This is a genomic window from Streptomyces sp. NPDC059003, from assembly GCF_042740445.1.
Taxonomy (GTDB): domain Bacteria; phylum Actinomycetota; class Actinomycetes; order Streptomycetales; family Streptomycetaceae; genus Streptomyces.
Genome location: NZ_JBHYJH010000060.1, coordinates 4791 through 50971, shown reverse-complemented (window position 1 = coordinate 50971; position 46181 = coordinate 4791). Strand labels below are relative to the sequence as shown.

Sequence of the window (46181 nt, the reverse complement as noted above, 5' to 3'; positions counted from 1 at the left end):
TGCGATGACCGGCCCCGGCATCCTCGCGTGCCGCGTACAGGCGGTCGGCGAGATCGGCGGGGAAGGTGGCGTCGGACAGTTCGGCGAAGCGGGCGATCTGCCGGTGCCCGGTGGCGGGCATGATCTCCGGGATGATCGGGATGTCGCAGCCGGCCGCCGCGACCCGGTCGCGCAGCCGCAGGTAGTCCTCCACCCGGAAGAACATCTGCGTGATCGCGTAGTCGGCGCCGGCGCGGCACTTGGCGACGAAGTGGCCGATGTCCTCCTCCCAGGTGCGCGAGCGCGGATGCCGCTCGGGAAAGGCGGCGACCCCGATCCGGAAGTCCCCCAGCGAGCGGACCAGTTCGACCAGCTCACAGGCGTACCGAAAGCCCTGCGGGTGCGGCGTCCAGGGGCCCTTCGGGTCGCCCGGCGGATCCCCGCGCAGCACCAGGACGTCCCGGATGCCCGCGTCCGCGTACTGGCCGATGATGTGGCGCAGCTCGGCCACCGAGTGGCCGACCGCGGTCAGATGGGCCACCGGGCGCAGCGTCGTCTCGGCGGCGATCCGCCGGGTGACGGCGACCGTCCGGTCCCGTGAGGAGCCGCCCGCGCCGTAGGTGACGGACACGAAGTCGGGCCGCAGCGGCTCGATGCGCCGGATCGCCCGCCACAGGCTGTGCTCGCCCTTGGCGGTCTTGGGCGGGAAGAACTCGAAGGAGAACGTCGTCACCGGCAGCCTCCCCCACACGGAGCGCTGCCCCGGCCGTGCGGCGCGCGGTTCATGCCGCCCCCGCGAGCCGCGGCTCGATGACCCCGGCCGCCCGGGGGCCGTAGGCCTGCTGGATGCGGGGGACCAGCTCCGCGGCGAGGAGCTTGTACTCCTGGGTGCCGACCGACTCCAGCGCGGTGACGGCCAGCGCGCAGCCGAGCTGGGCGGCCTGCTCGGGCGGCCACTGCCAGGCATGCCCGGCCAGGAAACCGGCACGGAAGGCATCCCCGGCGCCCGTGGGGTCGGCGACGGCGCCGGCCGGCACCGCCGGCACGGCCAGGCGGGGCGCCTCGCGGGTGGCCAGTACCACCCCGTTGGCGCCCAGGGTGGTGATCCAGGTGCCCACCCGCTGCAGGATGTCCCGCTCGCGCCAGCCCGTGCGCTCTTGCAGGAGCGCGGCCTCGTAGGCGTTGGTGAACAGCCACCGCGCCCCGTCGACGAGGCAGCGGGCCTGCTCGCGCTCCAGGCGGGCCAGCTGCTGGGAGGGGTCGGCGGCCACGGGGATGCGAAGGCGGTGGGCGGTAGCGGTGTGCCGCACCATGGCCTCGGGGTCGTCGGCGCCGACCAGGACCAGATGGGGCCGGCCCGCGCGGGCGGTGAGGGCGGCGAGGTCGATGAGGGGGGCCTCGGCCATGGCGCCCGCATAGAAGGTGGCGATCTGGTTCTGGTCGGTGTCGGTGGTGCACACGAAGCGGGCGGTGTGCAGGCTCTGGCTGACGCGGACGCCGGAGGTGTCCACGCCGGCGGCCCGCAGCCAGCTGTCGTACTCGGCGAAGTCCAGGCCCGCCGCGCCGATCAGCAGCGGACGGTGGCCGAGGCGGCCGAGGCCGAAGGCGATGTTGGCCCCGACGCCGCCGCGGCGCACCTCGAGCCGGTCGGCGAGGAAGGACAGGGAGACGTGCTCCAGCTGCCCGGTGAGCAGCTGCTCGGCGAACCGCCCGGGAAACACCATCAGATGGTCGGTCGCGATCGATCCGGTCACGGCCAGATGCACGGGAGCACTCCTTGGGCCTCGAAACCAAACGTTCCTGCCGCAGTACGGCCGCCGCGCGCATCCCCGGCGCCCCCGCACCGCGGCCGTCACCGCCGGGGGCAGGACCTCACTGGACCTTGAGGACCGCGACGCTCATCTGGAATCCGATGCCCTCACCGATCAGGAGAATGACATCCCCGCTGCTGCAGCGGCCGGTGTCCATCAGGTGCGCCAGCCCGCTGAACTGGTCGCCCGGGCCGATGTGACCCGTCGTCATGTAGTGGTCCCAGGTGGTGCGGGAGCTGGGTATCTTCAGCATGTCGAGATACCGCTGCAGGAATTCCTTGCCCACGGCCGGAAGGATCGCGCAGGCCACGTCGTCCAGGGTGGCGTCGGCCAGACCGAGCGCGGCGTCGATGGTGGCGGTCAGGCCGGACTGCAGCCGGGCGTGGGCGTCCTCGGGGCTCATGCGGGTCTCGAAGAACGCCCGGGCGCGCGCGGTGATGTCGATGGGGGTCCGGTCGGAGGGCACGGGCGCGTGCAGGCCGCTGAGCACCGGATCGGTCAGGGACGCCGCGGACAGCAGCCGGGCGTAGCCGGCCTCGCGGCTGAGCACCACGGCGGCGGCCCCGTCGGAGAACACGAAGTTCGGGTTGGAGTCGAAGCGGTCCACATGGGGCTGGCGCCACAGGTCGGCGGCGACGACCAGCGCCGCGCGGTCGTCGGTGAGCAGCAGGCGCTGCCCGGCCAGGGCCAGGGAGTCGACCCCGGCGGCACAGGACGAGTTCGAGATCTGGGTGGCGAAGGCGCACGGCGTGCGCAGGGTCTCGGCGAGCCCCGCGGGAATGTTGTACAGGCTCGGGTGCTCGTAGGGGAACACGCTCACGAAGATCAGGTTGCGGATGTCGTCGGCCGGCACGGCCGCGCGGGAGATCGCCGACTGCGCGGCGGCGGCCGCGAGGCCGACGAGGGTGGCCGACTCGTCCGCGATGGTGATGGCACGGTATCCGGCGGTGTCGGCGTTCTCCTTGGGATACCGGCCCTCGAGCACCAAGTCCTCGACCGGTATGGCGGGCGGCAGTTCGGTGGCCGCGGCCGCGAGGTAGATGCTGCCGTCCTTGGTGAAGTCGGTGGCGCTGGGGGTCAGAGCCGGAAAGTCGGACTGGGCCATGAGGAGCCTTTCGTGTGGGCGCGTGGGCGGGGTGGGCGGACGGGCTGCGCCGGGGCGCCGCGGCGCCGGAACGCAAGCCCCGCCCGGGCGGGCCGTCTTGGCCAGTACTGAGCCGGTACTGAGCCGGTGCTGAGCCGGTGTTCAGCCGGCGGGCGGCGGGGGCGCGGTGGGGGCCAGGGACGCCACCCGCGGCGGGTCGGCCTCGTCGTAGTGCGGCCAGCGCCCGATCTCCCGGCAGTCGGGGCGCATCAGCAGCGCCCCGCCCGCCGCAAGGCCCAGCGCGTCGGCGCTGGCCGGGTCCAGGAGGTGGACGGCCAGGGGCACCGGCCCCACCTCCAGCGCCCCGTCCTTGGCCCAGCGCTGCCCCGCGGGCCCGGCGAGCAGGGTGAGCCCCTCGCCGGCCAGGTCCACGGTGGAGCGCGCCGGGGCCGGCGGCACAGCGCCGTCGGGCTCCGCGAGCCAGTGGTGGGCCAGGCGCCCGTTGAGGTCCCAGGGCAGGGTTTCGGCGGCGGTGGCGGGCGCGGTGGGCGGAGCGGCGGAGAAGTCCACGTTGTGGCTGCCGACGGGGCGGCGCTCGCGCTCGTAGGAGTCCAGCAGGCCCTCCGGCGCCCACCCCCGCAGCACCCAGGCCAGTTTCCAGCCGATGTCGAAGGCGTCCTGGACGGCGGTGTTCATGCCGGTGCCGCCCCGCGGCGTCATCCGGTGGGCCGCATCGCCGATCACGAAGCCGCGGCCCTGGCGGTAGCGCTCGGCGAGCATCGCGGCCAGCGCGAAGCTGCTGAACCGCTCGATCCGCGGCTGCAGCGCCTCGACGCCCGCGGCGCGGGCCAACAGATGGGCCAGCTCGTCCTCGCCGAGGTCGGCCAGCGCCGCCTGGCCCGGCGCGCGCCCCCGCGCGAAGCTCCACCGGTCCGCCTGGCCGCGGCGGCTGAGGAAACCGGCCGCGTCCGGCCGGGTGATCATGTAGACGGCCGGGGCGCGCTCCTTCTCCCCGATCACGGCCGCCAGCGGCGCCCGGAACTGGACCGACTCGTAGTCGCCCAGGTGGTCCAGGCCCTTCATGGCGATGCCGAGCTGCTCGCGCACCGTGCTGTACGGCCCGTCCGCCCCGATCACATAGCGCGCCTCGACGGTGCGGGCGCTCCCGGTGGACCGGTCGACGACGGTGGCGGCGACCCGCTCGTCGTCCTGGCGCAGCCCGGTCAGCTCGCACCCCAGCCGCACCGCCGCGCTCGGCAGCGTACGCAGATGGGCGAGCAGGACCGGCTCCAGGTCGTCCTGCGGCGCCCAGGCCGGCCGGGTCGGGCTGACCAGGGCCGCCTCGGCGCGGGTGGGGATGGCCATCGGCATCTCGCTGCCGGTGCCGGCGGCCAGCGACTCGGTGACGTAGGTGCAGGCCTCGACGTCACTGGCCTTGGCGCGTACCGCCGCCTCCAGGCCCCAGCCGCGCAGCAGCTCCATGGTCCGGGTGCTGATCAGCATGGCGCGCGACAGCGCGGACGCCTCGGCCCGCTTCTCGATGAGCAGGACGTCGATGCCGTAGCCGGCCAGGGTGATGCCGGCCACCATGCCGGCCGGACCGGCGCCCACGATCAGGACCTGGACCTGCTCCGGCGGCGATTGCTGAGTTGCCGTCATGGCGTTGGACGCTAAGGACCCGCGCTTGGCGGCCACTTGGCGCCGCCCCGCCGCCGAGCAGCCGCCCGCAGCAGCCCCGTGGCCGTCCCGGGGATGTCCCGGGGCTGTCCCGGGGGACGACTAGGGGCCGCCAAGGCACCGCCAAGGGGCGGGTGATCGTCTTGGGCCCGTGTCCCGCGACGGCGGTGCGGGGGAGGGGCTGGCACCACGATGACCACGAAGCCGGAGCCGGGATGCGACCGGCCCGATCCGAGCGTGCTCACCAGCGAGCGGCGGCTGATCAGTCTCGCCTGCCGGCTGCTGGGCTCCCTGGCCGACGCCGAGGACGCCGTGCAGGAGACCTACGCCCGCTGGTACGCGCTGCCCCGCAGCGACCGGGACGCCGTCACCTCCCCCGCGGCCTGGCTGACGACGGTCACCAGCCGCATCTGCCTGAACCTGCTCGGTTCCGCACGGGCCCGGCGCGTGACCTACGTGGGCGAGCGGCTGCCCGAGCCGCCGCCCGGCCGCCCCCAGTGGAGCGGACAGCAGGACCCGGCCGCCATGGACCCCGCCGACCACGTCACCCTCGAGGAATCGGTCAGCACGGCCTTCCTCATCGTGCTCGAGTCGATGACCCCGGCCGAACGCGTGGCCTTCGTCCTGCACGACGTCTTCCGCTACTCCTTCACCGAAGTGGCCCAGATCCTCGGCCGCACCCCGGCGGCCTGCCGCCAGCTGGCCACCTCCGCCCGCCGCCGCCTGCGCGCCGCCCGCCCCGCCCCGCCCGCCCCGCCCACCCCGTCCTCCGCGGCCTGCGCATCCCCCGTATCCCCCGTATCCCCTGGGTCCCCTGTGTCCCTGCTGCCCCGGCAACGGGCCGGCCTGGTCCGGGACTTCAGGCAGGCCTGGCGGGCCAGGGACATCGACGGCCTCATCGGCCTGCTCGACCCCGGCGCCACGGCAACCGGCTGCGCCGGCGCCCGCGTTGCCGCGGCGACCTGACCGTAACCCCGCGGGTGATCTGCGGGGGGCCTGCGGGCCGGTGCTCAGCCGACGCGCTCGGCGGTGATGAACACGAAGGTGCCGGGCCCCTCCTCCTGGCGCACCTGCAGACCGGCGTCGGCCAGCCACTGCTTGAGCGTGATCAGGTCGAACGGGCGCGGCCCGCCCGCGTGCTGCGAGGGGGTGTGCGAGGCGACGAAGTGACGGTAGAGCGGATCGTCGGAGTTGCGGTAGGTCATCAGCGTGAACGTGCCGCCGGGGCGCAGGCACCGCCCGATCTCGGCGATGGCCGCGGGCGCGTCGTCGTGGAAGGCCTGCAGGGCGTTCCAGCACAGCACCGCGCCCAGGCTCGCGTCGTTGAAGGGCAGCGAGGTGGCGCCGGACATCAGGGCCGGGACCCCGGTGAGCCGGGTGCGCAGCACCGAGAGCATCGGCCCGTTCAAATCGAGCGCGATGACCCGCTCGGCGCCCACGGTGTCCGCAAGCGTCCGCGTCCAGCGGCCCGCCCCGGCGGCCAGATCGAGGACGGGGCCGTCGACCGGCCGCACGTGCCGGGTGATGTAGGCGTCCTCGACGTCGTGGGTCACCGCGTCGTCCCAGTTGCTGCCGCAGATCCGCAGGAAGTTGGGGCGGGCCAGCGCCTCGTAGAACAGGGCAAGACCGGGCGTCTCGGCGAGCGTGAACTTGAAGTCGTCCACCTGGTCCTCGGCCGCGGACTTGGTCAGGTCCAGGATGCCGGACGCGATCAGGTACGTGGCCTCGCAGCCCGTGCACCGCGCCCGCTGCGGGCCGAAGGCGAACGCGCCCGCGCAGCCCGGGCAGCGCAGCGCCGCGCCATGGGCGGCGAAGGCACCGGGGGAGGTCTCGGGCGCGCGCGGGATCTGCTCGCCCGGCGTGAAGGCGGGCACGGCCGTAGCGGCGGGCGAGGCCCAGTTGCACACCGCCCAGTACGCCTTGATGCCCAGGCCGGCGAAGGCCGTGCGGGTGTCGTCCTGCCAGCCGCGCAGGATCTGCTCCGGCGCCATGCTCCCGAGCAGGTCCCGGTCGAAGTCCCCCTCCGCCCCGTAAAGGCGCCAGGCCAGCGGCGAGGGGAACACCCGGCCCAGGACCGGCCGTTGGGCATCCAGGTCGGCCAGCGCCCGCTCCAGGCGCGAGTGGTCCTCCTCGCCCAGGCCGGCGCGCCCGGCCGCGGCCAGGGTGCGCTCGCGGCCGGCGGGGAAGTGCGCCAGCAGGTAGCACAGCGCAAGGCACAGCGGGTCGCGTGCGTCCCGGCCGTCCACCAGGCCGGCATAGGTGTCCAGGTGCTCGCCGAGCACGGCCGTGACGGGGCCGTCGGCGGCCGGGTACTCGGCCTCGGCGAGCAGCCCGAACAGCACCGCCAGGTATCCCTTCCTGCGGTCGTCCAGGCCCGCGAAGCGGGCGGTGAGCGCCTGCACGGCCGGGTGGGCCAGGCCGGTCACCACGCCGTCCCGCCACAGCGCGCCGGCCAGCTCCTGGAAGGCCGCATCCAGACGGTCGTCGGGGGCGGTGGTGAAGGCGCCGATGAGGTGGTGCACCTTCGCCGGGACGGTGGACACGTTCATGTGCGGTCCTTTCGCGATGGGCCGGCTTCGCGGCTCAAGGGCGGCACGCAGGTGCACCGGACGCCGGTGTGTGCCGCGCTCACAGCGGCTGGTCTCACCGGTATGACAAGACACCTCCCCGGAATGTGAGGCCGGGGAGCCGGCCTCACATTCCGGCGGGCCGTCTTGTCATCACTGAGGAGACGTCACCGGCGCAGGGACCTTCGAACCAAACACCACGGTGGAGGCGATGGAGGGTGGCAGTGCAGTACAACCCCTACGACGAGCAGCTCAACGTCGACCCCTATCCGCTGTATGCGCGGCTGCGGGAGACCGCGCCCGTGCACCACAACCAGGACCTGGACATCTACGCGCTGTCGCGGCACGCGGACGTGGACGCCGCGCTGCGCGACCCGGCCGGCTTCTCCAGCGCCAACGGCCCCCTGCTGGACTCGGCGGTGTGGGGGCCCGACGCGCACAAGGTGATGTCGTTCAACGCCATGGACCCGCCCGATCACAGCAGGATGCGGGCCCTGGTGGCCAAGGTGTTCACCCCGGCCCGGCGCATCACCGGCCTGGAACCGCGCATCCGCGCCATCGTGCGCGCCCACCTCGAACCGGCCCTGCAGCGCGAGGCGTTCGACTTCGTCACCGATGTGGCGGCCACGGTCCCGATGGATGTGATCTCGGAGCTGATCGGGGTCCCGGCCGCCGACCGGGCCCAGGCCCGGCATCTGATCAACCTCGCCTTCCACCGCCCGCCGGGCGCCCGGGACCTCACCGAGGAGAACCTCAAGGCGATGGGCGCGCTGGCGCAGTACTACGTGCGCTGGGTCGACGAACGCCGCCGCACCCCGGGCAGCGACCTGCTCACCACGCTCGCCCACGCCTCGGTCGACGGCGCGCCCCTGACCGACCAGCAGATCATCGCCCTGCTCGGGCTGCTGGTCACGGCGGGCTACGAAACGGGCCTGCGGCTGCTGGGCAACGCCTGGTACTGGGCCTGGCGCCACCCCTCCCAGCGCGCCCGCGCCTTCGACGGGCAGATCACCCAGTGGGTCGAGGAGACCCTGCGCTACGACACGCCCGTGCAGTACCTGGTGCGCACGCTCACCCGGGAGCGGACCCTGCACGGCGTGCGCATGCCGGCCGGGGCGCGCGTCCTGCTGCTGATCGCGGCCGCCAACCACGACAGCCAGGTGTTCGCCGACGCCGAACGCTACGACCTGGGCCGCGACACCCAGCGCGCGATCAGCTTCGGCGGCGGCCCGCACTTCTGCCTGGGCGCCCCGCTGGCCCGCCTGGAGTCCCGGATCGTCCTGGAGGAACTGGCCGCCCGGATCAGCCACTACGACATCGACCCGGACCGCACCGTCCGCGTCTACACCACCAACATCCGTGGGTTCGCCTCGCTGCCCACCACCATCAAACTCCGCTGAGCGGTGAGGGGACGGGCCGATGCAGTTCGGCATATCGACGTTCGTGACCGATGAGGGCATCGCCCCCGACGCGCTCGGGGCGGCACTGGAAGAACGCGGGTTCGACTCGCTGTTCGTGACCGAGCACAGCCACATCCCGGCCAGCCGGGAGACCCCCTTCCCCGGCGGGGGCGAGCTGCCCCCGCCCTACTACCGCACCTTCGACCCGGTGGTCGCGCTCACCGCCGCCGCCGTGGCCACCTCGCGGATCCGCCTGGGCACCGGCATCGCGCTGATCCCGCAGCGCGACCCGATCCTGTTCGCCAAGGAGATGGCCTCCCTGGACCAGGTCAGCGGCGGCCGCACGGTCCTGGGCATCGGGGCCGGCTGGAACCGCGAGGAGATGCGCGACCACGGCACGAACCCGCGCACCCGGATGGCCCTGATGCGCGAGCGCGTGCTGGCCATGCGGGAGCTGTGGACCAAGGAACAGGCCGAATTCCACGGCAGATACGTGGACTTCCCCCCGGCCTACTCCTGGCCCAAGCCGCTGCACCCGATCCCGGTGCTGGTCGGCGGCTGGGGGCCGGGAACGTTTCAGAGGGTGGTGGAGTACGGCGACGGCTGGTTCCCCTACGCCGCCGACCCCAAGGCGCTTGCCGCCGCCATCACCGAGCTGCGCGAGCGCGCCGGGCGGCGGGTGCCGGTGGTGGTGCACGCGGCCGCGCCCGAGCCGCAGGCCGTCGCCGCCCTGACGCAGGCGGGCGTGGACGAGATCACCTTCAACCTGCCGGCCCGGCCGCGGGAGGAGACCCTGCGCCGCCTCGATGAGATGGCCCGCCTGCTGGGCTGAGCGAGCGCCCGGAGCCCCGGACGGGGGCGGGGCTCCGGGCGCGGGGCGGGGGTGGAGGAACGGACGCGGCGCCGCGGCCGGGGCGTGAACGCGGCGCCGCGGCCGGGTCAGGGAGCGCCGGCCGCAGGGCCGGCCGGGCTGTCGGCCGGGGGGCCGGCGTGCTGCATCAGGGCGCTCTCGCCGGCCGTCCAGCCGCCGTCCACGCTGATGTCCGCGCCCGTCACATACGCGGCCGCATCGGAGATGAGGAAGGACACCGCCTCGCCGATCTCCTGCGGCAGGCCGACCCGGCCCAGCGGGGCCAGCGGGAAGTTGCCCTCCCCGGGCCGCACGCCGTGGGCCTCGGTCATCGGGGTGTGCACCAGGCCGGGGTGGATGCAGTTCACCCGGATCCGGTAGCGGCCCAGCTCCACCGCGGCGGTCTTGGTGAGCCCGCGCGCCGCCCACTTGGACGCCCCGTACCCGGAGGTCATGGGGTGCCCGCTCAGGGCCGTGGCGGAGCCGATGGTGACGATCGAGCCGCCGCCGGCCGCCCGCATCGGCGCGATGACCGCCTTCAGGCCGAGGAACACCCCGGTCAGATTGACCTTCAGGACCCGTTCGAACTGCTCCGCGCTCTCGTTCTCGATCAGCGACCAGGAGTCGATCCCGGCGTTGTTGACCAGGCCGTCCACCCGGCCGTGACGCTCAAGCGTCGCCTCCACCACGGCCTGCCAGTCCTCCTGGCTGGTCACGTCGTGGCGCAGGAACACACTGCCGGTCTCGGCGGCGGCCTTCTCACCGGCCTCGCCGTCCCTGCCGGTGATCACCACCTGGGCCCCGCCCCGGACCAGGCAGGCGGCCATCGCCACGCCGAGCCCGCCGGAACCGCCCGTCACGATCACTGCCTTGCCCTGCAGACCCGACATGGTCGTCCCTCCTCGTGCTCGTGCTCGTGCCGATGCCGGCGGCGCGGCCGGCCCGGTGACCGGCCCCGGCGTCAGAAGCCGATCGCCTCGCGGATCAGCAGGACGGTGCCGCGCCCGGGCTGGGGCTCCTTGTTGAGGATGAGCACGCGGTTGAGGGAACTGGGCACCCCGTAGGCCTGCTGGGCGCGCTCGTTCTCCAGCGGCAGGCAGTGCTCCTCGGCGCGGCGCAGCGCCGCGCTCACGTCGGGCACCACCTTCTGCGCGCCGACGACCCAGATCACGTTCTGCGAGGCGCCCGCGTAGGCCGGCAGCTGGCTGCCGCTGGCCGAGGCGGCCACCAGGGCGCCGGTCTCGGTGACCGCGGCGACGCTGCCCACCATGACGTCGGGGCAGGACAGGCTCTGCCAGATCTCGGTCATCTGGGTCGCGCGGTCCAGGGTCAGCCCGCGGGCCTTGACGGACTCATACCGCCCGCTGCTGTTGATGTCCTCGTCGATGCCGGACAGGCGCAGGGTCTCGCTGGCCCCGGTGAACACCGCGGCGCCCTCGGGGATCAGCTCCCTGACGCGGGCCCGCGCGGCGGCGGCGTCATCGAGGATCTCGACGCCGAAGTTGTTCTCCTTCAGCGCGGCGGCCGCCCGCTCCAGCCGCTCCTCGGACGCCGGGTCGGTGAACGACGTCGTGGAAACCGTGTCAGTCATGGTGCCTCCAGGCTGGTCATACGTGATGAAGGTCGGTCTCATCAGTTACGACAACGCAGCCCGCCAAAGTGTGAGGCGCCGTGCCCGGCCCGCCCCGGGGAGCCCGGATCAGCCGGTCATGGACATCGGGGCGGAGGGCCGGGCCGCGGTGTTCTGGCTCTCGTGCAGCCGGTGGGCGCCGTAGACGATCAGCGACCAGAGCAGGCAGACGAAGGCGGCGGTGTGCAGCAGGGCGCGCACGATGTTCCACACGACCCACTTGGTCTCGAAGTCCGCGCGGACCGCGCCCAGGTCCTTGATGCGGTCGGGGTTGCCGGCGTCGGCGAGCTGGACGTTCAGGGGGGCGTTGCCGACGAGGGTGACCAGGAACGCCACCAGGTAGAGCACCAGCGCGGCGGTCAGCCAGGGCAGCGCGGGCCGGCCGGGGGTGCGCCGGGCCTGGACGACGGCCATCACGAGCAGGGGGATCGAGCCGAGGAAGGGGAGGATGAAGACCGGGTTGAGGATGGCCATGTTGATGTCCTGCATCGTCTCGATGAGGGTGCGGTCGGACGAGCGGGCCAGGCCGGGCATGACCGCGTAGGCCATGGCCGCGAACAGTCCGGCCATCAGTGCGGTGCAGAGGGTGGCGGCGAGCAGCGTGCCGGTCTGCAGGTGCTTCATGCTGCGTTCCTTTCGTGCCGGACGCCGGTGGCGGCGCTGTCGTGGGTGCGGGCCGTGCAGACGGTGCAGGCTGTGCAGACGGTGCAGGCTGTGCGGGCGGTGCCGGAAGGGCAGGCGGTACCGGAAGTGCGGGCGGTGCGGGCAGTACCGGAAGTGCGGGCGGTGCGGGCGGTACCGGAAGTGCGGGCGGTGCGGGTGGTGCGGGTGGTGAAGTCGCGGGCCGGGCCGCCGAGTTCTGCCGGGCGCCCCGGCGCGGGCGGCTCCCGCCGGGACCATCTTGGCCGCCGTTCCGGCGCCGGGCACGCTCGGGGACGGCCACATCGTGGCGCGTTCCCGGGAGGCCGTGCCCGGCGCCTTACGGCGGCGCCTTGCCGTCGCCGCCGGACCCGCACCGCTGCCCGCCCGTCTCAGGTGTCGAGGCCGAGCACGTCGGGCTGCGCGGCCAGCTTGCGCAGCAGGGCGCGCGGCTCCGGGAGCAGGCGGCGTGTGGCCAGGTCGAGCAGCCCGATCACGCCCTCGATGCGGGCGACGGGGACGCCGTCGGGGGTGTGGAAGGGCTGCAGGAGCTCCACGAGCTTGCCCTGCCCCCCGCTGACGGCGCAGCCCACGTCGACCTCGTCGCCGGCCCGCAGCTCGCGCTGGAAGCGGACGGTGGCCTTGAGCAGCACCGGGCCGATGCCGGCCGCACCCAGGACGTCCGGGGTGAGGCCGGCGGCGTGCAGGAACTGCCAGCGGGCGTGCTCGGCGTACTGCAGGTACACGGCCTGGTTGAGGTGGCCCTGCCGGTCGAGTTCGTAGCCCCGCGTCTGGACGCGGACGCTGAACTGTGAGTCCATGCCGGCCCCCGCCCGCTCAGGCCCCGACCGGATCGTCGAAGACGATCCGCCAGGTGCCGTCCGGCTGCCGGCGCGAGACCACGGTGCCCTTGCCGCTCAGGTCGAGCGGCTCGCCGGCCTCGTCCTTGCCCACCAGGTGCCAGTCGGCGTGCGTCATGGCGATGTCGCCCGAGCGCAGCGCGCTGGTCATGGTGATGGTGGCGGCCGTGATGGCGGCGAACATCGGCCGCAGGGCCTCGGCGACGGCCTTGAGCCCCGCCTTCTGGGCGCCGTCCGGCGGCGTGACGAGGATGCCGTCGGGCTCGTACAGGTCGAGCATGGCTTGCGGGTCGCCTGCGTTGAAGGCCGCGGCGATGAGGCCGGGGAGGTCTTCGGGGCGTTGTGCCGGCATGGCGGGAATCTCCTTGGTGTGGGAGGGCGGGGCGGGCTGGGGGCGCATCAGCCGAAGATGCCCTGGCCGGGGGTGAGGATCCCGGCCGGGTCGTAGCGGCGTTTGAGGGCGCGCAGGCGGCTCCAGCGCGACCCGTAGTGGGCCTGCCAGTCGCCGCGGGTCATCGAGGGCACCGCGCCGACGAGGTAGCGCTTGGCGCCGAGGTCGACGGCCCGGTCGTAGAAGCGGCGGTTCTGCGCCAGCAGGCCGGGGACGTCGGGGTGGTTGGGGGCCGGGAAGCGGATGAGGCTGACCTCGAAGAACTCGTTCGTCCGGCGCCGGGGCAGCATGAAGCCGGGCCGGGTCAGGCGCCGGTCGTCCATCGGTGAGATCCGCACCGGGCCGGCCCCCATCTGGGTGGCCGTCAGTTCGCCGAGCACGGTGTCGAGGTAGGCCGGGGTGTTCTCGGCGCCGACGAACATCATCAGCCAGGGCTTCTTGGCGCCCCAGAACCCGGCGGCCTTGAGGGCCTCCCAGTCCGGGTCGAAGCGCAGCAGCCAGTCGCGCAGGGACAGGTCGCCCGTCGGTCCCGCACTGGCCTGGGGCGAGAGCACGGCCTGCACGGCGGCGACGTCGGGCTGCTCGGGCGCGGAGTAGAACAGGCCGAGGGCCAGGCGGTAGGTCCAGCCGCCGCCGGGCTTGGGCTCGGCGTAGCCGTTCTGGTCGCCGGCCACGCCGGCCCGCATGACGGCCACCGAGTCGCGCAGGAAGGCCGCCCGGTCGGTGTAGGTGAACTCCAGTGAGCGGGCCCGGGTCTTGGCCGGGATCAGCTTGATGCCGGCCCGCACGATGATGCCGAACTGCCCGGCGCCGACGAGGACCGCCTCGAACAGGGCGGGGTTGCGGTCGCGGGAGCAGGTGACCAGCTCGCCGGTGCCCGTGACCACCTTGAGCCACTCCACGTTGTCGGCCTGCGAGCCGTAGCGCTGGCTGGTGCCGCCCAGGCCGCCGACGCTCAGCGTGCCGCCGATCGACAGATGGGCGAAGTCGTTGTAGACGGGCAGTGTCTGGCCGGACTCCAGGGCCCGCAGCACCAGCGTCGACCAGGTGACGCCGGCGTCGACGTCGGCGAGGCCCCGGGCGATGCTGTGGATGGCGCCGAGCGGTTTGGGGTCGATGGCGACGCCGCCCTCGACCAGGGCCTGCCCGTGGTGGGAGTGCGACTCGCGGTCGGTGGCCCCGGTTCCGCTCTGGCCGTTGACGGCCACGGGGATGCGGTTCTCGCGGGCGTAGCGCACGACCTTTTGGATGTCGTTCACCGAACCGGGGGTCAGGACGGCCTGGGGCTTTCGCGTGATCAGGTGGCCGAAGTCCTCGGTGAACGCCGACGGGGCGGGGACGACGAGCGTGCCGTCGAGGGCGGGGATCTGCTGGATGCCTGACGTCGGACCGGGGGCGGTGGCCCATGCTCGGGCATGGGTGTTCCATCCCAGGACCGCCGCGCCGGCTCCGGCAATCAGGCCGGACAGCGCCTTCCGGCGTGTGAGCTCGGTATGCATGCCTCGTTGGTACGCCCGCCCTCGCAAACAGAGCGCAAGCCCGCCCCGCGCGGGGCACACCCGCCGCAGGGGAAGCCAGGAGAGCCAGGAGGCAGAGGGGCCAGGGGCAGAGGGGGAGTTACGGGGTTCGGCTGCCGGCCGGGCCGCTCGCCGCGGGGTACAGCGGGGTACATCGAAGACATGACTGCGCGCGGCGGCTACCCCAGTGACCTCTCCGATGCGCGCTGGGAGCTGGTCGAACCGGTGCTGAGCGCCTGGCGGGCCGAGCGCCGCGGCCGGGGCCTGGCGATCGGCCGCCCGCCCCGGCACGATCTGCGCTGCCTCATGAACGCGGTGCTCTACGTGGACCGCACCGGCATCCCGTGGCGCTATCTGCCGCATGACTTCCCGCACTGGCGCACCGTCTACGGCTACTTCGCCGCCTGGCAGCAGGACGGTGTGTTCGAGCAGCTGACCGGTCTGCTGCGGCGCCTGGTCCCGGCGCAGGAGGGCCGCGGGGGCCGCGGGGGCGAGGTGTCGGCGTGCGGGCGGGACGCGGGGACCGTCAGGGCCTGCGCCCGCGCGCACCTGGGGGCCGGGGCCGTGATCCGCCTCGCGGTGCTCGGCCTGGTGGCCCGCCGTCTCACCGGCCAGGCCGCCCTCCGCCGGCACGGAACCTGACCCGGGGCCGGGCCCGCCGCACCGGGCGCGTCTCACCGGATCGGATGCGTCTCACCGGACCGGGCGCGTCTCACCGGCGCGCATGCTCCCCGGCGGCGGAGCCGGCGCCGGGCAGGACATCGTGGCCCTCGCACCACAGGGCCGCGGCCACGTCGAGGACCGCACGGCGATCGCACCGGCCGCCCGGCAGCAGGGACACCACCGTGCTGCGCCCGGCGCGCACCGCGTGCTGGCGCTGGGCGAGATGGGACAGGACGCGGCCCGGTCCGCACTCGACGAGCAGCCGGTCCCCGCCGTCGAGCAGCGCGGTCAGCGCGGGCCCGAAGTGGACGGTGTCGGCCAGCTGGCGGGCCCAGAACCGCGCGGAGCCCGCCTGGCGGGCGGTGAGCAACTGCCCGGTGTAGCCGGAGCGGACGGGGAAGCGGGCCGGGCGGGGGGTGGCGGCGAACGCCGGCTCGGCCGCCGCGACGGCCGGTGCCATCGCCGGGCTGTGGAAGGGGGTGGTGGCCGCCACCGGCCGCAGCCGCACCCCGGCACGGGTGAGGCGGCCTGCCACGGCGGCCAGTTGGGCGCTCGGCCCGGCCAGCATCGTGCGCCGGGCGGCGTTCACGGCCGCCACCGCGACCTGCCCGGACAGGTAGGGGCCGAGCTCGTCGGCGGACGCGAACACGGCGAGCATCCCGCCGGGCGGGACCGAGGCGATGGCGGCGGCACGCACCCGGCCGCGCACCAGGGCGGCGGCCTCCGCGACGGTGAACACCCCGGCCAGGGTGGCCGCCGCGACCTCGCCCGCGCTGTGCCCCAGCGCCTCGGCGGGCGTGATCCCCCAGCTCAGCAGCAGCCGGCCCAGGGCGTAGTCGACGGCGAACAGCAGCGGCTGGGCACGGCGCTGGTCGTCGATCGGTACGCCGGTGCCGGTGCCGGTACCAGCGGCGGTGGCGGTGGCCAGCCAGTCGGCGCGGATCGCCGCGCCCTCGGCCCCCCACCTGCCAAGGACCTCCTCGACGGCCGCACGGAAGACGGGCTCGCCCCGGTACAGCCCCACCGCCATCCCCGGGTGCTGGGAGCCCTGGCCGGGCAGCAGCAGGGCGACGGGCCGCGGCCCGCCGGCCGCAACGCGGTGCACCGCGGCGGCCGCGACGTCCTCCACGGCGCGGGCCGCGGTGGTGACCACCGCGGCCCGCACCGGCCCCGCACCCGGACCAGGCAGTGGCGCCCCGGTGCGCAGGGCGCCGGCGACCCGGGCACGGGCGGCGCGTTCACCGGCCGCGTCCGCCCCGGCCCAGCACAGCAGCCGGGGCGCACCGCGGGCGGTGTCGGGGAGCGTCATGCCGCTGTCCTCCCGTGTTCTCCGGGCCCTGCCGGGCGTTGCCGGGGCCTGCCGGGTCCTGCTGTGTTCCTTGCGTGTTCTGCGTTCTTGCGTGTTCTGCCGTGGTACGGGGGTGTCTCAGGTGAGGGAGATCCCGCCGTCGACGCTGAGGACCTGTCCGGTGATGTAGTCGTTGTCCAGGAAGACCTTGATGGCGGGGGCGACCTCCTCGGGGGTGGTCAGGCGGGGCACGGGCAGGTTGGCGGCGAGGGTGTGGCGGAACTTCTCGGTGGCGTTCGCCGTCATCCGCGTCTCCATGAACCCCGGTGAGACGGCGTTGACCGTCACCCCGCGCCGGCCGCACTCGGTGGCCAGGGTGCGGGTGAGCGCGATCACCCCGGACTTGGAGGCGGCGTAGGCCGTCTGGCCGGAGGTGGCGACCAGGGCCGAGGGCGACACCACGTTGATGATCCGCCCCCACCGCCGCTTGACCATGGACGGCAGCACCGCCCGGCACACGTGGAAGGTGCCCATCAGGTTCGTCCGGACGGTCTCGCCCCACACCTGGGGCGACTGGCTCATCATCAGGGCGTCCTTGCGGACGGCCGCGTTGCTGACGAGGATGTCGATCTCGCCCAGTTCCCGGGTGACTTGGGCATGCAGGGCGCTGACCTCCTCCCAGCTGCCCACGTCGGCCTGGACGACGGCCGATTGGTTGGCCAGGCGCTCGCTGACCTCGCGGGCGCCCTCCTCGGCGCGGTGGTAGTGGAGCGCGACGCGGCACCCGAGCCGGTCGAGTTCGAGGGCCACGGCGGCGCCGAAGCCCCCGGACGCGCCGGTCACCAGGGCGACGGGCTTGTCCGGCCGCGGGGCAAGGCCCAGGCCGGTGCTGCCGGTGCTGTCGGCGTTGTTGGCGGGGCCGGTCATGACGGCCACCGAACCGGCTCGCCCGCACCCCATTCGATCAGCGCGGTGAGCCACACCATGCCGGCCCCGAACGCCGCGAACAGCACGCGCTCGCCGCGCTGGATGCGCCCGGCGTCGAGCGCTTCGGCCAGGGCGATCGGCATCGACGCCGCCCCCGTGTTGCCGTAGTACTCGATGTTGGTGATCAAACGTTCCCGGGGCAGCCGGCTGCGCTCGAGGATCGAGTCGATGATGCGCATGTTCGCCTGGTGCGGCAGCAGGTGGTCGATGTCGCCGGGCTGAAGGCGGGCCGCGTCGAGGGTGCGTTTGAGCGAACCCACGGTGAAGCGGACGGCGTTCAGGTAGATCTCGTTGCCCTTGATCTGCGCGTAGTGCTGCCCGGCGCGCAGCGTCGCCTCGCTCGCCGGCAGCCTGCTGCCGCCGGCCGGGATCTTCAGGCTGTCGACCTTGGTGCCGTCGCACCCCATGTCCCACCCCTTGAGCCAGCTGCGGTCGTGGGGTGCAAGGACGACCGCCCCGGCGCCGTCGCCGATCAGCACGCCCAGGTCCCGGTCCTCGGGGTTGACGACGAGGGAGTGGGTGTCGGTGCCGATCAGCAGGATCGGGCGGGGGTCGATCGCCATGAGCCCGGCGGCGACCACGAAGCCGTAGGCGAAGCCGGCGCACTCGGCGTTCACGTCGTGGGCGCCGCCCGCCGTGCCCAGTTCGCGCTGTACGAAGGCGGACGTGGCCGGCGACAGCTGCTCGGGCGTGCCCGAGGCGAGGATGAGGTGGGAGATCTCATCGGGCCGCAGCCCGGCCTGCTTGAGCGCCCGCCGGCCGGCCTCGACGGCCAGCGAGGCGGTGGTCTCGCCCGGAGCGACCACGCGCCGCTCGCGGATGCCGGTGCGCTGCACGATCCAGTCCTCGTCCACGCCGAACCGGGCGGCGAGTTCGGTGTTGGTGAGCCGTCCCTCGGGCAGGTAGCGGCCCCACCCGATGATGCCGATGCCCGCCACCTTCGCCTCCGCGGTCACTGCTCGCCGGCCGCGGTGGCGGCCGGGACGGCGTTGCGGGCGGCCAGCAACTGCTGGTGGATGCCCCGGAAGGTGACGGTGTCGTCGATGCTCTCGACGATCGACTCGTCCACCCCCAGGTCCGGGTAGCGCTCCTGCATGTCGTAGACCCACTCCATGAGGTCGAGCGAGTCGACCCCGGAGGTGGTCAGCGGCGCGTCCGGGTCGAACTCCTTGACCCGGCTCACGGCCATCAGCCGGTCGGCGGACACCTCGAGCGTGGGAAGCTGCATGGCGTACTCCTGCTCCTGATCATCGTGAACAGCCTTTCGGCCGGACCGTACGAGTGCCGGTGCAAGCGCGTCGCAAGCCCCCGCTCCGCCGGGCGGCGTGCCCGGCGCGGGGCACCGCGGCGGTACCAGCGCGGTCCCGCGCCCCGGCACCCGGCCCCGGCCCTTTGGTGGTACCGCCGCGTCGGATTCTGGCCACCACACAGGCACTTTCAGGGGGACGGGGATGTTCATGGACGCCGAGATCGAGATCCTGGGGCCGATGGCCGTGCGGCGGGCCGGCACCGTGCAGCACCTGCAGAGCGCACAGGCCCGGGTGGCGTTCGCCCGCCTGGTCCTGGCCGGCCCCGAGGGGGTCACGCGCGACGAACTGGCCGACGTCATCTGGCCGGGAGAGCTCCCGCCCACCTGGACCTCGGCCCTGCGCACGCTGGTCAGCCGGCTGCGGGCGTTCGTGGGGCCGCTGCAGGCCGAGCCGGAGCAGGCGCTGGTCAACCGGGGCGGGCGGTACGTGCTGACGCTGGGCGCGGGCGTCGTGGTCGACGTGCACGAGGCGACGCGGTCGGTGGCCGCGGCCCACGAGGCGCTCACCGCCGGGCAGGCGGACGTCGCCGACCGGCTTGCCACCCGGGCGGCGGAGCGGCTGCGGTTCCCGCTGCTGTCCGAGCACGAGGGCGACTGGGTCACCGCCCAGCGCAGGCGCCTGGCCGAGTACCTGGTCACGGCCCTGGAGACCGCCAGCCGGGCGGCGCTGGCGGCGGGCGACCGCGGGCGGGCCGCGCTCCTGGCCGAGGAGGCCACCGCCCGCGCCCCCGAGCGCGAGAGCTCCCACCGCTGCCTCATGGCGGTGCGCGCGGCCATGGGCAACCGGGGCGAGGCCCTGCGGGTCTACCAGCGGCTGCGCCGCTACCTCGCCGAGCAGTTGGGCGTCGACCCCTCGCCCGAGACCGAGGCCGCCTACCTGGAACTGCTCGGCCCCTCCTCGGCGCCGGCCGCGCCCGGCGGCGACGCGGGCACGGGCGACCGGCGGGCCCCGTTCGTGGGGCGCCGGCACGAGATGGCGGCGCTGGCCGGCGCCTGGGCCAGGGCCGCCCGCGGCCGCCGCCAGTTCGTCCTGGTCACCGGCGAGTCGGGCATCGGCAAGACGCGTCTGCTGCGCGAGGCCGGGGCGGCGATGGCCGCCGCCGGCGGGCTGCTGCTCGTCGGCCGCTGCGACGAGGGCCAGCTGGTCCCCTACCAGCCCCTGGTGGAGGCGCTGGACGGCTACGTCGCCGCCTCGCCCGACGACGTGCTGGCCGCCCTCAGCCCCGCCGCGCGCACCGTGCTGCACCGGCTGCTGCCCTCACGGCAAGGGCCGTGCCCGCCGGGCGAACTGCCCGAGCGGCCCGCCCTGTTCGCGGCGCTGACCGAACTGCTGCTGGCCGCGGCGGCCGAGCCCTGCGCCCTGCTGATCGACGACGCCCACTGGGCCGACGCGCAGACGGTGGCGCTGCTGCGGCACCTGCTGCGCGCCACCGCCGGCGCCCGGCTGTGCGTGGTCGCCGCGGCCGGGAACGACCTGCCGACCTCCGTGCGGCGGGCCGGCCTGGACGAGGCGATGCTCCCCTTCGAACACGCCGGCGACGCCCGCGAGGTGGCTCTGGGCGGCCTCACCCTCGCCTCCACCCGGGCGCTCGTGCACGAACTGGACGCCGGCGCCGACACCGCCACCGGCGTCACGGAGGCCGACCCGGGCCGCCAGGCGTACGCCCGCAGCGGCGGAAACCCGTTCATGCTCCTGGAGATGCTGCGGCACCCGGCCGGTACCGAGGCGGTACCGCCGGCCGTCGCCCGCCTGGTGGCCGCCAAGCAGGCCGCCATCGGCCAGGACGCCACCCGGCTGCTCCATGTCGCGGCCGTCACCGGCCCGTTCGTCTCCTTCGACGCGATGGCGGGCGCCGCCGGCCTGGACGTGCTGGCGGCCCTGGACGCCCTGGAGGCGCTGCTGAAGGTGGGGATCCTCGCCGAGGTGAGCGTGGCGGGCTCCCAGCACCCCGACCGGCCGGCGATCTACGAGTTCCGCCACGACGTCGTCCGCCAGGCCGTCGACGAGCAGATGAGCGACGCCCGGCGCCGCCACGTCACCTCCCGCCGGCAGGCGGTGCCAGGGGCCCGCCACGACAGCGGCCACCAGCTCTCGCACACCGGAGCCGAGCGGCCCTGAGCCGGACCGGCCCCGCCCCCGCGGTACCTGAGGGGCCGTCGGGACGGTGGTGCCTGCCGGGGCGCACGGTGTGACCCCCGGGACGGGAGCGGCCCTGCGCCTGTCTGATCCCACAACGCCCCGCTCTGCGCCGTAGCGCCGCGGCCGGTGACACCCCCCGGCCGCGGACGACCGCCCCCGCAGCACCCCGCCGCGCCCCGCCGCGCCCGGCCGCGGACGGCAGGCCTCCTGCTGGAGCGCGCCCCTTGACCGGCCGACCGGCCGACCGGCCGCGGCGAACTGCCCGCTACCCGCCGGGAGTTGACGGGACCGGTCCGGACGGCTCCGGGCAGCCTGGCACCATGCGCACTGCGCGTACCACGGCCCGCCGCCCCCACCCGCGGCACCACCGCCCCCGGGCGCGAGGCGGCATCACCGGACCAACACCGCGTCACGGGATCAAACACCGGGAGAAAACGACCTCTCAGCGTACAGCGCGTACAGTTGGACTAATCTGGCATGACCGTGCTGCTGAGGTCCTGGGGGGGACCGGTCCAGCCGGCACAAGACCGGTATCGGACCGGTTCCAGCTGGCATAAGGGGGAGAGCCTCGTATGGCTCGAATGCCATTGGTCTCGCGTCAGCGCCTGGTGGAGGAGATACTCAGCGCGCGGCACTCGGTCCTCATCGAGGCGGGCGGGGGATTCGGCAAGAGCGTCCTGATCGGGCAGGTCCGCGCCCGCGCCGGCAGCGGACTCGAGGTGCGCCTGCCGCGTGAAAAGACCGTCACCGGCGAGGAGTTGGCCGCCGCGATCCTGGCGGCGGCCGGGCAGCAGACCGGCCGGACACCCGCCCCGGCCGCGGGCGCCGCCGCCCCGGCCACCGCCGCCGCCCGGGTCGGCGAACTGCTGGCCGCGCCGACCGGGCCGGGCCTGCTGATCGTCGACAACGCCGAGGCGCTCACCGACGAGGCCGCGGCCTGGCTGGCGGGCCTGGCGCAGGACAGCATGCCGCCGGTGCGCATCCTGGTCAGCAGCCGCCTGCTGCCGGCGCCGCTGGCGGCCATGGAGTTCCGGGGCACCGCCGAGCGCTTCAACACCCAGGACCTGCGCCTGACCCAGGAGGAGGCCACCGTCCTGGCCCGGATCGAGATCGGCGACGAGGACGGCGAGCGCCTGGCCGCCACCCTGCACGACCTGTCGGGCGGCTGGGTGGCCCTGCTCCTGGTGATGCTGCGCCGCCTCGCCCGGGAGTCCGACCGCATGGCGGCCGCCATGGGGCTGCTCCAGCACCCCGGCCTGATCCGCCAGCTGATGGACCACTACGCCGCCGACCTCGACCCCGCCGACCGCTATCTGCTGACCCAGGTGGCCGCGTTCCCGCTGGTCAACGACAGCCTCGTGGAGGGCCTCGGCGAGCCGGGGCTGCTGCGGCGCCTCATCCGGGCCGGCATCCCCTTCGCCGTCGGCGCCGACGGCTGGGCGCGGCTGTGCGCGGAGTCCAAGGAACTGCTTGCCGCCCTCGCCCCGCTGGATCCGGCCATCGCCCACAAGGCCGCCCCGCTGCTCACCTCCCAGGGCGCCGAACTGGCCGCGGCCAGCCTGCTGGTCGACAGCGGCGACCCCGAACAGGCGGCCACCCTCATCGCCAAGCTGCCCACCTCACGCATCAACCACCTCAGCCCGGTGGAGTTCATCCACCTCATGGCCCGCCTGGGGCCCGCCGCCGAGGCCGCCCCCCAGGTGCTGCTGCACCTGGCCCGCACCCACCGCAACCTCGGCCAGCTCGCCGAGGAACGCGAAGTCATCGGACGCGCCCTGCGCGTGGTGCGCGAGCAGAACACCGACGAGGACCTCGCCGCCGAGGTCGCCAGCGAGTGGCTGATCCAGCGGGCGCTGCTGCGCGACGCCGACGTGCTCGCCGAGGCCGAGCAGCTGCTCGAAGTGACCGCCGGCGGCACCCGCGCCCAGGCCAGCCTCCTTGAGGCGCTGGGCGTGGCGCTGTCGGGCCGGCCCGACGAGGCGAGCCTGCGCCGGGCCGAGAACGCCATGCGCCAGGCCGCCATCACCTGGGGCGAGCTGGGCGAGCCCGCCCGCATCGCCGCCGTCCAGCGCAGCCTGGCCACCCAGGTCCTGTCCGCCCTGGGCAAGACCGGCGAGGGCGCGGTGCTGCTGCGCCGCCTCGGCGCCACCAGCGACACCCAGCTCGACCGCATGCTGTGCCTGGTCATGGAGGCCCGCCTGCTTGCGCTCAGCGGCGAGGCCGAACGCCCGCTGGCCATCCTCGACGACGCCATGCGCCTGGCCGAACTCCTGCGCATCGACTGGGTGATGGGCCACGCCTCCTGGACCCGCATGATCGTGGCGGCCAACGACCACGACCTGTCGGGGGTGCTGGAGCAGCTGGCCCAGGCCGAGGCCCACCTCGGCCAGATGATCCACGACGGCGGCGGGCTGCAGTTCCTGTGCGAGGCGGCCGATGCCTGCGCCGTGGTCGGGGCGGACGCCCCCTCGGCCCGGCTGCTGGCCGCCGCCCGCGAGCACCGCATCGAGGACCCGGTGTCCCTGGCGCTGACCGAGGCGTTCATCGACGCCCGCCGCGGCAGGCCCGAGGCCGCCGACGTCCTGCAACGCATGCTCGAGGACGGCGAGATCGCCCCCTGCCTGCGCTGGAAGGCCGAACTGCTCACCGGCTACGTCCGCCACACCGCCGGCCGCATCGACGCCGCCGACCAGCGCCTGCTGATCGCCCTGGACCGGGCGGCCAGCCTCGGCCACCCCGACCTGCTCGACCGCCGCGAGCGCCGCGTGGCCGGCGTCCTGCGCTCCGCGATCCGCCTGCCCCCCGCGGTCGCCACCGCCACCCACACCGACACCTCCGCCGACACCTCCGCCGCCGACGCCTCCGCGGACGCCGCCACCGGCGGCTACCGGGTGCGGGTCCTGGGCGCCTTCGAGGTCCGCCGGGGCCACGGCGTGCTGCTCGGCACCGGCCGGGCCAGCCAGCTGGTCAAGCACCTCGCGCTCGCCGGCGGATCGGTCCGGGCCGAGAGCGTGGTCGAGGCGCTGTGGCCGGGTGAGATGCAAGGGGTGGGCCAGCGCCGCCTGAAGAACGTCCTGACCCGGGCGCGGGCCACCTACGGCCCGCTCGTCACCCGCACGGGGCAACTGCTGTGCCTGTCCTCGTGCCAGGTCGACCTGCACGCCTTCGAGGACCTGGCCCGGGCCGTCGCCGCGGCCCAGGGCGGCGAGCGCGTCGCGCGGGCCCGCACCGCCGTTGCCGCCTTCGCCGGGCCGCTGCTGCCCGACGACCTCGACGACGACCGCATCGCCCAGCGCCGCGAGGCCGTGCGCCGGCGGGCCCTGGGACTGATCGACATCGTGCTGACGGCCGCCCTGGAGGCGGGCGACCTGGAAGAGGCCAGGGACCGCCTGGAGTCGGCCATGGAGCTCGACCCCTACGACCAGGAGCGGCCGCTGCGGGTGGCCCGCGCGCTGATCGCCCGCCGGCGCCACCTGGAGGCGGGCGACCTCGCCGCCCGGGTGAGCGCCGCCGCCGACGAGTTGGGGGTGCCCTTCGCCGTGGAGTGGGACGAGCTGTCGCTCAGCCCGCTCGACGCGCCGACGGCACACGACGCAGAGCGTCCAGCTCCTCGCACCATGACTCCAGGCCATCGGCCCGCAGCAGACGGGTCCCGACCAGCAGCCCGGCGTAGCCGGAGCTGAGCAGGGTCGCGGCCACGCGCGGATCGTCGATGCCGCTGGCACTCACCGGGCACGGCGACCGAGTGCGCCGCACGGCCGGCAGCAGCCGGCGGCTGCGGCCCAGGTCGGCCGTGCCGCGCTCGCGGGCGCGGATGTCCTTGTTGTTGACGGCCACCACGCACCCCTCGCACGAGGGCAGGGCCTCGATCTCGGCGGGGCTCGCCACCTCGATGAACGGGGTGAGGCCAAGGGCCAGGGCGCGCTCGGCCAGGCGCGCCAGCGCGGCCCGGGGCAGCAGCGCGGCGGTGAGCAGCACCGCGGACGCCCCCAGCTTCCGGGCCGCCCGCAGCTGGCCCTCCTTGGTGACGAAGTCCTTCTGCAGGACGGGCAGTTCGCTGCGCCCGGCCACCTCGGCCAGCAGGTCGGCATCGCCCCCGAACCAGCGGCCGGTGACGACCGACAGACACGGGGCGCCTGCGGCCTCGTAGCGGGCCACGATCTGGGCCGGCGAGCGGCCGCGGAACAAGTCCTCGCCGTCGGCCGAACGGGGTTTGAGCTCCATGATCACAGGGCGGGGTGAGCCGGTCAGGGCGTCGATGAACGAGGACCCCATCAGGCGACCACCTTCTCCATGTCGCCGGCCGCACGCCAGTGCTGCCGGATGCTGTGCACGCCGGCGGCGCAGAACGCTCCCGTGGCGTCCCGGGCCGCGGTGTCGACGTCGACCCCGGCGAAGCGGGGGTGGGCGGCCACCTTCTCGTAGCGTGCGCGGTTGGCGGCCGAGATGCCCCCGGCGACCAGGAACGGCCGGGTGGTCGCCTCGGCCAGGTCGATCACCACGTCGGGGTCGAGACACAGCCCGGTGCTGCCGATGCGCCCCTGGGCGCTGGTGGCGTCGCACAGGAACACATCGGTGCCCGCCCGCTCGTAGGAGGCAAGCAGCGGGCGTTCGACGCAGGCGTCGCCGCTGACGTGCAGCACCTTGACCACCGTGGCCTGCGGCAGGCCCCGCTTGAGCGCCGCCACCACCCCCGGGCTCTGGTAGCCGTGCAGCTGCAGCCACCGCACACCGGCCGTGCGGGCGGCCTCGACCAGGGCGGCCGGGTCGCCCAGGAAGGTGACAAGCACCGGCTCCGGCGCCGGATGCCCCGCACCCGGCGGGGCGGCGCGGCAGGCCTGCGCCAGCGCGGCGAAACGGCCAAGCGGCAGATCGGCGGGCCCGCCCGGAACCCCGTGCCACAGCCCGACCAGGTCCACGCCCGCGGCCGAGAGCAGGGCGAGGTCGTCGCGGCTGGTGGCGCCGCACACCTTGAGCAGCATGGTCACAGCCCCAAAAGCGAGGAGATCCGGTTGTACTGGATCTCCGTCGTGCCCGAATACAGGGTGCTGCCCACGGCGTTGGCCAGCTCGCGGTCCAGGCCGTACTCCGACATGTAGCCGTTGCCGCCGAAGACCTGGATGGCCGCGAGGCCCGAGGCCACGTTGGCCTCGCTGGTCAGCAGCTTGGCCGTGGCCACGTCCATCGTGACGTCCTGGCCGGCGGCCAGGCGCTCGGCGGTGTCGTAGAGCCACCGGCGGGCCGTCTCGAGGCGGATGCGCATGTCGACCAGCTTGTGGGCGATCGCCTGGAACGAGCCGATCGGCCTGCCGAACTGCGTGCGCGTGCGGGCGTATTCGAGGCAGCGCTCGAAGCGGTGCTGCATCTCCCCGACGTTGATGATGAAGGAGCAGAGGATCTCCCACTTCATCACGTGCTCGAGCAGCAGGTATCCCCGTCCGATGCCGCCGATGGCCCGCTCGGCGGGCACGCGGCAGTCGTCGAAGTACAGCTCGCTCATCGGCGAGGAGGCAAGGCCCATCTTCTTCAGCGGCCGGCCCGTGGAGAAGCCGGGGGTGTCGGTGTCGACCAGGAAGGCGGTGATGCCCAGCGGCCCGCCCTCGGGCCGGGTGCGGGCGTAGACGACGACCACATCGGCCACGGGCCCGTTGGTCACGAAGCTCTTGCTGCCGTTGAGCACATAGTGGTCGCCGTCCCTGACGGCGGTCGTGCGCATGCTGAGCGCGTCCGAGCCGGTGTCGGGCTCGCTGATGGCGTGGGCGCCGATCAGCTCGCCCGAGCACACCCCGGGCAGATACCGGTCCTTTTGCGCATCGGTCCCGAAGTGCTGCAGCGGGACGCCGGTGCTGCACATGGTGGTGGCGACGCAGAAGCTCAGCCCTCCGTCACGGCACCCCTCGCCCAGCGCCTCCAGTACGAACATGGTGGTGAGCAGGTCCAGTCCGGCGCCGCCCCGGGCGGGGTCGAACGGCAGGCCGAGCACCCCCGAGGAGCGGACCAGCTTCCACGCGTCCCACGCGAAACCGGCTCCGGCCGCGTTGTCTCCTTCATCGGCGCTGGTGTCGGCGCTGGTGTCGGCGGCGGTGGCGGCCAGGTCGCGGCACCACCGCTGCATGCCCTCGCGCAGTGCGAGCTGATCCTCGTCCCAGGTACGCATCCCCGCACCCCTTCTTCAGTAGGCGGAGGTGCCGGCGGCGTCGAGGCTGTGCCGCTCGTCGCCCCGCAGGGCGGGCGAGAACACGCACACCAGGCGCAGGTCGGCGTCCGGGTCGGCGATGAGGTAGTGGGCGTCGTGCTCGTCGAGGGCGTAGAGCGTGCCCGGGGTGATGCGGTGCGCCGTGCCGTCCAGGGCGACGACCTCGCCGGAGCCCTCGATGCAGTAGCAGGCCTCCAGGTGGCGGCGGTACTCCAGCAGTGACTTCGTACCGGCCCGCACCGTGGTGTCGGTGACGGAGTAGCCCAGGCCGTCGGCCTCCAGCAGGAAGCGGCGGCTGAGGCCGTTGCCCCAGTCGACGGTGGTGACGTTGTCCAGATCGCGCACGATCATCACAAAGCTCCTCTCACAGGGTGGGCAACCGGTCACAGGGACCGGGAAACAGCGGTGGGGACAAGGTGGGGACAGGGTGGGGACAGGGTGGGGACAGGGGGGACGGGAGTGGGGACAGGGTCAGGGACGGGGGAGGGGATGGTGGTGGGGGCGCAGGGCGGTGACGAGGTCGGCGAGGCCGGCGACGACGTCACCGCCGCCGGCCAGCGCCGCCTCCACCCGGGCGACGGCGGTGCTGCCGACCACGGCGGCATCCGCGCCGGCCGCGTGCACCCGCGCGACATCGGCCGCCGTGCGCACCCCGAAACCGGCGGCGATCGGCGCGCCGGTCAGGGCCCGCAGGGCATCGACGGGAGCCCGCAGTGCTGCCGGGTCGGGGGAGGGGCCGGCGCCGCTGGTGCCGTAGTGCGTCACCAGGTACACATAGGCCGAGGCGTGCGCCCCCGCCTCGGCCAGGGCCGTGGGCGGCGAGGTGGCGTAGCAGGTGGTGACGACGGGCAGCCCGGCGGCGCCGGCCCGGTCGTAGAACTCCGGGCGGACTCTGGGCGGGGCGCCGTGCAGCAGCGCCCCGGCCGCCCCGGATGCGGCGATGGCCGTGACGGCCTCGGCCGTCGACCGGGGGCGGACGGTGTGCGCCCAGTCGGCCAGGACCACCACGCGCAGGTGGCGGTGGCGGCCGCGGGAGCGCTCGACGAAGGCGAGCGCGTCCTCAAGTCCGGTCCCGGCCGCCAGGGCCCGGTCGGCGGAGCGGCGGATCACCGGCCCGTCGCTGATGGAGTCGGGGAAGGGCACGCCCAGCTCCAGGACGTCGACCTCGTGCTCGTCCAGCATGTCGGCGACGTCGTCGAGCACGTCCAGCGGCGGGTCGCCGGCGTTGAGGAACACGGCCAGGCCCGGCGGGTGGCCGAACAGGTCAGCCACCGGAGGTCACCTCGCTCACCAGCACGGGCGGCGTGGGCGCGGTCCCCTCGGCGCGCACGGCGTCGATCAGGGCGCGCACCGCGCCGTCCCGCATCGCCTCGGTGGCCGCGGCGATGGCGGGGCGCCACTGGTTCTCCCGCCCGGCCGCGATCAGCAGGGCGGCGGCGTTGAGGGCGACGGTCTGGGTGGCCACCTCGCCCGCCCGCCCGGACACGACGTCCAGGAAGTGCTCGACCAGGCGGGCGGGTTCGGGCACCGGGGCCAGGTCCGCCAGGGTGCCGGGGGCCGTGCCCAGGGTGCGGCGGCTCAGCCGAAGCCCGTGGGTGCCGGCCCCGCGGTGGATGACGTTGTCGGCGAAGCTGACCAGTTCGTCGGCGCCGATGCTGTTGGTGCACAGCCACACCTCGCGGTCGTCGACCGCCGCCGCGAGCTGCTGGGCCAGCGGCAGCAGCCCGGCGCTGGACAGGCCGGTGAGCTGGCGCGTGCCCGGCAGCGCCGGCAGGAAGGGGCCCAGCGCGTTCAGGAGCCGGCCGAAGGACCGCATGGGCTGCGGCAGGATGCGCCGGGCCAGCACGGTCAGCTCGACGGGGTACACGAAGTAGCCGGCGAAGGCGACGCGGTGGCGGGCCAGGGACGCCGCCGTGTCGTCGTAGGACTTGGTGAGCGTGATGCCGAGCCGCTCCAGCAGGTCGATCGAGCCGTGCCTGCTGGAGTAGGCCCGCGAGCCGGTCTTCACCACCGGTGCGCCGAGCGCGGCGGCGGTGAAGGCGGCGGCGGTGGAGACGTTGAACGTCGCGGTGCCGCCGCCCGTGCCGACCACGTTGACCGCCCCGGGAAAGGAGCGGATCGCTCCGGTGCGGCGTGCGTGCAGGGACCGCACCAGGGCGGTGAGCGTGTCGGGGGCGACCGTGGGGTGGCTGAGCGCCGTCAGCAGCGAGGCCGGCTCGCCGGCCTCCAGGGTGTCGGCGCTCAGCTCGTCGAAGAACGAGGACCACGTCGCGGTGTCGACCGGGCGGCCGGCAGCTGCGGCGGCGGACGCGGCGTGCACGGCTCAGCTCGCCTCGGCCGGGACCGACGCCCGCGCCACGAAGGCGTCGATGGCGTCGATGGTGCGGAAGTTGTCCGGGTCCAGGGCCGCGTCGTCGACGGCGACGGCGAACTCGCTCTCGACCCAGGCGATGAGCTTGAGCAGCCCGAGGCTGTCGATGACGCCGTTGGCGAGCAGGTCGTAGTCGGCGGCGAGCTCGTTCGCCTGGACGTCGGGCAGGAACTCCTGGAGCAGGAAGTTCTTGATGGTGGACTTCATGGTGCCTGTTCCTTTCGGTCGGTGCTGTCGGTGCTGTGAGCGGTGTTGGCGCTGCGAGCGGTGTCAGTGCTGTCAGTGCTGTCAGTGCTGTTGGGGCTGTTGGTGGTCCGGGGTGGTCTCGTCGGCGCGGGGAGGCTTCAGGTTCTGGCCGAGCGACTGGCGGTCGACCTTGCCGGTGGACGTGCGGGGCAAGGGCTCCTCGGACAGGCGGAAGGTGGAGGGGATGGCGGCCGCGGGCAGGCGCTGGGCGCAGTGCTGGCGCAGCCCGAGGGTCTTGACGCTCGCGCCCGGCACCCGGCGCAGGACCGCGTGCAGCAGGCGGCCGGCGACGGGGTCGGGGAGGGCCAGGACCATCGCCTCGGCGACCTCGTCGTGGTCGTGCAGCACCTGCTCCCCCACCGCGGTGTTCACGCGGGTGCCGCGCACCTTGACCTGGAAGTCGTTGCGCCCCTCCAGGTGCAGGACACCGGCGTGGTCGCGGCGCACCACGTCGCCGGTGCGGTAGAAGCGGACGGCGGTGCCCGGCGGGCGGCCCGCGGGGGCGTCGATGAACGGCCCCAGCGCGGTGGGGTCGGCGCCGAGGTAGCCGGCGCTCTGGAAGGGGGTGGCCACGACCAGTTCGCCCCGGCCCGGGCCGGTGACCACGGCGCCGTCGTCGTCGAGGACGAGTGCCTCGACGCCGGGCAGCGGCACCCCCAGCGGCACGCCGTCACCGGGCAGGGCGCCGGGGTCCACTTCGTGCAGGAAGCTGTCGTTGGTCTCGGTGCAGCCGTAGACGTTGTAGAGGCGGCTGTGGGGGAAGACGGCGGGCAGCCGGGCCAGGCAGCGGGCGGGCATGTGGTCGCCGGTGAACAGGGTGTGGCGCACCGAGGTGAGCCGGCGGGCCGGGTCGCCGGCCGCGTCGACAAGGAGCTGGTGGGCCATCGGCACGGCCTGCACGAGGGTGACGGCGTGGTCGTCGATGGCATCGAGCAGGTGGCGGCCGTTGGTGGCGGCGTCGGGGTCGATGAGGACGACCCGGCCGCCGTGGTGGAGCGTGGCCCACACGTCGAGGAAGCACAGGTCGAAGTTGAGCGGCGCGTAGTTGAGCACCGAGGCGCCCGGGCCCAGGTCGAAGCGTGCGGCGGCCCAGTCGGCGAAGCGCTCGACGGCGCCCGCGGTCAGCGGCACCAGTTTGGGCAGGCCCGTCGACCCCGACGTCGTCAGTACGAAGGCGACGTCGTCGGGGCCGGCGGGGGTGGCCGCGGCGCCGGGGGTGGCCGCGGCGGCCGGGGCGGGGCCGGTGTTGTCGGGGTCATTGGAGTCGTCGGCGGCGTCGTCGGCGGCGTCGTCGGCGTTGATGACGTGCCGGCACCCGGCCCGGGCCAACAGGCGCTGCAGGGTGGCGGGGGGCAGGGTGACGGAGGGGAGCACCACCGCCAGGCCCGCCCGCAGACACGCAAGGACCAGGGCGATGGTGCGGGGTGTCTTCGTGGCGGGTATGCCGATCGGCTCGCCGCCGCGGGTGTCGAGCCGGGCGAGGCGGGCGGAGGCATCGGCCACGAGAGCGGCCAGCTCGCCGTAGGAGACGGGCCGGCCTTTCGCCACGAGGGCCGTGGCGTCGGGTCGGGCCTCGACCTGCGAAGCGAAGGACGTCCAGAGCCGGGTAAGTTCCACACCGGCATCGTGCGGGCGGCCCCGCAACGCCGCCGCAAGGCCCGCCCCCCCGGCCCGTACCACCGCCGGGCCATCACGCGGGCCATCACGCGGGCCGTCACCCGGGGCATCATCAGGGCGTCACTGGGGCGGCCCCGGGGGCGGCCCCGGGGCCGCCGGCCGGGCGGTTGCCCCTTGCTGCTGCCTGCTCAGACAGCGGCCCACACGCCGGTGGGGGCGATCTCGGCCACCCAGTCCGCGAAGTCGCGGGGCTTGCGGTTCAGGGCCCGCTCGACGCCGTCGGCCAGCGAGCTGTTGCGGCCGTCGAAGAACTCGGAGATGAGCGTGGCCAGCGGGTCGGCGAACTCGCGCGGGGCGCCGTCGCCCACGATCGCGTCGGCGAACTCGTCCCGGGTGATGGGCTGGTAGCGCAGTTCGCGGCCCGTGGCCCGGGCGATCTCGGCGACGCCTTCGGCGAAGGTCCACAGGCGCGGGCCCGTCAGTTCGTAGCGCTCGCCCACGTGGCCCTTCTCGGTGAGGGCGGCCACCACGACGTCGGCGATGTCGTCGGCGTCGACGAACGGGTCGGCGTTGTCGCCGGCGGGCAGCGCCAGCACGCCCTGGCGCAGCGGGTCGAGGAACACGCCCTCGTCGAAGTTCTGGTGGAACGAGGCCGGGGCGACGACCGTCCACTCCACCGGCAGGCTCGTCACGGCCTCCTCGCACCGCACGGCCTCTTCCTGGTTGCGGGCCGACAGCAGGACCAGGCGCTCCACGCCGGCGTCGACCGCGAGGCGGGCCACGGTGCCGATGGCCTCGCTGGCCCCGGGCCACTCCACCTCGGGGTAGTACATCAGGTAGGCCGACTTGACCCCGGCGACGGCCCGGGCCCACGTCGAGGAGTCCTCCCAGTCGAAGGGGGGCTCGCCGGTGCGGGAGCCGACCCGCACGTCCACGCCCCGCTCGATCAGCCGCTTCGTCACCCGGCGGCCGACCCGGCCGGTACCGCCGAGCACCAACGTCGTGTTCTTGTGTGTTGTCATACCAGCAGTCTGGCCACCCGTGACCTGGATGCTCCATGGCCGAGATGCCGGAATGCATATCCGGTCGTCCAGCTCTCTCGCTACTGTGGGCGGGTGGACGCACTCTCAGGGTTACTCGAGGGGCCGCGGGCCAGCGGCGCCTTCCTGCTGCGCATCGTGATGGAGCCCCCCTGGTCGATCCGGGTCCAGGACCGCTCCCCCCTGTGCCTGGCCGTCATGCTCAGCGGCGAGGCCTACGTCGAGCCCGACCGCGGTGACGCGGTGCGGCTGCGCCCGGGCGACGTCGCCATCGTCCGCGGCCCCGACCCCTACGTGATGAGTGACGACCCGGCGACCTTGCCGCAGGTCATCGTCCACCCCGGCCAGCAGTGCGTCACCCCCGAGGGCGTCGAACTGCGCGAGCGCATGGCCCTGGGGGTGCGCACCTGGGGCTCCAACCCCGACGGGCCCGTACAGCTGCTGCTCGGCGTGTACGAGGAGGTCGGCGCCGTCGGCCAGCGCCTGCTCGACGTCCTGCCGCCCCTGCTGGTCGTCTCCGACGACACCTGGGACTCCACCCTCATCCCGGTCCTTGCGGGCGAGGTCACCAAACAGGGCCCGGCCCAGGGCGTCGTCCTGGACCGCCTGCTGGACCTGCTGCTCATCGCGGTCCTGCGGGCCTGGTTCGACCGGCCCGAGGCCGAGGCCCCCGCCTGGTACCGCGCCCACACCCACCCCGTGGCCGGCGAGGCGCTGCGCCTGTTCCACGAAGACCCCGCCCACCACTGGACCCTGGACCGGGTTGCCGCCGAAGTCGGCGTCTCCCGCGCCACCTTGGCCGAGTGCTTCCGCACCACCGTCGGCACCCCGCCGATGACCTACCTCACCGAATGGCGCCTGGCCCTGGCCGCCGACCTGCTGCGCCAGTCCGACTGCACCCTCAACACCGTCGCCCGCCAGGTCGGCTACAGCAGCGGCTTCGCCCTCAGCTCCGCGTTCAAGCGGGTGTACGGCATCAGCCCGCAGGAACACCGCAGCACCGCCCCGGCCCGCTGAGCCCGCAACGGGAGGCAGGCGCCGCCGGCCGCGCTGCGGGCTACCCGCCGCCCGGCAGGTCCAGCGCGGCGGCCCGCACCGCGTCGACGACCAGCTCGACCGCCGCATCGCTCAGGTGCGGGCCGATGGGCAGGCTCAGCACCTCCTCGGCCAGCCGTTCGGCCCGGGGCAGACCGGCGCGCGGCGCGATCCGCTCGCCCGCGTAGGCGGGGGTGCGGTGGCAGGCCACGGGATAGTGGATCAGGGTGCCCACGCCTGCCTCGGTCAGCCGGTCGCGCAGCGCCTCGCGGTGCGGGGTGCGCAGCACGTACTGGTGCCAGACGGGCGCCGCCCAGGGGGCCGCCTCGGGGACGGCGAGGCCGGGCAGCCCGGCGAACGCCTCGGTGTAGCGCCGCGCGATGGCGCGGCGCCGGTCGTTCCAGGCGTCCAGATGCGGCAGCTTCGCGGCCAGCACGGCGGACTGGATCTCGTCCAGCCGGGAGTTGGTGCCGCGCCGCTCGTGCCGGTACTTCTCCCGGGAGCCGTAGTTGCGCAGCAGGCGCAGCCGGTCGGCGAGCGCGGGGTCGTCGGTGACCAGGGCGCCGCCGTCGCCCAGCGCGCCCAGGTTCTTGCCCGGGTAGAAGCTGAACGCCACGGCATGGCCCGAGCCCACCGGGCGTCCCCGGTACGACGCGCCGTGTGCCTGGGCCGCGTCCTCCAGGAGCGCGATGCCGTGCCGCTCGGCCACCTCGGCGATCGGGTCCAGGTCGGCCGGATGGCCGTACAGGTGCACCGGCATCACGGCCCGGGTGCGTGCGGTGACGGCCGCCTCCAGCAGTTCCGGGGCGAGCAGGAAGGAGCCCTCGGCGGGCTCCACGGGCACCGGCCGCGCACCGGTCGCCGAGACGGCAAGCCAGCAGGCGACGAAGGTGTGCGCGGGCACGATCACCTCGTCGCCGGGCCCGATGCCCAGTGCCCTCAGGCCCAGTTCCAACGCGGCGAAACCGCTGCCGGTGGCCACGCAGTACGCGTTGTCGCAGTACGCCGCGAAGGCCGCCTCGAACGCCTCCAGTTCGGGTCCCAGGATGTAGCGGCCGGAGCGGGAGACCCGCAGCACGGCCGCGTCGATCTCCGCCTGGACTCCGGTGGCCGCGTGCATGTCACGCAGATCGAAGAAGGGGACCTTGGTCATTCGGGCCTCCGGCAGGCTTGCAGGAAGGGCTCGTAGGCGCGGTAGTAGTCCGCCTCCTCGTAGTGCTGCGAGGCCAGCACCATGCAGACGGCGCCCGGCGAGAAGTCGCTGAGGTCCCGCCACACCATCGGGCCGACGTACAGCCCGGTCGAGGGGTCGTCCAGCCGGTACTCGGCCTGCTGGAAGCCGTCGTCGACCTTGATGGTGAAGGCGCCGTGGGCGGCGACGAAGAGCTGTTCCAGCGCGCGGTGCGCATGACCGCCCCGGGCGGTGCCGGGGGTCAGGTCGTGCAGGAAATAGACCCGCTGGATGGGGAATCCGGTGGCCCATTCGGACTCGATGACCGAGATGCAGCCGCGCTCGTTCCTGTGCTGCTCCAGATCGATGAGCCGGCTGGGCTTGAGCCTGCCGACGGGCGTACCGGTGATGCGCGCTGCCATTGCGGCCGTTCCTCGCTCTCGTCCGTCGTGCCCTGGGCACGAGCCGTGCTGTGGTGTGCTCCTACGCCCCGGCGGTACCGGCGAGATCGGCGCGCCGGCGCGCGGTCACCTCGGGCCCGTGCGTGACGGCGGCCCGGATCACATCGCTGATCACCTCGATGTCGGCGGCGCTGACCCCGGGCCCCGTGGGCAGGGCGAGCAGCTGCTCGCACAGCGCCTCGGCGTGCGGGAAGCCGCCGGGCACCGGCGCGGCCGGTTCCTCGCCGTACTGCCCCATGCGGTGGATGGCCTGGGAGAAGTAGGGCTGGGCCAGGATGTTCTCCGCCCGCAGGAGGTCGAGCAGCGCGTCGCGGTGCAGCTGCGCCGTCCGCTCGTCCACGGTGACCATCATGTAGTGGTGGTTGTTGCGGTGCCGGGGGTCGTACCTCACCGCCCGCACCCCGGGGATGCCGTCGAGGGCGGACACATACGCCGCGTAGTTGGCCCGGTTGTGGGCGACGGTGTCCGTGAGCGCGTCCAGCGAGGTGAGGCCCATCGCGGCGGACGCCTCGTTCAGCTTGCCGTTGGTGCCGAGCTGCTCGACCCGGCCGCCGGCTCCGATGCCGAAGTTCCGTGCCTTGCGCGCCCGTTCGGCCAGGGCGTCGTCGTCGGTCACGATCGCGCCGCCCTCGAAGCTGTTGACGACCTTCGTCGCGTGGAAGCTGAACACCTCGGCGTCGCCGAAGCCGCCGATGGGGGTGGATTCGTGGGTGCAGCCCAGTGCCGGCGCCGCGTCGAAGTACAGCCGCAGCCGGTGGCTCTCGGCGATCTTCTCCAGCCGCCGTACGTCGCAGGCCTGCCCGAACAGGTGGACGCCGATGACCGCCCGGGTCCGCGGGCCGATCCGCGCCTCCACCTGGTCGGGGTCGATCAGCCCTGTCAGCGGGTCGACGTCGCAGACCACCGGCCGCAGGCCGAGCCAGCGCACGGCGTGCGCCGTGGCGGGGAAGGTGAGCGCCGGGACGATCACCTCGTCGCCGGGTTCGGCGCCGGTGGCCGCGTCGGCGACCAGCAGCTGCAGCCCCACGGTCGCGTTGCTGAGGGCAACGCAGTGCCGCACGCCCGCGAGCTGCGCCACCCGCGCCTCGAACTCGTCGTGCAGCGGGCCCATGTTGGACAGCCACTCGCTGTCCAGGGCCTGGTTCATCCGTTCCCAGAACCGTTCGCGGTCGCCCTGGTTGGGCCGGCCGACCCGGCGGTTTCGCCGGAACGCCGGCGGCCCGCCGAACAGCGCCAGGTCTTCGGTGCCACGTTTCCTCACAGTGTCTCCCTTGCAGATCCTCGCCCCCCGCCGGGCCCGTCAGACGACCCGTCGCCGGTAGGCGCGGAGGGCCAGCGGGGCAAAGACGGCCGTGAGCGCCGCGGACCAGCCGAGCGTCCACCACACCGAGGTGCCGACGGGGCCGCCCGACATCAGCGCGCGCAGCGCGGTCGCCTCGTGCGAGATCGGGTTGATCTTGGCCCAGGCCTGCAGCCAGCCGGGCATCGTGTCGGTCTTGACGAACACGTTGCTGACGAACGTGAGCGGCAACGACAGCACGCCGCTGAACAGTTGGACGGTGGTGGCGGACCGGGAGCTCACGCCGATCGCTATCGACACCCAGGCCAGGCCCGTACCGAACGCCAGGGCCAGCAGCACCGCGGCCAGCACGGACATGATCCCGGTGCGCAGCTCGAAGCCCTGCAGCAGGCCCGCGACCAGCAGCATGAGCATCCCGGCCGTCACCCGGGTCATATGGCCGAGCATGTGGCCGATCAAGGGCGCGATGCGGGCGATCGGCAGGCTGCGCAGCCGGTCGAAGACACCGTTGGACATGTCCTGGTTGATGCCGGCCCCGGTGGAGAGCACCGCCATCACCGAGTTCTGCACGATCAGACCCGGCAGGGCGTACTGGAGATAGGTCGCGGTGTCCCCGGAGATCGCGCCGCCGAACACGTACACCAGCAGCGCGATGACCAGCAGGGGCTGGATGACGACGAAGCCGATGATCTCCCCGGGGTTCGCCTTCAGATGCAGCAGGTTGCGGCCCGTCAGGGAGAAACAGTGCCGCGCGGTCGTCACCAGGCTCAGCCGGTGGCGCACGGGGGCCGTCGTGCTCGCGCTCATGTTCTGCTCCGCTCTGCCGCCTCGGCGGACTCGGTGGCCGTATCCCTGCGTCTGTCCTGATGGCCGGTCAGCGACAGGAACACCTCGTCCAGGCTCGGCTTGCGCAGCGCGAGTTCCATCACCTCGATGCCGGCTTCGTCCAGCCGGCGCAGCACGGCTCCCGGCAGCGCCGGATCGTTGACGTGCAGGCGCAGCCGGCCGTCTGCCGTGTGGGGCCGCGCCCCGCTGAGCTCGGCGACAAGATTCCCGACGGTCTCCAGCCGGCCCGGGTCGGCGGGCTGGATCTCCAGCGTCTGGCGGTTGGTCTTCGCCTTGAGCTCCTCGGGGGTGCCGGTCGCGATGCTCCTGCCCGCGTCGATCACCACGATGTCGTCGCAGAGCTGGTCGGCCTCATCCATGTACTGGGTGGTCAGCAGGACGGTCGTGCCGCCGGTGACCAGGCCGCGCACGATGTCCCACAGTCCGAGCCGGCTCTCCGGGTCCAGCCCGGTGGTCGGCTCGTCGAGAAAGAGCACGGCGGGGTCGCCGATGAGACATACGGCCAGGTCGAGCCGACGGCGCATGCCGCCCGAATAGGTCCTCGCCTTGCGGTGGGCGGCGTCGGAGAGCCCGAACCGCGCCAGCAGCTCCGCCGCCCGGCGCCGTGCGGCGGGCCGGGAGAAGCCGAGCAGCCGGGCCACCAGGACGATGTTCTGCTGACCGGTCAGATCCTGGTCGACGGACGCGTACTGCCCGGTGAGGCCGATCAGCCGGCGGACCTCGTGGGGATGGCGTGCCACGTCGTAGCCGCACACCTGGGCCCGGCCGGAGTCCGGGCGCAGCAGCGAGGCCAGGATGCGCACCGCCGTCGTTTTGCCCGCGCCGTTGGGGCCGAGCACACCGAGCACGGTGCCCTGCCGCGCGGTCAGGTCGAGTCCGTCCAGCGCCGTGACCTCGCCGTACCGCTTGACCAGTGCCTGGGTCTCGATCGTGTAGGTCATCGGACCGCCGCGCTTTCGGGCTCGGCCGCCGCGGCCGGTTCGCCCAGCCAGCCCTCGATGAGCTGCGCGGCCCGGGCCGGGCCGCCCGCGGCCATCATGCCCATGCGCATGCGAGCGACCCCTCGGCGGATGTCGGGAGAGTGCGAAACGGTCTCGACGGCTTCGCGCAGCCGTCCGGCGGTGACCTCGTGGCCCGGCAGCTCCACGCCCAGGCCGAGTTCGGCCGTGCGCCTGCCGTTGACCCGGTCCTCCGGCGTGTAGGTGATGACCACCAGCGGCTTGCCGAACGAGAGGGCTTCCAGCATGGTGCTGATGCCGGAGTTGCACACCACGGCCGACACATGCGGCAGCACGGTGTTGAACGCCAGCCACTCGTGCATCTCGGTGCTGGCGGGGCGCGCGGCCGCACGGGCGTCCTCGACCGCCTGCCGGCAGGCCGGCAGGTTGCCGGGACCGGCCGTCATCACCAGGTGCCAGTCGCTGTCGGCGAACCCCTCGGCGCAGGCCTTGAAGAACTCCGGGCGGTCGTTCACCTCGGTGCCCAGCGTGACCAGCGCCACCGGCCCCTGCCCGGCGGGCCGTTGCCAGGAGCCGGTTCCGGGGCGGTCGGCGGGCAGGCTGTGCCCGGTGAAGGTGTACCGGCCGTCGAACGTCTCGCCCTGCGGCTGGAACTGCCTCGGCAGCAGGACCAGGTTGCGCTCGTCGATGTCGGCCATGAGCGACCACACCGCGTCCTGGCCCTTGCCTTCGCGGGCGAGGCGCTCGGTCACCAGCTCGACGCACTTCTGGATGTTCTCGCTCGCCGCGTCGAAGACCTCAAGGGCCAGCGAGTAGTGCTCGTTGGTGGCCACGTACGGGAAGAGCTGCACGGTGGGACGGCCCCAGCGCTGCGCCGCCGTCCGCGCGGTGAAGAAGCTTTCGAGGTCGTACAGGATCAGGTCCGGGACGTCGTCGTCGAAGGACTCCAGGGTCCGCGGCAGGATCACGTCCATCGACTCGCGCAGGAACTCCAGCCCCAGGGCCCCGATGTCCTCGCCGGTCACGGCGCCGCCGCCGAGCCGGCCGCGCCGCGAGGCGTAGCGGACCACCTCGGCGCCGAGCTCCGTCACCGGGGCGGCGAGCCGCTCGTCGAGCACGTAGCTGACCCGGTGGCCGAGCGCGATGAGGCAGCGGCTGATCTCCAGCGTCGGGTTCACGTGTCCGTACCCCGGGAACACGAAGATCGCGACGTGTTTCGTCGTCATGCGTCCTCCTGGCTCGTCACCGCAGGGCCGACTCGCTCAGCCGCTCTTCGATCAGCGACAGGACGTCCGCGGTGTGGTCGAGAAGGTAGAAGTGGCCGCCGGGATACGTCCGCAGCTCGAAGTCGCCCGCGGTGTGCGTGCCCCAGGCCGCGACCTCCTCATGGCTCGCCTTGGGGTCCTCGTCGCCGGCCAGCGCGGTGATCGGGCAGCGCAGCCGGGGCCCGGAGGCGTAGCGGTAGGTCTCCGCGGCGCGGTAGTCGCCCCGGATGCTCGGCAGGACCATGCGCATCATGTCCTCGTCGCCGAACACCTGTTGGTCCGTGCCGCTGAGGGCACGCACGTCGGCGATCAGCCCGTCGTCGTCGCGCAGGTGCACCCGCTCGTCCCGGACCCGTGAGGGCGCCCGCCGGGCGGAGGCGAACAGCCGCTCCGCGTACCTCTCCCGGTGCTCCAGCCGCTGGGCCACCTCGTAGGCCAGGGTGGCGCCCATGCTGTGTCCGAAGAGCGCGAAGGGGCGGTCGAGGGCGGGTACGAGGGCCTCGCACACGCGCGCCGCCAAGGTGGCGAGGTCGTCGATCACCGGCTCGTGACGCCGGTCCTGACGGCCCGGGTACTGCACGGCGAGCACCTCGATGCGGGGGCTCAACGCCTGGGCCACTGGGCGGTAGTAGGAAGCCGAGCCTCCCGCGTGCGGCAGGCAGATCAGCTGGACCCTGGCCTCCGCGCTGGGAAAGTAGCGCCGAATCCACAAATCGGTTTCGTTCATGCTGGCCTCTCTGGCCACTCAGGCCTCCGTGTCCGGCTGGGGTCCGGGGGCCGCCCCGGGGAGACGCAGTGCGTCACAAGCACGGCCAGCATGGGTGAGCGCCGGGGCCACCCCCGTTCTCGGCGGCGGAAGTCTAGGGAAATTCGCGGATCGCCCGCGCCGGGCCCCCTCGGCGACGGGATCTGAGTGAACACCTAGTAAGCCCCTGGCCGCCTGGGCCGGCACGCCGAGCCGTGGTCACCTGGGCACGAGCCACCGAAGGGGAGACATCATGCCGCTGACCACCGGGACCGGGGTGCTGCGCGCCGAGGACACGGCGGTGCGTGCGCGGCTGGAGGAGTCGGCGCGGGCCACCGGCGGAGTGGCCACGACCGCCGAGCAGTTCGACACCTGGCTCGCCGAGCGGCGCGCCGCCCAGCTGCACGAGGTCACCCGGATCCCGTTCGCGCAGCTGCGGAACTGGTCCTTCGCCGAGGACACCGGGAACCTCCGGCACGACAGCGGGCGGTTCTTCTCGGTGGCGGGCCTCAAGGTCGAGGTCGACGACGGCCCGGTACGGCAGTGGCACCAGCCCATCATCATGCAGCCGGAGATCGGCCTGCTCGGCATCGCGGTACGCGAGATCGGCGGCGTGCTGCACCTGCTGATGCAGGCGAAGGCGGAGCCGGGCAACCCGAACGGCGTGCAGCTGTCGCCCACCGTGCAGGCCACCAAGAGCAACTACACCGGGGTGCACCGCGGCCGGCATGTGCCCTACGTGGAGCACTTCACGCAGCCCGATCCGCGCCGGGTGGTGGCCGATGTGCTGCAGTCCGAGCACGGCGCCTGGTTCTACCGCAAGCGCAACCGCAATGTGATCGTCGAGGTGGGCCCCGAGGTCGAGGCCGGCGAGGACTTCTGCTGGCTGACCCTGGGCCAGGTGTATCAGCAGCTGCGCGTCGACCACCGGGTGAACATGGACGCCCGCACGGTGCTGTCCTGCCTTCCCGGCTCCACCACCGAGGACAGGGGACTGCACACCAGCACCGAGATCGTCAGCTGGATCACCGCCAACCAGGCGGCGCACGACGTGCAGACCACCCTCGTGGGGCTGCGGAACCTGCCCGGATGGCGGCAGTCGGACTGGTCGGTCTCCCATGAGCGCGGCATCTTCTTCAGCGTCACCGCGGTCGACGTCGTCGCCAACAGCCGCGAAGTGCGCGGCTGGTCCCAGCCGCTGATCGAACCGCACGGCGTGGGCGTGGTCGCCCTGCTGGTCGCGCGGTTCGACGGCGTGCTGCACGCGCTGCTGCGCGCCCGCATCGAGCCCGGCTACCTCGACGCCATCGAACTCGCCCCCACCGTGCAGGGCACCCCGGAGAACCACGCCGAGCTGCCGGGGCCCGTACACCAGCAGCTCCTCGACATCGAAGAGCACCGGCGGCGGGGCCGGGTGCTGTTCGACACCGAGATGTCGGAGGAGGGCGGCCGGTTCTACCACTCCCGCAGCCGCTACATGATCATTGAGGTGGACGGTGACCACCCCGCCGCGGAACTGCCCGGCTGCCGCTGGATCACCCTGCCCCAGATCACCTCCCTGCTGCAGCACCGCCACTACCTCAACGTGCAGGCCCGCAGCCTCATCGCCTGCCTGCGCGCCTGTGCGGACAGCTCCGACGGCGCACGTGATGCCGGCGGTCCCGGGACCCCGGCGGAGCATGCGCATCGCAGCGACCAGGGCACGGCAGAAGACCACGATCGCTGAGTAGCCGGGAGCAGCACGCCACATGGACACTTCACGCTCACTGGGCCCTGCCCGCACCGGGGACGCCGCCCCCCTCGCGCGCCCGGCTCCCGTCACCGGCCAGGAGCCGGTGGCGATCGTCGGACTCTCCTGCCGGCTGCCCGGCGCGGCCGATCCGGCCGCGTTGTGGCGGTTGCTCAGCGACGGACGGTGCGCGGTCGGCCCGGTTCCCGCCGGGCGCGAACCGGCCGGCGGGCCCTGGGGCGCGTTCCTCGACGGAGCCGACCAGTTCGACGCCGGGTTCTTCGGGATCACGCCCCGGGAAGCCGCCGTGCTCGACCCGCAGCAGCGGCTGATGCTCGAACTCGCCTGGGAGGCCTTCGAGGACGCCAGGATCGCCGCCGACGACATCCGGGGCAGCGCGACAGGGGTGTTCATCGGCGCCATGCGCGACGACTACGCCCTGCTGCTCGCCCGCGCCGGGCGCGGTGCGGTCAACCACCACGCCATGCCCGGCGTGAGCCGCGGCGTCATCGCCAACCGGGTCTCGCACTTCCTCGGGCTGGGCGGGCCGAGCCTGGTCATCGACACCGGCCAGGCATCCTCGCTGGTCGCGGTGCACACCGCGATGGAGAGCCTGCGCCGCGGCGAGAGCAGCCTCGCCCTCGCGGGGGGTGTGAACCTCAACCTGGCCGCCGAGACCGGCCTCGTCGCCGAGGAGTTCGGCGGCCTGTCCCCGGACGGCCGCAGCTACACCTTCGACCACCGGGCCAACGGCTTCGTACGCGGCGAGGGCGGCGTCGCCCTCATCCTGCGCCTGCTGCCCAACGCCCTCGCGGCGGGCGACCGCATCTACGGCGTGCTCCGCGGCGGCGCCGTCAACCACGACGGCGCGGCCGAACACCTGACCACTCCCAGCCGGCAGGCCCAGACGGAGGTGCTGCGGCAGGCCTGCGCCGCGGCCGGAGTCAGCCCGGATGCCGTGCAGTACGTGGAACTGCACGGCACCGGCACCCCGGTGGGCGACCCCGTCGAGGCCGCCGCGCTCGGCGCCGCCCTGGGCAGCGCCCGCGACACCGCGGACCCGCTGCTGGTGGGTTCGGTCAAGACCAACCTGGGACACCTGGAGGCCGCCGCGGGAGGCGCCGGCCTGCTCAAGACCGTGCTGGCACTGTTCCACGGGCGGATCCCCGCCAGCCTCCACTTCGAGAGGCCGAACCCGGCCATCCCGCTCACCGAGCTGAACCTGCGCGTCGCCGCCGAGCCGGTCGAGTGGCCCCGCACGGACCGCCCCCGGATCGCGGGCGTCAGCGCCTTCGGCATGGGCGGTACGAACGCGCATGTGATCGTGGAGGAAGCCCCCGAGGCCCCCGAGGCGCCCGGGGAGACCGGGGAGACAGGGGCCGACGACGTCGTGCCGTCGGTGGTGGTGCCGGTGGTGCCGTGGGTGGTGTCGGCGCGGAGCGGCGCGGGTCTGCGCGGTCAGGCCGCGGCGCTGCTCGCATCGGTGGGCGCGGCCGGGCCGGTGGACGTGGGCTGGTCGCTGGCGACGACACGTGCGCGGCTCGGGCATCGGGCAGTTGTGGTCGGCGGGCACCGCGCGGGCCTGTCGGCGCTGGCGGCGGGTGAGCCCGCCGGCGGTCTGGTGAGCGGGGTCGCGGGGCCGGTGGGGCGGACGGTGTTCGTCTTCCCGGGGCAGGGGGCGCAGTGGCTGGGCATGGGCGCCGGCCTGCTGGAGGACTCGGCGGTGTTCGCGTCGGTGGTGGCCGAGTGCGAGGCGCTGATGGGCGGGCTGGTGGACTGGTCGGTCACAGCCGTGCTGCGGGGTGAGGCCGATGCGGCGTTGTGGGAGCGGGCGGATGTGCTCCAGCCGGCGTCGTTCGTGGTGATGGCGGGTCTGGCGGCGGTGTGGCGTTCGCTGGGGGTGGAGCCGGCCGCGGTGGTGGGGCACTCGCAGGGCGAGATCGCGGCCGCTCACGTGGCGGGGGCGCTGTCGTTGGAGGACGCGCTGCGGGTGGTGTGCCTGCGCAGCCGGGCGATTGCGCGGCTGTCCGGCTCGGGCGGCATGGCCTCGCTCAGTGCGTCGGTGGAGTGGGTCGAGGAGCTGCTGGAGCGGTGGCCGGGCCGGGTGTCGGTGGCTGCGGTCAACAGCGCCTCGCAGGTGGTCGTCTCGGGTGAGGCGGACGCGATCGCGGAGGTGGTGGCGGAGTGCGGGCGGCTGGAGGTGCGGGCGCGCAGGATCGCGGTGGACTACGCCTCCCATTCCGTGGCGATGGACGCGCTGCAGCAGGATCTCGCCGCCGCTTTGGAGGGCATCGCCCCGCGCGTGGGCCGGGTGCCGTTGCTGTCGACCGTGACGGGTGAGTTCACGGACGGCTCGCAGATGGACGGCGACTACTGGTTCACGAATCTGCGTTCGCGGGTGCGTTTCGCAGGGGCCGTGGACCGGCTGGCCGCCGCGGGCTTCGGGGTGTTCGTGGAGGTGTCCTCGCATCCGGTGCTGACCACCGCGGTGCAGGAGGCCGCCGACGGGGCCGGGGCCGAGGGCGTCGTGGTGACCGGGTCGCTGCGCCGGGACGAGGGCGGCCTGGAGCGGTTGTTGGCGAGTGCGGCCGAGCTGTGGGTGCACGGCGTGGACGTCGCGTGGACGGCCGCGTTCCAGGGGGCCCGGCCGCGTACCGTCGACCTGCCCGCCTACGCCTTCCAGCGCCGGCGCCACTGGTTCGACACCGTGGCGCCGGAGGCCGCGGAGGGCGAGCTCAGCGTGGCGGCGGCACGACTGGCCGCGGCCCGCGACGAGGCCGAGCGGCGGCGCGTCCTGCTGGAGTTGGTGCGGGCGCACGCCGCCGCGGTGCTCGGCCACGCCGATGCCACGACGGTCCCCGCCCGGACGCAGTTCAAGGACGTCGGCTTCGATTCGCAGTCCTCGCTGCGGCTGCGCAACCGGATCTGCGAGGCGCTGGGGGTCGACCTGCCGACCACCGTGCTGTTCGACCACCCCACGCCCGCCCGGCTGGTCGAGCATCTGCAGACCCGGGTCGGCGGCGCGACCGGGCCGGACACGGGGGTGCCCCTGGACCGGCCCTCGTCCGACGAGCCGATCGCGATCGTCGGCATGGGCTGCCGTTTTCCCGGCGGGGTCCGCTCGCCGGAGGACCTGTGGGAGCTGGTGCGCTCGGGTGCGGACGCCGTCGGGCCCTTCCCCGTGGACCGCGGCTGGGACCTGCAGCGGCTGCTGGCCGACCCGGACGCGCCCGGTGGCTCCGCGGTCGGGGAGGGCGGATTCCTCTACGACGCGGGTGACTTCGATGCGGACTTCTTCGGCATCAGCCCGCGCGAGGCACTGGCGATGGACCCGCAGCAGCGACTGCTGCTGGAGACGTCCTGGGAGGCGCTGGAGCGGGCCGGCATCGACCCCTCCGGGCTGGGCGGCAGCGGTACCGGTGTGTTCGTCGGCGCGATGCACCAGGAGTACGGGCCGCGGCTGCACGAGGCCTCGGACGGGCTGGAGGGCTACGCGCTGACCGGTACCACCGGTTCCACCGCGTCCGGCCGGATCAGTTATGTGCTGGGCCTGGAAGGTCCCTCGATGACCGTGGACACGGCCTGCTCGGCGTCCCTGGTGGCGCTGCATCTGGCGGTGCGGTCGCTGCGCAGCGGCGAGTGCTCGCTGGCGCTGGCCGGGGCGGCGAGCGTGATGTCGACGCCGGGCATCTTCGTGGAGTTCAGCAGGCAGCGCGGGCTCGCGCCGGACGGCCGGTGCAAGGCGTTCTCGGACGCCGCGGACGGCACCGGCTGGGCGGAGGGCGTGGGCACCCTCGTCCTGGAGCGGCTGTCCGACGCACGCCGCAACGGCCACCGGGTCCTGGCCGTGGTGGAGGCGACGGCGGTGAACCAGGACGGCGCGTCCAACGGCCTGACCGCGCCGAACGGCCCGTCCCAGCGGCGGGTGATCCGGCAGGCCCTGGCGGGTGCCGGGCTCCGGCCGGACGACGTGGACGCCGTCGAGGCGCACGGCACCGGCACCGAGCTCGGCGACCCGATCGAGGCACACGCGCTCATCGACGTCTACGGCCGCGGCCGGTCACCGGAGCGGCCGCTCTGGCTGGGCTCGTTGAAGTCCAACATCGGGCACGCCCAGGCCGCCGCCGGTCTGGGCGGCGTGATGAAGATGGTGCTGGCGATGCGGCACGGCCTGCTGCCGCGGACCCTGCACGCCAAGACCCCGTCCGCGCACGTCGACTGGTCGGCCGGCGAGGTCAGGCTGCTGACCGACCCGGTGCCGTGGACCGCCGGGGACCGGCGGCGCCGGGCCGGCGTGTCGTCCTTCGGGATCAGCGGCACCAACGCGCACGTCATCCTCGCGGAGCCGACCGGGCCGACCGGGCCGACCGGGCCGACCGGGCCGACCGGGCCGACCGGGCCGACCGGG

General features: G+C 74.0%; 38 protein-coding genes and 2 pseudogenes. 9 read left to right on the top strand and 31 right to left on the bottom strand.

Annotation, left to right across the window (positions count from 1 at the left end):
• The 4 genes from ACFWZ5_RS21745 to ACFWZ5_RS21730 all read right to left on the bottom strand — a co-directional run.
• The coding region (locus ACFWZ5_RS21745; RefSeq protein ID WP_384891090.1) for a methylenetetrahydrofolate reductase at nucleotides 1–712 on the bottom strand (712 nt) is incomplete at its 3' end.
• Nucleotides 713–761: 49 nt separating this feature from the next.
• Nucleotides 762–1745: a carbohydrate kinase family protein gene (locus ACFWZ5_RS21740; RefSeq protein WP_384800630.1), complete on the bottom strand. Its 984-nt coding sequence runs from the start codon at nucleotides 1743–1745 to the stop codon at nucleotides 762–764.
• Between the two features lie 106 nt (nucleotides 1746–1851).
• Nucleotides 1852–2895, bottom strand: coding sequence for a 3-oxoacyl-[acyl-carrier-protein] synthase III C-terminal domain-containing protein (locus tag ACFWZ5_RS21735; protein WP_384800633.1), 1044 nt, complete (start codon nucleotides 2893–2895; stop codon nucleotides 1852–1854).
• Nucleotides 2896–3036: 141 nt separating this feature from the next.
• Nucleotides 3037–4533, bottom strand: a complete 1497-nt coding sequence (locus ACFWZ5_RS21730) for an FAD-dependent monooxygenase (protein WP_384800636.1) — start codon at nucleotides 4531–4533, stop codon at nucleotides 3037–3039.
• Nucleotides 4534–4743: 210 nt separating this feature from the next.
• Between ACFWZ5_RS21730 and ACFWZ5_RS21725 the strand changes: the two genes are divergently transcribed.
• Nucleotides 4744–5517, top strand: coding sequence for a sigma-70 family RNA polymerase sigma factor (locus ACFWZ5_RS21725; protein WP_384800639.1), 774 nt, complete (start codon nucleotides 4744–4746; stop codon nucleotides 5515–5517).
• Nucleotides 5518–5561: 44 nt separating this feature from the next.
• Here the strand turns inward: ACFWZ5_RS21725 and ACFWZ5_RS21720 are convergent, their stop codons facing one another.
• Nucleotides 5562–7100, bottom strand: coding sequence for a methyltransferase domain-containing protein (locus ACFWZ5_RS21720; protein WP_384800642.1), 1539 nt, complete (start codon nucleotides 7098–7100; stop codon nucleotides 5562–5564).
• A gap of 242 nt (nucleotides 7101–7342) precedes the next feature.
• Between ACFWZ5_RS21720 and ACFWZ5_RS21715 the strand changes: the two genes are divergently transcribed.
• The gene (locus ACFWZ5_RS21715; RefSeq protein WP_384800645.1) at nucleotides 7343–8518 is read left to right on the top strand and encodes a cytochrome P450; all 1176 of its coding nucleotides are present in this window, start codon (nucleotides 7343–7345) and stop codon (nucleotides 8516–8518) included.
• Nucleotides 8519–8537: 19 nt separating this feature from the next.
• On the top strand, nucleotides 8538–9350 hold the full coding sequence (locus ACFWZ5_RS21710; RefSeq protein ID WP_384800648.1) for an LLM class F420-dependent oxidoreductase: 813 nt from the start codon (nucleotides 8538–8540) through the stop codon (nucleotides 9348–9350).
• Nucleotides 9351–9457: 107 nt separating this feature from the next.
• On the opposite strand, the gene ACFWZ5_RS21705 is transcribed toward ACFWZ5_RS21710, so the two are convergent.
• From ACFWZ5_RS21705 to ACFWZ5_RS21680, 6 genes are all read right to left on the bottom strand, one after another.
• Nucleotides 9458–10258: a glucose 1-dehydrogenase gene (locus tag ACFWZ5_RS21705; RefSeq protein WP_384805440.1), complete on the bottom strand. Its 801-nt coding sequence runs from the start codon at nucleotides 10256–10258 to the stop codon at nucleotides 9458–9460.
• Between the two features lie 71 nt (nucleotides 10259–10329).
• A complete protein-coding gene (locus ACFWZ5_RS21700; protein WP_384805438.1) occupies nucleotides 10330–10959 on the bottom strand; it encodes an LUD domain-containing protein in 630 nt (209 codons plus the stop codon).
• 108 nt (nucleotides 10960–11067) lie between these two features.
• On the bottom strand, nucleotides 11068–11622 hold the full coding sequence (locus ACFWZ5_RS21695) for a DUF1772 domain-containing protein (RefSeq protein ID WP_384805436.1): 555 nt from the start codon (nucleotides 11620–11622) through the stop codon (nucleotides 11068–11070).
• Nucleotides 11623–12029: 407 nt separating this feature from the next.
• A complete protein-coding gene (locus tag ACFWZ5_RS21690) occupies nucleotides 12030–12458 on the bottom strand; it encodes an acyl-CoA thioesterase (RefSeq protein ID WP_384805434.1) in 429 nt (142 codons plus the stop codon).
• 16 nt (nucleotides 12459–12474) lie between these two features.
• Nucleotides 12475–12849 carry a YybH family protein gene (locus tag ACFWZ5_RS21685; protein ID WP_384805432.1) on the bottom strand — a complete coding sequence of 125 codons (375 nt, stop codon included), beginning with the start codon at nucleotides 12847–12849 and terminating at the stop codon, nucleotides 12475–12477.
• Between the two features lie 47 nt (nucleotides 12850–12896).
• Nucleotides 12897–14387 (bottom strand): FAD-binding protein, encoded by a 1491-nt coding sequence (locus ACFWZ5_RS21680; protein ID WP_384805430.1) that lies wholly within the window; start codon nucleotides 14385–14387, stop codon nucleotides 12897–12899.
• A gap of 180 nt (nucleotides 14388–14567) precedes the next feature.
• On the opposite strand from ACFWZ5_RS21680, the pseudogene ACFWZ5_RS21675 reads away from it, so the two are divergent.
• Nucleotides 14568–14936 (top strand): annotated as a pseudogene (locus tag ACFWZ5_RS21675) (transposase); the annotation flags it as partial.
• Nucleotides 14937–15117: 181 nt separating this feature from the next.
• Here ACFWZ5_RS21675 and ACFWZ5_RS21670 read toward each other — a convergent pair.
• The 4 genes from ACFWZ5_RS21670 to ACFWZ5_RS21655 all read right to left on the bottom strand — a co-directional run bounded on the left by ACFWZ5_RS21670 (nucleotide 15118) and on the right by ACFWZ5_RS21655 (nucleotide 18571).
• A complete protein-coding gene (locus ACFWZ5_RS21670) occupies nucleotides 15118–16377 on the bottom strand; it encodes an acyltransferase domain-containing protein (protein ID WP_384891087.1) in 1260 nt (419 codons plus the stop codon).
• Nucleotides 16378–16494: 117 nt separating this feature from the next.
• Nucleotides 16495–17283: a 3-oxoacyl-ACP reductase family protein gene (locus tag ACFWZ5_RS21665; protein ID WP_384794517.1), complete on the bottom strand. Its 789-nt coding sequence runs from the start codon at nucleotides 17281–17283 to the stop codon at nucleotides 16495–16497.
• On the bottom strand, nucleotides 17280–18299 hold the full coding sequence (locus tag ACFWZ5_RS21660) for a 3-oxoacyl-ACP synthase III family protein (RefSeq protein ID WP_384794519.1): 1020 nt from the start codon (nucleotides 18297–18299) through the stop codon (nucleotides 17280–17282). Before ACFWZ5_RS21660 ends, ACFWZ5_RS21665 begins: the two co-directional genes overlap by 4 nt.
• Entirely contained in the window at nucleotides 18296–18571 is a 276-nt protein-coding gene (locus ACFWZ5_RS21655) for a phosphopantetheine-binding protein (RefSeq protein WP_384794521.1), read from the bottom strand. The genes ACFWZ5_RS21660 and ACFWZ5_RS21655 overlap by 4 nt, the downstream gene beginning before the upstream one ends.
• Nucleotides 18572–18800: 229 nt before the next feature.
• On the opposite strand from ACFWZ5_RS21655, the gene ACFWZ5_RS21650 reads away from it, so the two are divergent.
• Together ACFWZ5_RS21650 and ACFWZ5_RS21645 are read left to right on the top strand one after the other, a co-directional pair.
• The gene (locus ACFWZ5_RS21650) at nucleotides 18801–20771 is read left to right on the top strand and encodes an AAA family ATPase (RefSeq protein WP_384794523.1); all 1971 of its coding nucleotides are present in this window, start codon (nucleotides 18801–18803) and stop codon (nucleotides 20769–20771) included.
• Between the two features lie 593 nt (nucleotides 20772–21364).
• Nucleotides 21365–24310, top strand: a pseudogene (locus tag ACFWZ5_RS21645) (BTAD domain-containing putative transcriptional regulator); the annotation flags it as partial.
• Between the two features lie 43 nt (nucleotides 24311–24353).
• Here the strand turns inward: ACFWZ5_RS21645 and ACFWZ5_RS21640 are convergent.
• From ACFWZ5_RS21640 to ACFWZ5_RS21600, 9 genes are all read right to left on the bottom strand, one after another.
• A complete protein-coding gene (locus ACFWZ5_RS21640; RefSeq protein ID WP_384794525.1) occupies nucleotides 24354–25067 on the bottom strand; it encodes an indole-3-glycerol-phosphate synthase in 714 nt (237 codons plus the stop codon).
• Nucleotides 25067–25774 carry an N-(5'-phosphoribosyl)anthranilate isomerase gene (locus tag ACFWZ5_RS21635; protein WP_384794527.1) on the bottom strand — a complete coding sequence of 236 codons (708 nt, stop codon included), beginning with the start codon at nucleotides 25772–25774 and terminating at the stop codon, nucleotides 25067–25069. The genes ACFWZ5_RS21640 and ACFWZ5_RS21635 overlap by 1 nt, the downstream gene beginning before the upstream one ends.
• A gap of 2 nt (nucleotides 25775–25776) precedes the next feature.
• Complete coding sequence (locus ACFWZ5_RS21630; protein ID WP_384794529.1) at nucleotides 25777–26949, bottom strand: acyl-CoA dehydrogenase family protein; 1173 nt, start codon at nucleotides 26947–26949, stop codon at nucleotides 25777–25779.
• A gap of 15 nt (nucleotides 26950–26964) precedes the next feature.
• A complete protein-coding gene (locus tag ACFWZ5_RS21625; RefSeq protein ID WP_384794531.1) occupies nucleotides 26965–27339 on the bottom strand; it encodes an ectoine synthase in 375 nt (124 codons plus the stop codon).
• A gap of 120 nt (nucleotides 27340–27459) precedes the next feature.
• Complete coding sequence (gene trpA / locus ACFWZ5_RS21620; RefSeq protein ID WP_384794533.1) at nucleotides 27460–28260, bottom strand: tryptophan synthase subunit alpha; 801 nt, start codon at nucleotides 28258–28260, stop codon at nucleotides 27460–27462.
• Complete coding sequence (locus ACFWZ5_RS21615) at nucleotides 28253–29308, bottom strand: hypothetical protein (protein ID WP_384794535.1); 1056 nt, start codon at nucleotides 29306–29308, stop codon at nucleotides 28253–28255. The genes trpA and ACFWZ5_RS21615 overlap by 8 nt, the downstream gene beginning before the upstream one ends.
• Nucleotides 29309–29311: 3 nt before the next feature.
• Complete coding sequence (locus ACFWZ5_RS21610) at nucleotides 29312–29566, bottom strand: phosphopantetheine-binding protein (protein WP_384794537.1); 255 nt, start codon at nucleotides 29564–29566, stop codon at nucleotides 29312–29314.
• An 81-nt stretch (nucleotides 29567–29647) separates the two neighbouring features.
• Complete coding sequence (locus ACFWZ5_RS21605; protein ID WP_384891084.1) at nucleotides 29648–31222, bottom strand: AMP-binding protein; 1575 nt, start codon at nucleotides 31220–31222, stop codon at nucleotides 29648–29650.
• 188 nt (nucleotides 31223–31410) lie between these two features.
• Nucleotides 31411–32244 carry an NmrA family transcriptional regulator gene (locus ACFWZ5_RS21600; protein ID WP_384794541.1) on the bottom strand — a complete coding sequence of 278 codons (834 nt, stop codon included), beginning with the start codon at nucleotides 32242–32244 and terminating at the stop codon, nucleotides 31411–31413.
• A 93-nt stretch (nucleotides 32245–32337) separates the two neighbouring features.
• Between ACFWZ5_RS21600 and ACFWZ5_RS21595 the strand changes: the two genes are divergently transcribed.
• Nucleotides 32338–33279, top strand: coding sequence for an AraC family transcriptional regulator (locus tag ACFWZ5_RS21595; RefSeq protein ID WP_384794543.1), 942 nt, complete (start codon nucleotides 32338–32340; stop codon nucleotides 33277–33279).
• A 40-nt stretch (nucleotides 33280–33319) separates the two neighbouring features.
• On the opposite strand, the gene ACFWZ5_RS21590 is transcribed toward ACFWZ5_RS21595, so the two are convergent.
• The 7 genes from ACFWZ5_RS21590 to ACFWZ5_RS21560 all read right to left on the bottom strand — a co-directional run bounded on the left by ACFWZ5_RS21590 (nucleotide 33320) and on the right by ACFWZ5_RS21560 (nucleotide 40026).
• Nucleotides 33320–34450: a DegT/DnrJ/EryC1/StrS family aminotransferase gene (locus tag ACFWZ5_RS21590; RefSeq protein ID WP_384794545.1), complete on the bottom strand. Its 1131-nt coding sequence runs from the start codon at nucleotides 34448–34450 to the stop codon at nucleotides 33320–33322.
• A complete protein-coding gene (locus ACFWZ5_RS21585) occupies nucleotides 34447–34890 on the bottom strand; it encodes a sugar 3,4-ketoisomerase (protein WP_384794547.1) in 444 nt (147 codons plus the stop codon). The genes ACFWZ5_RS21590 and ACFWZ5_RS21585 overlap by 4 nt, the downstream gene beginning before the upstream one ends.
• Before the next feature lie 61 nt (nucleotides 34891–34951).
• Entirely contained in the window at nucleotides 34952–36190 is a 1239-nt protein-coding gene (locus tag ACFWZ5_RS21580) for an aminotransferase class I/II-fold pyridoxal phosphate-dependent enzyme (protein WP_384794549.1), read from the bottom strand.
• Nucleotides 36191–36229: 39 nt separating this feature from the next.
• Nucleotides 36230–37036 carry an ABC transporter permease gene (locus tag ACFWZ5_RS21575; RefSeq protein WP_384794551.1) on the bottom strand — a complete coding sequence of 269 codons (807 nt, stop codon included), beginning with the start codon at nucleotides 37034–37036 and terminating at the stop codon, nucleotides 36230–36232.
• On the bottom strand, nucleotides 37033–38016 hold the full coding sequence (locus ACFWZ5_RS21570) for an ATP-binding cassette domain-containing protein (RefSeq protein ID WP_384794553.1): 984 nt from the start codon (nucleotides 38014–38016) through the stop codon (nucleotides 37033–37035). Before ACFWZ5_RS21570 ends, ACFWZ5_RS21575 begins: the two co-directional genes overlap by 4 nt.
• Complete coding sequence (locus tag ACFWZ5_RS21565) at nucleotides 38013–39260, bottom strand: macrolide family glycosyltransferase (protein WP_384794555.1); 1248 nt, start codon at nucleotides 39258–39260, stop codon at nucleotides 38013–38015. The genes ACFWZ5_RS21570 and ACFWZ5_RS21565 overlap by 4 nt, the downstream gene beginning before the upstream one ends.
• A 16-nt stretch (nucleotides 39261–39276) precedes the next feature.
• On the bottom strand, nucleotides 39277–40026 hold the full coding sequence (locus ACFWZ5_RS21560; protein ID WP_384794557.1) for a thioesterase II family protein: 750 nt from the start codon (nucleotides 40024–40026) through the stop codon (nucleotides 39277–39279).
• Nucleotides 40027–40297: 271 nt separating this feature from the next.
• Between ACFWZ5_RS21560 and ACFWZ5_RS21555 the strand changes: the two genes are divergently transcribed.
• Nucleotides 40298–41770, top strand: a complete 1473-nt coding sequence (locus ACFWZ5_RS21555) for an NDP-hexose 2,3-dehydratase family protein (protein WP_384794559.1) — start codon at nucleotides 40298–40300, stop codon at nucleotides 41768–41770.
• A 22-nt stretch (nucleotides 41771–41792) separates the two neighbouring features.
• Nucleotides 41793–46181, top strand: a 4389-nt coding sequence (locus tag ACFWZ5_RS21550; RefSeq protein ID WP_384891081.1) for a beta-ketoacyl synthase N-terminal-like domain-containing protein, incomplete at its 3' end; no start/stop codon positions are given.

What these genes read in the sequence shown, in the direction of transcription:
- ACFWZ5_RS21735 (WP_384800633.1), bottom strand. Translation starts at nt 2,895, where the DNA reads ATGGCCCAGTCCGACTTTCCGGCTCTGACCCCCAGCGCCACCGACTTC.
- ACFWZ5_RS21730 (WP_384800636.1), bottom strand. Translation starts at nt 4,533, where the DNA reads ATGACGGCAACTCAGCAATCGCCGCCGGAGCAGGTCCAGGTCCTGATC.
- ACFWZ5_RS21725 (WP_384800639.1), top strand. Translation starts at nt 4,744, where the DNA reads ATGACCACGAAGCCGGAGCCGGGATGCGACCGGCCCGATCCGAGCGTG.
- ACFWZ5_RS21720 (WP_384800642.1), bottom strand. Translation starts at nt 7,100, where the DNA reads ATGAACGTGTCCACCGTCCCGGCGAAGGTGCACCACCTCATCGGCGCC.
- ACFWZ5_RS21710 (WP_384800648.1), top strand. Translation starts at nt 8,538, where the DNA reads ATGCAGTTCGGCATATCGACGTTCGTGACCGATGAGGGCATCGCCCCC.
- ACFWZ5_RS21705 (WP_384805440.1), bottom strand. Translation starts at nt 10,258, where the DNA reads ATGTCGGGTCTGCAGGGCAAGGCAGTGATCGTGACGGGCGGTTCCGGC.
- ACFWZ5_RS21700 (WP_384805438.1), bottom strand. Translation starts at nt 10,959, where the DNA reads ATGACTGACACGGTTTCCACGACGTCGTTCACCGACCCGGCGTCCGAG.
- ACFWZ5_RS21695 (WP_384805436.1), bottom strand. Translation starts at nt 11,622, where the DNA reads ATGAAGCACCTGCAGACCGGCACGCTGCTCGCCGCCACCCTCTGCACC.
- ACFWZ5_RS21690 (WP_384805434.1), bottom strand. Translation starts at nt 12,458, where the DNA reads ATGGACTCACAGTTCAGCGTCCGCGTCCAGACGCGGGGCTACGAACTC.
- ACFWZ5_RS21685 (WP_384805432.1), bottom strand. Translation starts at nt 12,849, where the DNA reads ATGCCGGCACAACGCCCCGAAGACCTCCCCGGCCTCATCGCCGCGGCC.
- ACFWZ5_RS21680 (WP_384805430.1), bottom strand. Translation starts at nt 14,387, where the DNA reads ATGCATACCGAGCTCACACGCCGGAAGGCGCTGTCCGGCCTGATTGCC.
- ACFWZ5_RS21670 (WP_384891087.1), bottom strand. Translation starts at nt 16,377, where the DNA reads ATGACGCTCCCCGACACCGCCCGCGGTGCGCCCCGGCTGCTGTGCTGG.
- ACFWZ5_RS21665 (WP_384794517.1), bottom strand. Translation starts at nt 17,283, where the DNA reads ATGACCGGCCCCGCCAACAACGCCGACAGCACCGGCAGCACCGGCCTG.
- ACFWZ5_RS21655 (WP_384794521.1), bottom strand. Translation starts at nt 18,571, where the DNA reads ATGCAGCTTCCCACGCTCGAGGTGTCCGCCGACCGGCTGATGGCCGTG.
- ACFWZ5_RS21650 (WP_384794523.1), top strand. Translation starts at nt 18,801, where the DNA reads ATGGACGCCGAGATCGAGATCCTGGGGCCGATGGCCGTGCGGCGGGCC.
- ACFWZ5_RS21640 (WP_384794525.1), bottom strand. Translation starts at nt 25,067, where the DNA reads ATGGGGTCCTCGTTCATCGACGCCCTGACCGGCTCACCCCGCCCTGTG.
- ACFWZ5_RS21635 (WP_384794527.1), bottom strand. Translation starts at nt 25,774, where the DNA reads ATGCTGCTCAAGGTGTGCGGCGCCACCAGCCGCGACGACCTCGCCCTG.
- ACFWZ5_RS21630 (WP_384794529.1), bottom strand. Translation starts at nt 26,949, where the DNA reads ATGCGTACCTGGGACGAGGATCAGCTCGCACTGCGCGAGGGCATGCAG.
- ACFWZ5_RS21625 (WP_384794531.1), bottom strand. Translation starts at nt 27,339, where the DNA reads ATGATCGTGCGCGATCTGGACAACGTCACCACCGTCGACTGGGGCAAC.
- ACFWZ5_RS21610 (WP_384794537.1), bottom strand. Translation starts at nt 29,566, where the DNA reads ATGAAGTCCACCATCAAGAACTTCCTGCTCCAGGAGTTCCTGCCCGAC.
- ACFWZ5_RS21600 (WP_384794541.1), bottom strand. Translation starts at nt 32,244, where the DNA reads ATGACAACACACAAGAACACGACGTTGGTGCTCGGCGGTACCGGCCGG.
- ACFWZ5_RS21590 (WP_384794545.1), bottom strand. Translation starts at nt 34,450, where the DNA reads ATGACCAAGGTCCCCTTCTTCGATCTGCGTGACATGCACGCGGCCACC.
- ACFWZ5_RS21585 (WP_384794547.1), bottom strand. Translation starts at nt 34,890, where the DNA reads ATGGCAGCGCGCATCACCGGTACGCCCGTCGGCAGGCTCAAGCCCAGC.
- ACFWZ5_RS21575 (WP_384794551.1), bottom strand. Translation starts at nt 37,036, where the DNA reads ATGAGCGCGAGCACGACGGCCCCCGTGCGCCACCGGCTGAGCCTGGTG.
- ACFWZ5_RS21570 (WP_384794553.1), bottom strand. Translation starts at nt 38,016, where the DNA reads ATGACCTACACGATCGAGACCCAGGCACTGGTCAAGCGGTACGGCGAG.
- ACFWZ5_RS21565 (WP_384794555.1), bottom strand. Translation starts at nt 39,260, where the DNA reads ATGACGACGAAACACGTCGCGATCTTCGTGTTCCCGGGGTACGGACAC.
- ACFWZ5_RS21560 (WP_384794557.1), bottom strand. Translation starts at nt 40,026, where the DNA reads ATGAACGAAACCGATTTGTGGATTCGGCGCTACTTTCCCAGCGCGGAG.
- ACFWZ5_RS21555 (WP_384794559.1), top strand. Translation starts at nt 40,298, where the DNA reads ATGCCGCTGACCACCGGGACCGGGGTGCTGCGCGCCGAGGACACGGCG.